The organism is Natrinema saccharevitans (assembly GCF_001953745.1).
GTDB lineage: Archaea > Halobacteriota > Halobacteria > Halobacteriales > Natrialbaceae > Natrinema > Natrinema saccharevitans.
The window spans coordinates 2,833,506-2,887,199 of sequence record NZ_LWLN01000001.1 but is presented as its reverse complement, the minus strand read 5'-3'; the positions used below and the strand labels follow the sequence as shown (position 1 = coordinate 2,887,199).

The window sequence follows — 53,694 nt, the reverse complement described above, 5'->3', positions numbered from 1 at the left end:
CTCGAGGCCGGCGACTCGGGATTGCGCTCGATGGCGTCGGTTCAGGGCGCGCTGGTGATGTACCCGATCCACGCCTACGGGAGCGAGGAGCAGAAAGAGGAGTGGCTGCCGGAGATGGGGCGGGGCGAAGCGATCGGTTGCTTCGGCCTGACCGAACCCGAACACGGCTCGAACCCGTCGGCGATGGAGACCCGCGCCGAGCGCGACGGTGACGGCTACGTCTTGAACGGCTCCAAGACCTGGATCACGAACTCGCCGATCGCCGACGTGGCCGTCGTCTGGGCGCGCGACAAGTCGGCGGCGGACGACCCCGTTCGCGGGTTCCTCGTCGAGACCGACCGCGACGGCGTCACGACCAACAAGATCGACGACAAGCTCTCGCTGCGGGCCTCGATCACGGGCGAGATCGGCCTGAACGACGTCCACGTCCCCGAGGAGAACGTCCTCCCGGGCGTCGAGGGCATGAAGGGGCCGCTGTCCTGTCTCACGCAGGCCCGCTACGGCATCGCCTGGGGTGCCGTCGGGGCCGCCCGCGACTGCTTCGAGGAGGCCCGCCAGTACGCGAAAGACCGCGACCAGTTCGGCGGCCCGATCGGTCGGTTCCAGCTCCAGCAGCGCAAGCTCGCGGAGATGGGTACCCAGATCACGCTGGCGCAACTGCTCGCCCACCGGCTCGCCGAACTCAAAGAGCGCGGCGAGATGCGGCCACAGCACGTCTCGATGTCGAAGCGAAACAACGTCCGCATGGCGCGCAATCAGGCCCGTATCGCCCGCGAGATGCTCGGCGGCAACGGCATCACCACCGACTACTCGCCGATGCGGCACATGTCCAACCTCGAGACGGTCTACACCTACGAGGGAACCCACGACATCCACACGCTCGTCCTCGGCGAGGAGTTCACCGGTATCTCCGCCTACCAGTAACGCCGCGTCGACGACTCTCGTTCTCTTCTGCTCCTTTTGCGCACCGTCCTATAGTAGCTCTTGAAACGATTTACACACCGATCACAACGCTGTCCTGCGATCGGGTGTGCATTGACTCTCAAGAGCTACTATAGCCACCGGTTTCGCTCCGGCTGGGATTCCCTCGACCGAACCGCATCGACTCCGGAAACGAGTGTCCCGCTTGCCAGCATCTCCGTCCCAGTATCCGAAATATTAATTGTGTCTTCCGAACAGTATCGCACATGGGCACGGATCGAGACGGGGACGACGGGGCCGGCGTTTCCACGACGCGGAAGACGTTCCGACTCCTCGAGACACTCAAAGACGAGGAAGGCGTTACTATCGCCGACCTCACCGAGCGGACGACCCTTCCGAAAAGCACCGTCTACCGCCATCTCCAGACGCTGACGGAGTTGGGGTACGTGATCGAACGCGATGGTCGCTACTACGTCGGGTTCCGGTTCGTCGAGCTCGGCGAACAGGCCCGATCCCGGAAGGCGGGATACACGGCCGCGAAGCGAGCGGTATTCGAACTCGGCAAAGAGACCGACGAACGCGCGGTATTCATCGTCGAAGAGGACGACGACGCCGTCTACGTCCACCGTTACGGCAGCCTCTCGAACTCGATGATCGGCCAGCGCCGCCCGTTGCACTCGATGGCTTCCGGGAAAGTGATTCTCGCGGAGTGGGACGACGACGCCGTCGCGAACTACGCCGAGCGGACCGGCCTCGAGGCACACACGTCGAACACGATTACCGATCTCGGCGCGCTCTTCGACGAACTCGAGCGGGTTCGGGACCGTGGCTACGCGGTGAACGAACAGGAACACATGGAGGGGCTACGCGGAATCGCCGTTCCCGTCTATACCCCCCACGACGAGTTCCTCGGCTCCCTGGCCGTCTTCGGGCCGACCAGCCGGTTCACCGACACCTACGTTCATGACGATCTGGCTGCCCGCCTCCGGGACAAGGCCGGCGAAATCAAAGTCACGCTCGCGTACGGCTGATGGTGCCGTTTCGTCATCAGCCCGCCGTCCGACCTCTGTTTCACTGGCCGGAACACGGCCGATCGTTCCGCCTCGAGTGGCCGGAAGATCCGTCCTTTCTCCCGGTCTCTAGTCTATTCGTTCTACTATACGGGATTCGACTTTCGAAAAGTGCCGACAGCCGCCGTCAGCACCGAACCGGCTTTTCCCCGCCTCGCGGGATGGCACACGCGATGACCGAGACGACGGCCCCAGACCGCACCCGAAGGTGGTGTGGCTCATCCGAATGGACGGGCTCGAGGTGATCGGCGACGTCCCCGAGGCCGGAACGTACGATTGTGTCGACGCATAGCGTATTCGTCACCGTTTGCTATCGAACGTGAGTAAACGGTGATACGAATGCCGTACTGGTAGATCGGCGTGCGTGAGATACGTCCGAGTACTCCTCGCCGTTCAACGGACTGGGCCAGTTGCCGACAGTCCACTCGAGGCCGACGACGGCGACCAGAGCCGAGTTCGCCGTCCACGCGTAGGTGCGGACGAGCGAGTGACCATCGAAAACGGCCGCTCGATCACTCGAACTATACAGTCATATATCTGTAATCGATTGTGTAACGGTCGAGCGACTGCCCGGACCGGCGACACTGACCCCGGTCCGCCAGCGGCGACACTGCAGGATGGGAGGATGCGTTTCCCGAGTCCGACCGTGACTCGTCCGGTTTGCTGTCCCGGTGCAACCGCAGCGCGGTCGCGGTCCCACCGGTACTGACTTACATAAACCGTATCTCGGGGCCCGAAGCGGAGCAACGACGGTTCGTCCCGGCCCGTACCGATCACGGTATCAACGGCGTGAGCAGCGGTTCGCGGGAGACCAACAGGACGACGTTGTTGCTCGCGAAGAGAGCATAGCAGCCGACGACGGCCACGACAAAGACGACGTCGAACGGCCTCGAGAGGACGTAGCCGATCACGAGTACGGCGGCGGCGTAGATGACGGCGGCGAGGACGACGCCGGCGAGCCCGAAGAGATCGTGGAGGAAGACCGTTACTGGGTTGAGTTCGTAGGCGTACGGAACGGTGAAAAAGATCACCGTCGCGACGAGGTCGACGAACCAGACGGCGAAGAAGGCGGCGCGCAGGCTGGTGGTGCCAGGCCGATCCAATCCGATCCCGGACGCGTCCGCTGTGTCCACCATCGTGTTCGGATCGAGGGGCCGCCGAGTATTACGCCTTGGACTTGCGGATTCCGGGCCTGTGGCTCGTTGGCACCGTTCAGACGTCCGGACTGTATTCGGAACGGACCGCCCTGACGTTCGGTGCCCGGCTACAACTCCTCCGAGAGGCAGTCGAACCTGTCGTCGTGACAGTCGGTCGGTTTCGACGGCAGGGAGCGGTAAGCGAGTAACTCGTCGTCGACGACGGCGGTCAGGAAGATGTCGTCGGTGGTCATCTCCTCGAACTCCTCGGCCGGCAACACGAGCTGGTCGACGACCGCCTCGCCGTCCTCGAGCAGGAGGACAACGTGGTCACCGTCGACGATTCGATCCACGACGCCGACGTACAGATCGTTACCGTCGATTCCATCGTCGGTCGACGACGTGGCGACCGGCGGCCGTCCGCGCGCCGGCGTCGCATCGGTATCGGGGCGAGCGCCGTCGGCCGCACCGGCAGTCGTCACTGCGGCGACCGCCCCCGTTCCGAGGGCACCGAGCGTTCGAAGAACCGTTCGTCGCGGTCGTCGGGTCTGATCCGACATACCCCGCTTGGCCGCGGGATATCGTATAAACCCTCGGCTGGGTCCATCGGCCCGCCCGTTCGACGGGAGGACCGCCATCCGCGAGTACCGAATCGGCGAATCGTGGCGGATCCGAAACCGGCTGTCGGACGGGAGCTACCGATCGTTTCTCCAGCACCGAGCGATACCCGCGTGCGTTCGCCGTACCGCATCGTGTCGGTCCCGGACCGGTGCAGGGACTGATGGCATCTACCGACTCGGTTCCGACGATTCATCGACCGCCCCGAACATACTAGAAATTCGACTATATCTGAATCTAATCAGGATTCGTGTACTACCGCCCTCCTGCGTTCTATTCATCGCCAAGAACGTCGATTATTGGTCTAAAATAGCCTTATATCGTGTCTACTATAGTCGCTATCGTTCACTGATGATATCCAATCTACTTTGAGAACAGTTTCCTCTTTTCGGTGGATCCCGCGCGTTTGGGCCATAATAGACACGGATCCATCTCTATGTATGAGGTGTAGGGACTACTACACTTTATCTAATCTATATTTTCGTATTTGTATATGAATCTGGTATTTCTACCCTCCCTCATCTGCTTTGGACTGAGTATCAGCTCCGTCTCGGGATCGGCCGGTTGCCGAAACGGGCCGATGTGCCGACGCGCTCTCGAGAACGCGGCCGACCGTGCGGCGGGTATCGAGGACCGACCGTGGATCGTCGCGTTCGCGTAAGGTGTGCTGACTCTTTGAACAGCCACTGCTGTCGATCGGCTCCAGCTGAACCGCCCGCTGGCTCACGGCCCGTCGCCTCGAGATGCGGACTGTGGCAGTCGATCCGTGTGGCTCGCGACCGCCGGCCAGAACCACGTGACGCCGGTCGCCGCGTGCGGTCGTCACCGGTGGAAACGACTGCGAATTCGCGACCGGCGGCGTATCGACTGCTGTCCAGTAGTGTTAGTCCGTGGGGAGAAGGCGACGAGTCGACTTCCGGAGCCGTGGCTCGCGAGGGTACTCGCCGCAAAAGTATGGGCCAACTCGGAAATAATTCAGACGAATTACAGATCCGCTCAGTGACTGAACGCTTCTGTCAACCGGTCGTAGTCGGGTGGTTTCCTTCAGGTTGGGATTCCGAGGAAAACCATATCTAGTCATGGAAAATGACAATCTCGAACCGATCGATCCGCGCACCGCGCAGAAACTCTACCTCGACCACAAGGAGACGCAGTCGATGGAGTGGACCGTCCGCGGCCACCGCTATCGAACGAACCACTTCGTCCGCTGGTGCGACGAGAACAGCATCGACAATATGAACGACCTCACGGGACGGCACGTGCACGAGTACCGCCTCTGGCGGAAGGAGGACGGTGACCTCAACACCGTGTCGCTTCAGACGCAGATGTGTGCGATCCGCGTGTTCCTCCGCTGGTGAGGGTCGATCGAGGCGGTCGATCCGGACCTCCACACCAAAGTCATGGTCCCGCAGGTGCCGCCAGAGGAGCAACAGCGCGACGAACTACTCGAAGCCGACAATGCGCAGGAAATCCTCGCGTACCTCGCGGAGTTTCACTACGCGTCGACCAAACACGTCCTGCTCGCGCTGCTATGGGGGACCGGGATGCGGATGGGCGCTGCCAGGTCTATTGATCTGAAAGACGTCGATCTGGAGGACCGATTCTTGGGCCTGAGACACCGACCCGAGACCGGGACGCCGTTAAAGAACGGCGTCGGTGGCGAACGACTCGTGGCGATTTCACCCGATCTCGCGTACCTCGTAGAGGACTTCATCGAGAACACGCGTCCCGAACAGACCGATGATGTCGGCCGCGAACCGCTGTTGACGAGCCGCGAGGGTCGTCTCGCTTCGAGTACCGTTCGACGGTACATCTACGACGTTACCGCACCTTGTTTTCGAAACCTGGAGTGTCCGGATTGCGAGCGCGGAACGACAGCGAAGTGTCCCGAGTCGGTGACGCCTCACGCGGTTCGTCGAGGGAGCATCACCCACTTTCTGACGAAAGACGTTCCGACCGAAGTGGTTGGCGACCGGATGGACGTTAGTCGGAAAATTCTGGACAAGCACTACGACCGACGATCTGAGGAGGTGAAGTTGGAGCAGCGACGCTCGTACCTCGATAACATCTGATCGAGTTACCCCTCTCCGATTTATTAGCCGGATCGCTTCTCAAGTTACCGCTGCACCTGCGTTAATTCGTTTTTAGTCGTCTTCCGCATCAGCGTACTCGCAGAGTCCGTTCACCGGACACCCCTCGCAGCCTGGGTTCGACGCCGTACAGACGCTCGCGCCGAAGTCGATGAGCGCGTGGACGAAATCTCCGCACCTACCCGGCGGTGCTAAGCGCTCCGCGAGTTCCCAGTTTTCCCTCGCATCGGGTTTGTCTTCCGTCTCAAGGCCGAACACGCGAGCGAGTATTCTCGCAACGTTCGTGTCTACGGCTGCAATATCACCGTCGTAGGCGTGAGCAAGTACCGACGCCGCCGTGTACTCGCCGACCCCGTGTAGGTCGAGAAGTTCGTCCAACGCGTCTGGCACTTCACCGTCGTGCTGTCGGATAATCTGCTCGGATGCTCTCTCAATGTACGCCGTCCGCTTGTGCAAGCCGAGTGGTTCGAGATCTTCACCGATCTCGTCGGATTCCGCATCGACAAGCGACGCCGGCGTTGGGTACTTTTCCACGAACTCTTCGTAGACGCCGAGAACTTGTTCCACGGACGTCTGCTGGAGCATGTACTCGGCGATGAGGATCTCGAACGGCGTGGTGCTCGGATCGCGCCAGGGGAGATCGTGACGTCCATTGGCAGCGTACCACTCCAGTAGGATATCGACGAATTCGTCGCCGTCATCATCGCACATACGGGTCCTTGGTCCCCCCCATCGCACTTAGGAAGTCAGCCGTCTCTGGAAAACGGTGTGGCTCAACCGCAATCTCATCTAAGATAGCCCCCTGGTCATCGTCAGCAGCCGGTGAGCGTCAGTACCGAAGCTCTCGAAATTCACCACGCAAGCGGAGCGAGAAAACGATACTGGAACAGCAGCGAGGGTATTTAGAGAGGTGATCGTCTCGTGGAGTAGTTAATTCGACGACACTTGCAGCTATGATTTCAGCGCTGTTACGACTTCGTCGACGGTGAACAACCGCAGATTATCTCGTTCCGTCGCGGCGTCCTCTACGGCCCGCGTAAAGCCACTTCGAGAGAACAACGCGTACTCGTGCTTCCGCTCTCCGCCTCCGGATGGCGTCCATCGAAGTTCATCCACGTGAGTTTGAAGCTTCGAGAACGCGTCGTAGTCTAACGGTGACCGCTGGAATTTGCACTCTCCGGCGATCAGCGCGTCCTCGTTCGTCAGACCCACGACGTCAACCTCGTGCTCCTGATACCACCATTGACCGACGTCCGTGATCGTATACTCGGGATACAGCGTTCGAAGAGCGGAACCACAGAGATCCTCGAACGAGTCGCTTACGAAGTCCGCGAGCTCCGGCTCGATGAGCGTCTCGTACGCTTCGTCTCCAAAATCCTCGTATCTGTCTCCGCTCCCGTAGACGAAGTGGAACCAGAACCGGAAGAACTGGTCACGGATGCGGTAGCGACTTCGCTTGGTCCGCTCCTTTTGTTCGGTAACCGGAACGTGTTGATCGACCAGTCGCAACCGAGAGAGCCGATTCACGTATTTCGATAGTTGATTGTAATCGATACCCGTCGCTCCGGCGATCTCGTTTCGACTCGTGCTTCCGCCTGCAATCGCTTCCAGAATCGAAAAGTACCGCGTCGGTTCCGTGAGTTCCATTCGGAGAACGTAGTCTGGTTCGTCGTGCAGCGTTCCGTGGCGTGAGAGGATCGTTCGCTGGATATTCTCGCCGAGATCGCCCTCTGGATCCACCTCTTCGAGATAGTACGGAACGCCACCGAAGACTCCCCACGTCAATGTCTGCTCGTCAGCCGTGTAGCTCTGCGGAAAGAATTCCATCGCCGCATCGAACGGGAGCTGCCTGATATCCAGTTTCAACGACGAGCGGCCGTACAGGGGGCTGTTTCCCAACAGCGCGGCTTCTTCCATCATACTGATCGACGAGCCGACGAGGAGGAACGTGGCACTGGAGTCGTCGAGTTCGTGATCGAACATCGCCTGCAGAACGGAGGGGAGGCTTTCGTCCTGTTCGACCAAATACGGAAACTCGTCGAGGACGACGATCGCATCCTGATCTGCGAGATACCCGAGGATAGACTCCCACTCTTCGCGGATCCGCGTGATTCCTGGGTACGCGTCCGAAGCGACCTCGACGAACTGCTGGAGCTGTAGTGCGCTCGTTTTTTGCTTCGCTTGATAGAGAACCGCGTCGTCGTATCCTTTGAGGGACTGCTTGACGAGTTCGGTTTTTCCGAGTCGTCGTCGTCCGAAAATCACCGCCAATTCCGCCTTATCTGAATCGTAGAGGTTGTAAAGGCGCGAAAGTTCCTCCGTTCGGTTCACGAACCCGGGCATAGTCTCCGATACGGCAGTGCCAAATATAATACTTCCCATAACCATACTTCAGAGTATCGTACTTTGAGGTACGCTATTTGACAATCGGTACGAAAGACGGGAACATACAACCCGATCATCGGTTCCGATGAGTCACTTGGCGTTGAAACGACTCAATAGGTCCACTGGCACTGTATAGTTCTGAACCTTCTCAATCGGCGTCTTTCCATCGAGAGCTTGATGCGGTCTCTGATGATTGTAGTAATGCATGAACTGTTCAAGACACTCGCGGACGCTCGACCGACTGCCCACCCACGAGTTATGGAAGCGGTCGATACGCATTTTGAGGGTGTGAAACCACTTTTCGATGAGGTTTCGGTCGGTATAGTTGACCTGACCGCTCAATCCTAATCGAGCAAGGGCAGTCCGATAGCTGAATTGATCCACGAGAAACTCAGCATCCGAGAGATCGTGTTTCTCGGTGAGTCGATGGAGAAACGCAGCCGCCGGATCGGTGCCATGCCGCCCAAATAACGCAACATCGAGAATCAACTTTGTCTCGGTGTCTATTGCAGCGTATAACCAAGACCACTCGCCGTTAATCTTGACAGCGGTTTCGTCAACGGCGACCCGCTTCGGCTGCGCCTCAGGCGGGTCGCGTCCGCTGTCAGCTAGCCGATGAACCCAGTTCCAAACCGCCCCGTGAGAGCGTTGAACGCCTAATTCAGCGAGAATCGTTGTTGTCTCTCGAAGCGAACAACCGGTCTGATGGAGGCGGACGGCGAACGCCCTGACGGGCGTCGCCGTCCGCTCGTTCTCCCAAGATTCTTCTAAATCCGTCTCATAACTCTCGCTGAGCAGGTCTGCGAGCATCAACCAACTCAACAGTACGACCTGCTCACTTCTCAAACTGGCTCAACTAGACAGTGCCGGCTAATCGGAATCCCAAGACGGAGGCGACCCGCGTTCAGAAGTGATTCAACTAAGCGGCGAAATCGAGGGGGCACCCGTTTCCTCGAACGCCGTGAACGGAACTGTTGGGCGCTAAACCTGGCGTTATCGGGTGTCTAAGAAGCGTTCAGAAGCTGAGTGGGCCAACTCGGATTTGAACCGAGAGCCTCCACCTTATCAGAGTGGCGCTCAACCTAATTGAGCTATTGGCCCGCGCCCGTCCTTCGCACTCGATAGTTGCTCGGTGGTACGTTTAAGCGTTTCTTTCTCCGCGACCCGTGCGAACCGCTACCGAGCGAGGGGGTCGTCGTCCCGGTCGTCGTCGCCGTCGTCCGATCGCTCGTCCTCGAAGTCGATCGTGTAGGCGTCTTCGTCGTCGACGCTGTAGGCGTCCTCACCGAGGTCGTAGGTCCCGCCGTCGTTCGAGTCGGCGGTGTCTCGAGTCGGGTCCTCGTCGGGGAAGCCGAACGTCCAGACCCCGCCGCTGGCGAACCCGCCGGTCTTCTTGTCCGCGTAGGGGACGACCACGTAGCGTTTGAGCGCCATTCTGATCGGGACCCGGGTCAGCGGGACGGCCAGCAGGAACCCGAGCAGGTCGGTCACCAGTCCGGGGGTCAGCAGAAAGGCTCCGGCGGCGATCAGCAGGCCCCCGTCGAGCAGTTCGTTGGTCGGGGGCTGTCCCTGGGCCATCGACCGTTGCATCTTCCGGATCGTCCGCCGGCCTTCGGCGCGGACGAGGAGCATCCCGACGAGGCCGGTCAGGACGACGAGCAGTATCATCCCGACCCAACTGAGCGCGTCGAACTGGGTGACGATCACCGCGAGCAACACGGCGTCGAGAAACGGGATGAGCAACAGCGCGAAGATCCACCGGAGCATACCGCGATCTAGCCGCCGACGAGTGAAAATCTTTTACTCTCGGTTCGGGAACCGAATCGCGGCCGCCGTCGAGCCGACTGGGAGACGCGAACGAAGGGCTTACGCCCGCGACTCCCGTCGCTCCGGTATGGACGATACGACCCGCGTCGAGTGGCGCGAGTGGGGACAGGCGGCCTTCGACGAGGCCGCCGAGGCCGACCGCCCCGTCTTGCTCTCGCTGACCGCGACGTGGTGTGACCACTGCCACGAGATGGACGAGGAAACCTACGCCGAGCCCCGGATCGCGGCCAACCTCAACGACAGTTTCGTCCCCGTCCGGGTCGACGTCGATCGGTACCCGCGGGTCCGCGACCGGTACAACATGGGCGGCTTTCCCTCGACGGTCTTTCTCGCCCCGAACGGCGAGGTCCTGACCGGCGCGGGCTATCTCGGCCCCGACGGGATGCGTCAGGTCTTGGACAGCGTTCGGACCATGTGGGAGACGAAAGGAAGCGGTGCCGCCCGCGTTCCCCGACCGCTTCGGGAGGACAACCCGCCGGCCGGCGAGCTAACCGCCGAGATCGAACAGGGGATGCTCGGCCACCTCACCGACACCTACGACGAGACCGCCGGCGGCTGGGGCCAGAGCCCGAAGTTCCCCCTGCCCGACGCCCTCGAGTTCGCGCTCAAACGCGACCGCGAGATGGCTCTGCGGTCCTACGACGCGGTCAGCGCGAACCTGTTAGACGAGTACGACGGCGGCTTCTACCGGTTCGCGACCGACCGGGACTGGTCGGGGCTCCAGCGCGAGAAGCTGCTCGACTCCAACGGCGCGTTGGTCCGGGCCTTCGCCAACGCCTACCTGCTGACCGGGAGAGACGAGTACCGCGAGCCCGCCGCCGACACCATCGATTACCTGACGACGACGCTGTGGAACGACGCGGTCGACGCCTTCGCCAACAGCCAGTCCCCGGGCGACGCCGACGCCCACAGCCTCGACGCGACCGATCGCGCGGCCGCCGACGAACCGCCGGTCGATCCGGGGGTCTTCGCCGGGCCGAACGCGCTGGCCATCGACGGCCTGCTGACCTACTACGCCTACACCGACGACGAGCGGGCCCGCCGGTACGCCGAGCGCGCCCTCGAGACCCTCCGGACGGACCTGCTCGCTGACGGCGTCGTCGCACACGCACGCGAAGACACGATCGACCGTGACGAGGGCAGCGAGGCGCTCCCCCTGCTCACCAATCAGGCCCGCGCGTTAGCGGCCCTGACGACGGTCGCCAGTACCCTCGAGACGGACGCGCTGGCGGACGCGACGGCGATCGCCGACGCGACGATCGAGCGGCTCCACGACGGGGACTCGTTCCTCGACGGCCCCGCGGACGGGGTCGGACTCTGCGATCGCCCGCTGCGGCCTCTGGACGCCAACGTCGCCTTTGCGGACGCGCTGATCGATCTGGCGGCGCTGTCCGGCGAGGACCGCTACCGCGAGTACGCCCGAGAAACGCTCGAGGCCTTTGCGGGGGCCAGCGACCGCTTCGGCGTCCAGATCGCCGGGTACGCGACGGCGGCCTCCCGACTGCTCGAGGGCCCGCTGGTGATCCGGGTCGGTGCCGACGCAGGCTCCGACCTCCATCGGGCGGCCCTGCGGATGGCCGACCACGAGAAGGTGGTCGTCCCCGACGCCGACCGCGAGTCGGGGACGGCGCGGGCCGACCTGGGCGAGGCCGTGTCAGCTACTGCCGAAACTCCCGCCGAGTTGAGCGACGCGGTCCAGCGGCTTCTCGACTGACGCTCGGCCCCCTCGCGGCCGACGCCGTCGAAACGCCAAACTACCACAGTGTTTATATTTCTTCAGCGGGTTGCTCTCGGACATGGCCAGTCTCAGGGACCTCGGGCTCTCCGAGTACGAAGCTCGAGCCTACCGATCGCTGCTCAACACCGGCCCCACAACGGCCAAAGAGTTGTCCCGGGCGAGCGACGTCCCGATGGGGCGGATCTACGACGTGTTGAACAGTATCGAACAGTACAACCTCGTCCGCAGCCAGACCGCCAGCCGGCCGAAGAAGTACGTCGCCGTCGAGCCCTCGACGGCGCTGGATCGTCTCCTCGAGGACAAGAAACGCGAACTCGAGGAAAAGGCCGACCAGTACGAATCGATCGTCGACGATCTGGCGGACGAACTCGACGCGGCCGAACCCGTCGAGGAGCAGTTCTGGACCGCCGCGGTCGGCCCCGAGGAGACGAAGGACCTGCTCTTAGAGCGGTTGGCGGCCGCCGACCGTGACATCGTGATGGTCTCGTCTCACCCGTCGCCCCAGTGGGACATGCAGGCCGCCAGCGAGGAGATCAACGCCCAGCTCGAGGACGCCCTCGATCGCGGGGTGTCGATCGACCTGCTGATGACTCGGGAGATGGTCGGTTCGATGTCGGAGGAGGTGGGGCGGCGCTACCGGGAGACCTTGCAGCAACGCGAGGACTTCGACGTTCGCACAAACAACGACATCACGGGCTCGTTCAACATCATCGACGGCGTCGAGGTCTGCATTCAGGTGCCCAACCCGCTGTCCTCGGGCGAGGCCTTCGCCATGATCGATCTGAAGGACCCGGAGTTCGCCGCGAACGTCCACGAGGAGTTCGTCCCGCGGTGGGAGGAGGCCGAGCCGCTCGAGTTCTAACTCTCGATCTCGTCGCGCAGCGTCCCCAGCTTGACGACCCGCTCGGCGTGGGCGTTGTGCTGGTGGATCGACTCGTCGTTGGACTGGCTCATCGTGATCACCGCGTCGTCGGGCAGGTGGTCGAACTCGTCGACGACGCCCTCCGCCAGCGCGCGCACGCAGTCCTCGACGAACTTCGCGTCGGCGTGGGCCGCGTAGGTCATGTGGTCCTCGTCGGGCCGTTTCGCGAGGTTGTAGATCCGCGCGCTCATCGAGTCACGAGCGATGTCGATGATGTCGTTCAGATCGACCTCGGGATCGCCGCCCGCTTCGACGGTCAGCGTCGCGTGCCCTCGCTGGGAGTGGCCCGGCTGTGGCACCTCCTCTAAGAACTCCGTGATCGTCCCCTCCTCGACGCCCAAATCCTCGAGGGTCTCTTTCGCGCGGGCGGCGGACATCCCCTGCGAGCAGGGGCAGACGGTCATCCCGGTGACCGTCGCGCCGATCTCCTCGCGGGTCCCCTCGCCGGTCGCCGTCGCCGAGGCGACGATGTCGACCGTGTGCTGAGTCTCGCGGTCGCTCGCGGGGGTCTGCTCCCGGCGCATGAACTCCGCTTCCATCGAGACCTCCGCCTTCGAGGTGTAGTCGTGTTTCTCGAGCAACCGTTCGGCGGCCTCGCCACAGACCTCCTCGACGCCGTAGGCCTCCTCGCGAGTCGCGTCCTCCAAGATCTCGTCGATGACCTCCATGTTGCGGCTCATGTCGGCCCCCTTACGCCAGCCGGGGAGATCTACGAAGACCTCGAACTCGGCCGTGAGGACGATCGGTCGCTTCCCCTCGCGGGCGATCTTGACGAGCTTGTCGACGCCCGTGACGCCGACCTGACTCAGGCCGACGGTGACGTCCGGTGACGTGGCTTGCACGTCCGGTAACTGATGACTCATTGGCCGCATTCAGGGCAGCGTTCGATTCAACCTTTCGGAACCGGGGATCGCTTGCGTCCCGACGCTAACAGCGGCTCGAGCCGTCGTTTCTTTAAGTGGTTCTGGTCACAAGGTAGAGCTATGACGGGAGGTCGTCGTTCTCCGGGTTTTTGATTCGATAGTCACGACGCCGGCCGCGGTAATCACGACCCGTCCGACCGACCTGGGAAACGCTCTGTCACTTCCCACGGGATCGAGAGGACGACGAGAAAGACTATCGTCGCACCGAGGCCGGTGAGGAAGTCGTCCGTGACGCGTTGCGCGAGAAAGACGGCCAACGCGGAGACGGCGATCCTTGTCACCCGGTTCAGGTCCCACTCGAACAGTACGGCCCGGAGCGCAGACATCGTTTCAATAGCTACTATAGCACGGTCGGTTTTATAACTCTCCCAGACTGGCCGATGCCCTCCCGCCGGAACGAGGGGCCGGTCTCCGCAGTCTCTCCTCAAAGCCGTCGTTCGTTTAAGCGTCTCTGGTCACAAGGTAGAGCTATGACGGGAAGACGGCAGCCGTTCTCCGCGAGTTCCGTTCGGCAGTCGCGACGCCCTCCGGACGATCGCGATGCTCGGGTTTCGATCTTTACGTGTTTCTGGTCACAAGGTGAAGCTACGAAGGGCATTCGTCACCCGGTCTTCTTCGGCGTCGTTCTCGACGGCGTCGAGCGACAACTATAGTAGCCGCTGAAAGTCATTGCACACCTGATCGCACGATGGCGCTGCGATCAGTGTGTGAATCGTTTCAGCGGCTACTATCTGACCAGCGTCTCGGCAGCCATCCGTGCGACCGTCGACGACCACTTGACGGCGATCGAGCGCGACCGTGACGTCTGGGTCGCGCTGGCGGTCGCCCACGGCAGCCACGCGTGGGGTGCGGCCGGTCCCGACAGCGACTACGACGTCAGGTTCGTCTACGTACCGACGGACCTGCGTCGGTACGCCCACCTCGAGGGACCGCCGGAGACGATCGTCGAGACGGACGGCGAGTTCGAGTATCAGGGCTGGGACGTGCGGACGTTCGCGCGGCTGTTGGCCGACTCCAACGACGGGGCGATCGATCTGCTCCGGAGTCCGATCCGCTATCGAACCGCGTTCGACCCCACGGATCTCGGAGCGTACGTCGAACGGGCCTACAACCCGATGGATCTCTATCACACGTGGCGGGGTATCGCGACGAACAACTACCGGAAGTATCTCTCACACCACCTGGTCCGGAGCGACGACGAACTCTTCCCGATTCTGGAGGTGTGCGACGACGAGTACGTCGTCGAGACCGACGACGGGACGACGACGGTCGCGGCCGACGACGACCGTTTTCGAGAAACCCGGACGAGGCCTACGGTGAAGCGCAACCTCGTGATCGCCCGGGCGGCGATGGCCGCGCGGTACCTGAAAGCAACCGGGGACCGCGGCGACCACGACCTGCCCGCGCTCGAGTTCGAGTCGTTCCTCACCGAGCAAGCGCCCGCCGTCTTCAACGCCGATCGGATCGAACGGGCTCGAGACCTCCTCGAGCGAAAGCGGACCGGCGAGGGCGACGAGCGGATCGGCGACGCCATCGGTCGGGCGTTTGCCCACCCGCCGCGGGAGATCGATCCGGACGTTCACGCGCGGGCCGGTCCCGACCCCGACCGCCTCGACGGGTTCGTCGACGAGTTGATCGCGGCGGTCCGGTAGCTCGCACCTGCGTCGTTCTTTAGCTGCCTCTGGTCACAAGGTGAAGATACGACGGGAGAACGAATCCTTCTCGAGTGGGTTTCACCGAGCAGCGACGCGTCCGAACTCACCTCCGCGGACCGACACTGCCGGTCGGCGACGGCCCCGGGCCGCGTCGCACCTTCGAGGTGAGGATCGACCGTGATCGCTACTGACCGACCCGAACGGCTCGTTCTTTACGTGTCTCTGGTTACGAGGTGAAGCTACGAAGGGCTTTTCGCGGATCGACGGGACACTCGAGCGACGGCGTTGCTCATCGAAACGGCAGTGAACGCGTTCGTTCGACCCTCCCGCCCGTTCACCTGTTGACGGACACCTGTTAGCGGACCTGTCAGTCCGTTCAGCCGATCGATTCCACGGAGCGAGCCTTTTTCACGCTCCCTCTCCGAGCGACAGACGATGCAAGACGACGGTGCCGACTCCGGTCCAGCGTCCGAGCGAGCCCCGGTCGAGACGGACGACGAGCGCCGCCTCGAGACCCGACCCGGCTCCGGCTCGCTCTCGCGGGCGGACGTCCAGCGCGACTCGACGGTCCGCCAGTGGGGCGTCGTCACGCCGAGCGCGACGGTCATCGGGCGGGCGGAGTCGCCCGACGCCGACCTCTCCGAGAGCGTGCGTCGTCTCCACGACGAACAGCACGCGGCCACGCCGGGCTACAGCGAGCGCGCCCACCACCTCGATCGACTGCGGACCACGCAGGCGCTGTGTAACGCCCTCGAGGTGACGCCGTGGCAGCGCGATCTGGCGCTGGGCGTCATGGACGAGATCGACCTCACCGAGTTCGGCAGCCAGCGCGCCATCGAGAAGGTCGCGCTGGTGGTGATCCGCCACGTCGTCGACGCTGACCGGAAGCAGTACTTCGGGCTCGACGACATCGACGCCCAGGCGCTGTCGGCCGACCGCATGGAAGAACTGTTCGCCCAGTACCGGGCCCACGACATCACCGACGAGGAACCGTTCGAGCGGCTCGCGTCGGCGTACGGGCTCGATACGACGAGCCTGAACCGGCTTCGTCGCGTCCTCAAGGAACAACTCGAGGACGAGCTGCCGGCCTACGGCCGTAACCCCTACCGCGACCCGAACCTGCCGAACGCGACCGGGACCGGCGACGCGCCGGCGTCCGAATCGGAGTCGTAGGCGGCGTTCGGTGGGCTCCGTTCGCACTGTCTCTCCGGCCGCGGCTCGAGCCGCGGCCGCCGCTGCCGGGGACCGGCGACTTTTCCCTCGCAGAACCCTACCAAAGCTATGACCGACGCTGACTCCGGACCGACCCCCGAGACGACCGACCGAATCGAAATCTACGCCGACTACGTCTGCCCGTTCTGTTATCTGGGGACCCGCTCGCTCGCACAGTACCGTGAGGATCGCGACGAGCCCCTGACCGTCGACTGGCACCCCTTCGATCTGCGAAGCGGGAAGCGAAACCCCGACGGCTCGATCGATCACGACGTCGACGACGGCAAGGGCGACGAGTACTACGAGCAGGCCAGACAGAACGTCCGCCGACTGCAGGAGGAGTACGGCGTCGAGATGGCCCAGGAGATCGCGACCGACGTCGACTCTTTCGACGCGCAGGTCGCCTCGTGGTACGTCAAGGGGGAGTACCCCGATCGGTGGGCGGCCTTCGACGAAGCCATCTACGCGGCGCTGTGGCAGGACGGTCGCGACATCGGCGACGTCGACGTGCTGGCCGATCTCGCGGCCGACTGCGAGCTACCGGTCGACGAGGTTCGGGACGCGGTCGACGACGACGGCATCCGGGCGGAACTCGAGGACCTGTTCGCACAGGCCCAGCAGACGGGCGTCACCGGCGTCCCGACGTTCGTCTCGGACGGCCGCGTCGCCCGCGGCTCGGTCCCGCCGGAACACCTCGAGCGACTCGTCGAGGGCCAGTAGTCACTCGAGTTTGTCGAGGCCGTCGAAGAAGTTCGCCCGCGGGCCGACGAGCGTGACCGGGTCGGCCGCCGGCGTAACCGAGACCGTCGCGGGCGGCTCGAGGCGCCGTCTGTTGCGGCCGTCGCTGATCGCGTAGGCGGTGTCGGCACCGGTGACCGTGAGGCTGATTTCGGTGTCCGGTTCGACGACCAGCGGCGGCATCGACTCGGCCGCGGCCATCTGCGTGACGATGACGGCGTCCGTCGCGGGGTGGACCAGCGGCCCGCCCTCGCTCAGGTTGTAGGCGGTCGATCCCGTCGGGGTCGCGACGAGGACGCCGTCGGCGTGGCTCTCCGCGTACGACTGGCCGTCGACCCGAACCTCGATCGTCGCACCGCCGCCGTGGCCGCGTCGCCGTCCGTGGACGACGATCTCGTTGAGCGCGGGCGCGAGCGTCCAGTCCTCGTCGACGCCGGTCGCCCGGAGCCGCGCCAGTTCCCGGCCCTCGACCCGGCCCGTGCGCGCGATGTCCGCGACGATGTCGGTGACGACGTCGACGGCGTTTTCGGGTGCGACGGCGTTGAGAAAGCCGACCTCACCGAGGTTGACGCCCATGATCGGCGTGGGGCCGACCTCGCGGGCCACGAACAGCAGGGTCCCGTCGCCGCCGATGCTCACGACGAGGTCGCGATCGCCCATCGAGCCGACCGGCACGGCCGTCGCCGCGATCGCCTCGCCCGTGGCTTCGTCGACGACTGCGCTCGCGCCGGCCCCCTCGAGGGCGTCGACGAGGGCGGCGGCGAGGTCCTGTGCACGCTCGTTGTCGCGCTGGGCGACGATTCCGACGGCGACGTCCATCGGCGGCGGCTACCCGCCGCTACGCCAAAAACCCACGCTTGTCCGGCCAGCGGCAACAAGGTTAATCCGGATGGAACGACTCCGATCAGGTGAACCGCTGCGACGACCCCCGTCGCAGTGTCCAGTATGGCGTCGGCTTCCCCGTCCCCCACCGTCGATCGCCGTCGACACCAGCGACCGCTTTTTCCTCCGTCCGAACTCGGCGGGTGGTTCCCGTGAGCGACGACGCGGACGATGCGGACGACGACTGGTTCGATCGCGCACTCGACGACGAGGCCGACGCCGAGGACGATCCGTCCGAGGCGATCGACGAACCGGACTCGAGCGGCGATGGCCCGACCCCGACGGCCGCGGACGACGTCACCGACGGTGAACGCGACGACTCCCTCTTCGAGGAAGACTTCGGCTCGGCCCTGCACGATACCGACGCCCCGGCGATCGACGCCGACGTCGGCCCCGGGACCGACGGCCCCGAGGGGTTCGACGACCTCGATTTCGTCCTCGGAGGCGACGAACCCGACTTCGACGAGGCGGTCGACTCGGACCTCCCGCGACTCGAGCTCGGCATCGAGGGCCTCGACCGGATGATTCAGGGCGGCATCCCGAAGCGTTCGCTGATCGTCGCGATGGGCAGCGCCGGCACCGGCAAGACCACCTTCGGCCTACAGTTTCTCACTCACGGCCTCGAGCAAGGCGAACGCGCCGTCTTCATCACGCTCGAAGAGAGCCGCGATCACGTGATCACCAGCGCGACCGAGAAGGGCTACGGCTTCGACGAGTACGTCGCCGACGGCCAGCTGGCCGTCGTCGACGTCGATCCCATCGAGATGGCCAACAGCCTCGCCTCGATCCGCAACGAACTCCCCGCACTCGTCGAGGAGTTCGGCGCCTCGCGGCTCGTGTTGGACTCGGTCTCCCTGCTCGAGATGATGTACGAGGACCGCGCGAAACGACGCAACGAGATCTACGACTTCGCCCGGAGCCTGAAGGAGGCGGGCGTCACCGCCCTGCTGACCAGCGAGGCTTCCCCGGAGACGGCCTACTCCTCGCGGTACGGAATCGTCGAGTATCTCACGGACGCCGTCTTCGTCCTGCAGTACGTCCGTCCCGACGACTTCCGGGAGACGCGGCTGGCGGTCGAGATTCAGAAGATCCGCGACGCGAACCACTCCCGGGAGAAAAAGCCCTACGAGATCACCGGCGAGGGGATCTCGGTCTACCAGCAGGCGAACCTGTTCTAGTGACAGATCGCGCACCAGTGTCTACAATCTGAACGTTACAGACGGTTCTGGTCCGGTAAAAGCCACTTATCGACGTGTTCAAGGCCCATACTTTTGCGGGCGGGAACCGGACACTCCCGTATGGCGCAACGGACGACAGCCGACGAAACACTGCCACGGGAGGAATTCGCCGCCTACCTTCGGGAACTCGCCACGGAACTCGAGGACGAGAGCGAGACGGTCTCGATACGGGTCGGCAACAAGAACGTATCGCTGAATCCGCCGCGTAACATCGATGTCTCGGTCGAGACGGTCGAGCGGTCCTCGATGCTCCGGGGCGATCGCGAGACGGTCGAGATCGAACTGAGCTGGAAACCCTAACATGGCCGCCGCAGACTCGATCCTGATCTTCGTCCTGAGCCTGCTGATCGGGACCATCGGCATCCTCGCCGGCGCGCGGCTGGTGCTTGACAGGGACGCGAGCTTCGTGAACGCGGCGATCACCGCCCTCATCGGGGCGGCCGCCTGGGGGATCACGAGTTTCTTCGTCGGCTGGATCCCCATCCTCGGCGTGTTGCTGATGTTGGTCATCTGGGTCGGCGTCATCAACTGGCGCTACCCCGGCGGCTGGGGATCGGCGGCCGCGATCGGGTTCGTCGCCTGGATCGTTGCCGTCGGCATCCTCTACGCGCTGGCCGCCGTCGGTTTCGTCACCCCCGACGCGCTCGGCATCCCCGGCGTCTAGACGGCCGCCCGGATCGCGCCGGAGTTCCCGCCGTCGAAGACGGAGGGAAACCCCTTTTTCCGTCCGGACGAGTGGTCCACCTAGACAGCAATGTACGAGACGATCCTGCTTCCGACGGACGGCAGCGACCACGCGGCGACCGTCGCCGATCACGCCATCGACGTCGCGGCCACCCGTGACGCGACCCTCCACGTCCTCTCGGTCGTCGACGACCGCGCCTTTCTCGTCCTCGACGAGGACCGCGTCGAGCAGGTCCGCGACGATCTCGAGGCGACCGCCCGCGAAGCCGTCGACGAGGCGGCGACCCGTGCCGCCGACCGCGGCGTCGAGACGACGACGGCCGTCGACACCGGAAACCCGGCCGAGTGTATCGTCGACTACGCCGCGAGCGAGCCCGTCGACCTGATCGTCATGGGGACCAGCGGCGACGAGTACGAACGGAACGTCGTCGGCAGCGTTTCACAGCGAGTCGTCCGCGAGGCCCCGGTTCCGGTCACGACCGTCGGTCCCGACGTTTAAACGGTCGGCACGGTTACACACGGTTTGATATATACCCCGTCGCTAGTCTCCGGGAGATGCGTCGCTCGCTCGTCATCGGTGCGGTACTGATCGTCCTCGCGTTCGTGTTCGTCGGCGGTCCCTCGATGTTGCTGTCGCTGTCGGCCGACCAGACCGCGGGCGACGGGGCCACAGAGCGTGACTCGAAGCCGACGCCGGAGTTGGTCACGCCCGAGGACTCCGAGAGCAGCTTCTGGGAGTATCTCAGCCCGAGCAAGGGGTTCCAAAAGCGGAGTCCGATCAACGTGGTCGTTCGCGGCGATACCGAAGACGTCGAGCGGGTCCTGACGGAGGCCGACGGCGGCGATTGGTCCGAGATGAACGAGTCGGAAGAGGAGGCCCTCCCCGACACGTACGCGATCACCGCCGGCAACGAATCCGACAACGAGACGGGGGCGATCGAGGGCCCGGGAGCGAACGACACCGAGCACGCGACCGGCAACGTCACCGGGAACGCGACTGCCAACGACACCGAGAACGCGACCGCCAACGAGTCGGCCGGGCGCTCGGGCGTCCTCCCGACCCTCAACTGGGGCCAGGCCGACGGCGGCACCCGCTACGCCTACGTCGACCCCGGCGAGAACGAGAGCGGCTACTGGACGACCGAAACGCGCCAGCTCGAGGACGGCACCTACTACGGCCAGCGCTATCACATCCGGCTCTACGAGAGCCCCAACGAGGACGACGACTGGGTCATCATGCAGACCCACTCCGAACACTTCGACTGGTTCACGCTCAGACACCGCGTCCACGGCTCGCAGGACGCCCAGACGAAAATCGAGCAGGACTTCATGGAGCATCCGGGCGTCGACGTGCAAGACGACGTGCGACGACTCTATCTCGACAACAGCAACTCCTCGGACGCCGACGGCTGGGCGACGTTCGTCGAACTCGCCGGGCTGATCGTCGTCCCCACGCTGGTCGGCGTCGGGGCCGGCAGACGCCGCCTCGAGGCCGGCGGGAGCCCCGAGGGCTCGACGGACGAGCGGGTCGCGCGGCATACGCCCCACGCGATCGACGACCACCTGACCGACGTCGACAGACGGCGACTCGCCGCCGCCTACGACCGCCTCGAGGTCGGTCACGTCCTGTTGATCCTGGTCATCCTGGCGCTGTTCCTCGGCGTCCGGACGGGCGGGCTCGTCCTCGAGCGCCGAGCCGCGTCGCTGACGCCCCACCAGATCGCCGCGATCCTCTATCCGGTGATCGCGATCGGGATCCCGACCGCGACCTACCTGATCGCACGCGGGCTCACGCGGCGACTCGACGCCGCCGTCGTCGCCGCGGGCTCGCTCGCGGCCGCCGTCTGGATCGATTACGGCTGGCTCGGTATCACCGCCCTGCCCGTCGACGTCGTCCTCCAGCGGATGCTCGTCGTCGTCGCGCTCGGGCTGATCGCCGGCGGCGCGGCCAAACGCGCCGCGCGCAGTTCGAAGTTCAACGACATGCTGCTGGTCGGCTCGGCGATGTGGGTGCTGGTACTGGCCGGCACGCTGTTCGGCTACCTGTAGGGACGGCTCGGCCGATTTCCGATTCGACAGCCGCTCTCCAGCCCGCTCGAGCGAAATCGGGCCGTGGCGAGTGCTTAAGTTCTTCCGCCGTCGTTACCAACACGACATGGCAAGCCCCACCCGCCAGCGCGAACGCGATCCTGAAACAACGACAGCAAAAACGCAGGAATCGGAGCGCGAGCGGGTGTGTGACGAGTGCGACGGCGGGACGCTCGTCAAGAGCGAGGACCAGGGGGAACTCATCTGTGACCAGTGCGGACTGATCGTCGAGGGGAGCAACATCGACCACGGGCCCGAGTGGCGCGCGTTCAACCACTCCGAGCGCCAGAACAAGTCCCGAGTGGGCGCGCCGACGACCCAGACGATGCACGACAAGGGCCTGACGACCGCCATCGACTGGAAGAACCAGGACGCCTACGGCCGCTCGATCTCCTCGGACAAACGCAGTCAGATGCGCCGCCTGCGCAAGTGGCAGGAACGCATCCGGACCAAAGACGCCGGCGAACGGAACCTCCAGTTCGCCCTCTCCGAGACCGACCGGATGGCCTCCTCGCTCGCTATCCCCCGCTCGGTCCGGGAGGTCGCCTGCGTCATCTACCGGCGCGCGCTAGACGAGGACCTCATCCGCGGGCGCTCGATCGAGGGCGTCGCCACCAGCACCCTCTATGCCGCCTGCCGGATGGAGGGCATCCCCCGCTCGCTCGAGGAGGTCGCCGCCGTCTCCCGGGTCGAACGCAAGGAGATCGGCCGCACGTATCGGTACGTCGCCCAGGAACTCAACCTCGAGATGGAGCCGGTCAACCCCAAGAAGTACGTTCCTCGGTTCTGCTCGGAACTCGAGCTCTCCGAGGAGGTCCAGGTGAAGGCAAACGAGATCATCGACGTCACGACCGAGAAGGGGCTGCTCTCGGGCAAGTCCCCGACCGGCTACGCCGCGGCCGCGATCTACGCCGCCTCCCTGCTCTGTAACGAGAAGAAGACACAGCGCGAGGTCTCCGACGTCGCGCAGGTGACCGAGGTCACGATTCGGAACCGGTATCAGGAGCAGATCGAAGCGATGGGCATCCACGAGTAAGGCAGTCGCCCCTCCAGGCGGTGACCATCGATTCCTCGTTTTCGGGTGTCCTTGAACGATAACGTATTCGGCGTTCGACGGCGAACCCGGACCGTCGTTTTAGTCTTCCTCGAGAGTCACGTCGAAGTCTGCCAGACGGATATGGAGGGCAAGGTGTTGTCGCTTCGTCAATGCGATCACGTTGGCGGGCGTATTCAACCACGGAATCGGCTTCTTGTGGTGGATCTGTTTGCCCGCAACCGCCTCCGTTCCGAACTCAGCGACCGCGAGGAGGCGGTGAACCGGAACCTCGGATTGCTCTCCGTCGTACGTATGGACCCACCGCTCGTACCCGTTCGAGTCCCCATAGAGCGGAACGTGGTCGTACGAGGCTCTGACTTGGTCGTACGTCTCGATTCCCGCTTTCCGCTTCGCCTCGTTCCAACCGCCCGTGATCGTACAGATATGCGTCACGCACGGTGAAAGCCCAAGTTCCCGGTACTCCGCCTGTGTCGGTGATTTTTCCAACCTGCGTGCCGCCTCTCGGAGCGACGAGCGACAATCCTGCTCCGTGTAGTCCGATGCTATATAATACAGTCCCGAAATATTGCCAATAAAGTATGTTATGGGTGCGTGCAATTACGCAACGAACAGATAGTGCGTCGAGAGCAGAAGTGATCGACAGGATGCGCCGGCCGGGAATTGAACCCGGGCCGCGAGCTTGGGAAGCTCGAGTCCTACCACTGGACCACCGGCGCACTACGCTCACTTCGTTCGCTTGTGCGCCGAGGATCGCAAATCCGTTGGATTTGCTCACCACCGGCGCTCACTCACGTCGACACTCGAGCATACCCACCGATCACACTTCAACGTAGCGCTCTCGAGCGAGTTCGACGGCCGACTCACAAATCCGGCCTCGAGTTGCAGGATTTGCGGACGGTCCGTTCCCCTTACCGATCGGCCGTCGTAGCGAGGGACGCGGCGAGACGATGTGTCCGGGTTAGGGTAGTGGCCCTCCTTCAGCCCGTTTCGGCTGCGACGCGCAGTTCGATTCTCGCACCCGGATCTCGCACCCGGATCTCCCGCGTTCGATCGCTGTCGTCGTCACGTCGGCCGGTCAGTGACGACGGTGCCGCCCCATCGAAACCGAACGTCCGGTCACTTCTTTCCGGTTAGGCGAGCCTATTAGGTCACCGCAGTCGTACCCTCTCCTATGATCGACCTTCGATTTTCGGAGTCGGAACTCGAGCGGCGTCGCGAACACATCACGTCCTTCATCGAGGAGCGGGTCGCGGCCGCGGGGGCCGACGGTGCCGTGCTTGGCCTTTCGGGCGGAATCGACAGCACGCTGACGGCCTATCTCGCCGTCGAGGCGCTCGGCACCGAGAACCTCCACGGGCTCGTTCTCCCGGCGACGGTCAGCAGCGAGGAGCACATGAGCGACGCCGAGTGGGTCGCCCAGGAGCTGGGGATCGGCTACGACGTCCTCGAGGTCGAGCCGATCGTCGACGCCGTGCTGGCGGCCTATCCCGAAGCCGAGGGCGACCGCGAGGCGGTGGGCAACGCCCGCGCCCGCGTCCGGGCGGTTCTGAACTACCTCGTCGCCAACCACGAGGAACGTCTCGTACTCGGGACTGGAAACCGGAGCGAGGCCGCGGTGGGCTACTTCACCAAGTACGGCGACGGCGCGGTCGACTGTCACCCAATCGGGAACCTCTATAAGGGACAGGTCCGCCAGCTCGCTCGCCACGTCGGCGTCCCCGAGGAACTCGCCGCCAAGACCGCCACCGCGGAGCTGTGGGCCGACCAGACCGACGAGGACGAACTCGGGATCGGCTACGACACCCTCGATTCGATCCTCGCGACTCACATCGACGGCCCGCTGTCGGTCGCCGCGACCGCTCGGTTGCTCGCGATCGATGAGGACACGGTCGAACGGGTTCGCGGCATGTACGAGCGCAGTGCCCACAAACGCACCGTCCCGCCGGCTCCGGACCCGCTGGACTGACTACGACTCCCGGTCTCGCCACTCGTCCTCGAGTAGCCCGTACCAGTGGGTGTCCCGGTACTCCCCGTCGACGAACTCGAACTCCCGGCTAGTTCCTTCGCGAACGAACCCGACCGACTCGAGGAGCCGCTGAGAGGCCTCGTTGAACTCGAACACGCGGGCCTCGATCCGGTGGAGGCCCAGCTGGTCGAAGGCGTACGCGACCATCAGTTCGGTCGCCTCGGTGCCGTACCCCTGCCCGTGTTCGTCGGGGTCGATCCAGTAGCCGACCTCGCCGCGTCCGGCCTCCCAGTCGATCTCGCGGAGGCCGATCGTCCCGACCGGCGCGTCGTCGGCGGTGATCAGCAGGTGGACGCCGTCGTCACCACACACCACCTCGTCGAAGAACTCCTGTTCCTGTTTGCGGTTGATCGGACGAGAGCCGCCGATCGGTCGCCAGATCGCCGGATCGTTGATCGCATCGCGCAGGTAGTCGAGGTCGGCTTCCTCGATCGGTCGGAGATCGACCCTCTCGCCGGTGAGGAACGTCGAATCGGGCATGATCTCGGATCTCGTCACACGGAGAAAACTATTATGGTTCCCTCACATGTCTCGTCACTCGAGCAGCGCGTCGACGTCGTCGGCGTGGGCGGCCACGAGATCGGCGAAGGCCGCGGCCTCGCGTCGCTCCTGGGTCGCGCGTTCGCCGTCGTCCCGGAGCCGGCGTTTGAGAACCGCCAGCGCATCCGTCGCGTTGTCGGCGATCTCCGCGGCGACCGTGCGTGGGTCGTCCTCGATCCGCGATATCAGCCCCATTCGAAGGGCCTCCTCGGCGTCGACCGACCGTCCCGAGAGCGCGAACTCGAGGGCGTCGCCCTCGCCGAGGACGCGAGGCAGTCGGACGGTGCCGCCCCAGGCACCGAACAGGCCGAAGCTGACGCCGGGCTCGCCGTAGGTCGACGCGGGCGTTCCGACGCGGACGTCGCAGGCCAGCGCGAGCTCGAGCCCGCCGCCGCGCGCGGGGCCGTCGATCCCCGCCACGACGACCGCGGGCGAATCCTCGATCGTTCGGGCGACCCGCTGTCCCAGCCGCGCGAACTCGGCCGCGCGGTCCCGATCCCCCTCGAGGGCCGCGACTTCGTTGAGATCCGCGCCGGCCGAAAAGGCCGGTCCGCGCCCGCGCAGGTAGATCACGGGCTCGTCGGCGTCGGCGACCGCCGCTTCGAGGGCCTCGAGGCCGTCTTCGGTGAGGGCGTTGCGTGCCTCGGGGCGGTCGATCGTCACGGTCCGAATCCGTCCGTCAGCGTCGACGTCGATCATATCCGCAGTCGATCCGGCGTTTCCAAAGGTCTTTGCCTCCCCCGTCGTAACCCCCCGCTAATGGAGAATGCCGACAGCTGTCGGCGTGCCGCCGCCGAGGCCGTCGCGGACGTCGAACCACCACAGCTACACGAGTATCTCGAATCCGTTCTCGATCGGGCGTCGATGGTACCCGCGACGCTCACGCTCGAGAGCGCCGCTGCGATGGCCACCGATGGCCACGGCTTCGACGAACAGTACGATCACGGGGTGGCCGACGAGGCGACCGCCGATCGGGACCGTTCGTCCGGCAGTGACCACGACGTCGTCACCCACGCGGCCGGCGTCCAACTCATCTACGAGGGACTGCGACTGACGCGGGCGCTCGCCCACGACGAACCCTGGACGAAAAGTGACGCCGACGCGGGCGAGGCCGACCTCGCGATCCTGGCTGCCGACATCCTCGTCGCGCGAGGCTTTTACCTGCTGGCTCGCACCGAGGCCGCCGGCACGGCCGTCCGCACCGTCCAGTCGTTCGGCCGCGACCAGACCCGTCGGGCCGACCTCGCGGCGGGCGACGATCCCGATCCGACCGCCGCGATCGACGAGGGCGATCCCGCGGCGATCGACGCCAACCTCGAGCGCGACGTCCTCGAACTCGCGGTCCGGACCGGAGCCGTCGCCGTCGGCGAAACCCCCTCGCCGCGGCTGCTGGCCCTCGCCGAGAACCTCGCCGACGCCGCCGGCACCTCGTTTCCCGCCGTCGAGGACTGTCTCACCGATCTCGGGCCGTCGGTCTCCGACCGCTCGCTCGAGGACCACGCGACCGACCGGGCGACGTCGGCGACCGATCCCTGATCGCGCCTCGAGACTCCGAGACGGCACCGCGACACACCGGCGCACGGCTCCCGTGGATCGAAACGCATAAAGACATCTCCGATCAACGAAGAAGTACGCGCCTGGGTAGCTTAGCGGTAAAGCGCGTCCTTGGTAAGGACGAGAGCCCGGGTTCAAATCCCGGCCTAGGCTTTTCGTTTTCGTCGTCTCGAGTCACCTAGTACCAGCTGTCGGATCGACCGGTCTCGAGTCCTGTTCGGCACGGTCTCAGCCGGACGACGCCTCGAGCGACGGCGTCGACACCGGTTCAGAACTGCAGTCTCGCGGCCCTTTCGAGTACAGTTGCAGTCGCAGGCTAATCGCTATTGATCGTCCCGCCGGTGCGTTACGGTGGTGTGTCGAATGCCCGTTTGTACGTCTTCAGCGGCCGGTTTCGTACGATTTCGCACGTGCACACGGCGACGGCAACAGTGTCGACTGGTGTCCGCGCTGTCGGACGGGATAAAACGAACGCGATCGGACGCTGTCAGCGGTCGGTCAGCAGGCGTCGCAGGATGTCCCCGTAGGCGGGTCGGGTGATGAGGACCCCGATGAACACGCCGAGGATGGTGATGATGGCGAACCCGCGGAGGTCGCCGAGGCTGAGGACTGCGAGCGGCGAGAGGGCGACGACGGTTGTCGCGGCGGCGGCCCCGATGACCCAGAACGCCTTGCGGAACCGGGATTGGAAGACCCGTTCGGAGCTGACGTCGCCCTCGTCCATCACCTCGTCGGCGATGATCACGAGGTCGTCGACCCCGGTCCCCACGACGGCGATGAACCCGGCGACGTGGGAGAGATCAAGCGGCATGCGTATCACCGCCGCGAAGCCGAGCAGAATGACCACTTCGGCCATGGCCGTGACGATCATCGGCAGGGCGACGCGGGTGTCGGTGTATCGGGCGTAGACGACGCCGCTGACGGTGAGGACCGAGAGCAGCCCGATCAGCAGCGAGTACTGTTTGAACTGGTCGGCGTGGCCGGGCTCGATCGAGTAGATCTGTTCCTCACTGAAGTCAAGCGGCGCGCGCAGGCTCCCCGCCCGAAGGTTAACCGACAGCGACTGGGCCTGTTCCTGGCCCGGTGCGCCCATCTGGAACGTCGGGTCGTTCTCCCAGCTCCCGTCGTTCATCGGGTCGGCGAGATCGCCCATCGAGTGGGCGTCGACGACTTCGTCGTCCACGACGGTCAGCAGACAGTACTGCTGGCCCTCGTGATCGAAGTCGACGCTCTCACCGTCGCCGCTGAGGCTGCACTGCCCCCGTCCCTCGGTCGTGAATCCGAGATCGACCATCTGCTGTTGGAATCCCGGTGCGGCGTCTTCGCCGACCTGGACGGGAACGAAGTAGCCCGAGCCGCGCTGGTTCTGTTCCGGCGGATCGACCTCGACGATGTTTTCGCCCCGCAGGACCGTCTGGTTCGTCTGGGTCTCGTTCCCGTCCGGATAGTAGGCGACGACCTCGACCTGGCCGCGCTCCGAGAGGATGGTCCGGAGCTCGTCGGCGTCCATGTTGGGGACCTCGACGACGATGTAGTGTTGGCCGCCAACCGTCGTCGACTCGTAGGCCGTCCCGCCGGAGAGGCCCGCGGCGTTGATCTTCGTCTGGATCGTCCTGATCATCTCGTCGCGGGTGCCCTGGGTGACGCCGTCGCGGATGGCGTCTTCGGAGGCGTCGACGTCGGCCGCCTGCAACGCCGCGGCGAACTCCGATTCGCTGACGTTGTCGTTGAACACCTCGGCGGTGACGGTCCCGTCGTCCCGGACGTCGACGCTGACGTCCGCCTGATCGAGGTCGAGTTCGCTCTGGAGCGTCGACTCGACGCCGTCGATCCGCTCCTGATCGACCTGCCCGTCGTCGCTGACCGCGCCGGTGTCGATGTCCTCCGCGGTCATGCCCGCGACCGGGACCCGGATCCGGGTCCCGCCATCGAGTCCGAGCCCGAACTCGAGGTTCGTCGGCCCGCTGTCGACGCTGTCACTGGCGAGGCCGTCGTCGGCGACGATCCCGCCGGGGATAAAGAGCGCGACGACGGCGAACGCGAGAAACGCCACGAGCAGGAGGACGCGCCAGTTGCCCTTGATCGCGCCGATCGGACTCATGAGCGGACCCCCTCGAACTTGTACCAGCGAAGCAGGCTCAGGTTCAACATGTAGGTGTTCAGCAGGTCGGCGGCGAGGCCGACGAACAGGATGGTCCCGATCGACGCCAGCAGGCCGATACCGAAGATATACGCCGAGACGGCCATGACGAGCATCGCAACCATCGACGTGACCGTCATCGTGACGCCGGTCCGCATCGCGCGGTGGGTACTCTCGTAGAAGTCACCGCTCCGGCGCAGGACGTGGTTGTTCAACAGGATGTCGGAGTCGACGGAGTACCCGATGAGCATCAGGAGGCCGGCGACGGTGCCCAGCGAGAGCGGAATGCCGGCCAGCCGCATGAACGCGAGCGGGATCATCAGATCGGAAAACGCGGAGATGACGATCGCGATCGAGGGTACGAACGTTCGAAAGAGCAGGAACGCGATCGCGCTCATGCCGACGAACGCGATGACGAGTCCGAGCATGGCCGTCTGCTGACTACCCTGACCGAAGCTCGCCGATGTCGCCGACACCGACTGGACGACCTCGGCGCTCCCGTCTTGCTCGAGGTTTTCCTCGGCCTGATCGCTCAGGGCCTGCGAGTCGGTCGAGGAGAACTGGACGATGTACTGGTTCTCGCTTCCCGTTCCGGTCACGGACTCGGGCTGTTCGTCGAACGCCGCCCCGATGTCGCCTTCCGCCGTCGTCGTCTGGACGGTCAGCTCCGTCCCGCCGGCGAAGTCCATGCCCAGCGGCACCGGCGTTCCGTACGCGAGGAACGCGCCGCTTAACACGAGCAGTGCGACCGCGAGAACCGCCAGCGGAACCGCTGCGAGCTGGCGATTGCTGTACCGGGTGTAATCGATCTCCGGTACGTCGAAATACCCCATATACCGGTGTACTTACACCCCCCCGAAGTAAGCCTTCTCAATTCGACCCGGCGAGCCGCCGGTCGGACCGCGCGTCAGTCCGGCAGGTACCGAACGCTCAGCACGCCCTCGTCGGCCGCCGACCGGACCTCTACTCGGACCGCCTCGAGCCGGGCGGCACGGGCGATCGTCTCCTCGTCCGCGAGGACGTCGGCGGCGGCGGCCGCGACCTCGTCGCCGGGAACCCGGAAGACGTGGATCTCGCCGGTGCCGGCCCGCTCCTCCTGGACGAGGTCGCCGATCTCGGCGTCGGCCGCGAGCTCTTTCTCGTAGGTGGTCGGCTCGAGGTCGCTGTCGACCACCTCGATCGAGCGCCGGTCGTCGACCTCGATCACCTCCCAGGTGACTTCCATGGGCGGTTCGGGGGCGACGGTCGCCTCGAGGACGTCGTGGACCTCGAGGCCGGGGTTGGACGCGAGGGTGTGTACCTGTGCGGTCTGGACGTCGCGGACGACCGCCGAGTCGGGCTCGGCGTGGGTCACGACGAACGTGCCGGTTCGTTCGGTCATGGGCGCTCGTAGCCGGCGGATCGGTTTCGGAGTTTCGGCTTTCGATCACCCGTCGGCCCTCGGTTCGGTGGTCGATCCCGCTTCGACGATCGCTCGAGCGGTGTTCGGACCGGGACTCGAGCCATCGAACGGGTCGTCAGGGTAACCACCGGAACCGACGGCAGTCTTTTCAGCGCCTTCGTGTAAGTCGCTCTCATGGTCGATGCCGAACCGGCGGTCGTGCCGGCCGTCGAATCCACCGCCGACGCCATCGCCACGATGGAGATCCGGGGGGCGGCGACGATCGCCGACGCGGCCGCGGCGGCGCTGGCGACCCAGGCCGAGGAGAGTCGGGTCGAGACGCCGGCGGCGTTTCGCCGCGGGCTTCGGGCCGCCGCCCGAACCCTCTACGAAACCCGTCCGACCGCGGTCAGTCTGCCGAACGCGCTCCGATACGTGCTTCGGGGAGCCGACGGCGACACCGTCGGCGAGTTACGGGCGTCGACGATCGACCGCGCGGAGTCGTTCCGTCGCGACCTCGAACACGCCCGGGAGACCCTCGGCGGAATCGGTGCCAACCGGTTGCGGGACGGCGACGTCGTCCTGACTCACTGTCACTCGACGGACGCGCTGGCCTGTGTCGAGGCCGCCCTCGAGGACGGGACGGCCCTCGAGGCGATCGTCAAGGAGACCCGGCCCCGCAAGCAGGGTCACATCACGGCCGCGCAGTTGCGCGAGTGGGGGGTGCCGGTAACGCTGATCGTCGACGGGGCGGCCCGGCGGTACCTGGACGCGGCCGACCACGTGCTGGTCGGGGCCGACAGCATCGCGGCCGACGGGAGCGTGATCAACAAGATCGGAACTAGCGGACTGGCGGTGACCGCCCGAGAACGCGGCGTGCCGGTGATGGTCGCGGCGCAGACGATCAAACTGCACCCGGACACGCTGACGGGCCACACCGTCGCGATCGAGACCCGCGACGAGCGCGAGGTGCTGTCGGACGAGGAGCGCGCGTCGCTCCGCTCGAGCGACGCGCCGGACGGGTCGGCCGGCGAGCCGGGAAGCGAGGGCGGGCTGACCGTCGAAAACCCCGCGTTCGACGTGACGCCCCCGCGGTACGTCGACGCGATCGTCACCGAGCGCGGTCAGTTCCCGCCCGAGAGCATCGTGACGCTCATGCGAGAACTGTTCGGCGACACGACCGACGAGCCCTGGGCGGAGTGACCGACGGCCTCTCGATGGTCGGAACGTCGACACGGGCCCTCGAGACCTCGCCACCGTCCGGACGGTCGATACACCGGCTCTCTGGCGTCCAGTGGCCCGAACCGCGCTCCGGGACGACGGGATCGCGGCCGAAACCTTCAACACTGTGAATCGTCCGGGATCGGAAAGTGTTAGTCACTGGTGACAGCCATTGCCCCGTATGGTGTTACCCGAGGGGTTCGTCGTTCCGCCGTGGTACATGGTGGTGCCGGCCGTCGTGATTCTCGGGGGGGTGATCGCGCTGCTGTGGGCGATCGAACCGCCCGTAACCGACCGGACCGTGCTGGCCTTTGCCCCGTGGATGATGTTCGGCGCGACGTTACACGTCCTGTACAAGATGAGTGCGTTCCCGCCGACCATCGAACCCCTGTTTACCGCGCCGATGGTCTACGTCGTGACGGCGATCATCGCGGGGCTGGCCTGGATCGTCGGCGTCTTCCTCCACGTCGGCGGGCTCCAGCCGACCATCCCACGCTTCGTCGGCGTCGCCGGGACGGCATTCTTTACCGTCTTCACGATGTTCGCGCTCTTCCAGAGCATCCAGACGGGGACGTTCGAGCCGTTCTGGCCCGTCATCACCGTCGTCGTCGCCGGTATCGTGACTGCCCTCGCCTGGCTCGCCCTGAGCCTCTGGTTTACCGACGTCGCGGCGACCACGAGTACGACCGGCGCGCTCGTCGTCTTCGCGCACACGTTAGACGGCGTCACGACCGCCGTCGGCTACGACGTCCTCGGGGCCGGCGAGAACGTCCCGCTGTCGCTGTTGTTACTCGAGGCGGGGGAGGCGCTGCCGACCGCGGAGTACGTCGGTGCCGGCTGGCTGTTCGTGCTGGTCAAAGTCGCCCTCGCGCTGGTCATCGTCGGACTGTTCCGCGAGTACGTCGCGGACCGGCCACAGCAGGGCCGGACGGTCCTCGCTCTCGTCGCCGCGGTCGGGCTCGGTCCGGCCGTCCACAACGTCCTGTTGTTCACCGTGATGTGACCGCGGCCGGTTCCCCGCGTCGTTCGCGTCTACCTCAGTGTCTGCCACCGAAACCTAGGTTTTTGCCGGCCCGTCCCGTCCTCTTCCTATCGGCGAATGGATTCGATCACCGTACTCGCGGCCGGTCACGTCAACTGGGACGTGACCCTTCGCGTCGACAGACTGCCGGAGAGCGACGGCGAGGCGTCGATCCGCTCGCAACGCCAGTCGGGCGGCGGCAGCGCGGCCAACGTCGCCGCGGCGCTGGCCGGCCGCGGCGTCGAGGTCGGCCTGATCGGCAGCGTCGGCGACGACGACAACGGCCTGCTCGCCCGCCGCGAACTCGAGGCCGCCGGCGTCTCCCTCGAGGGCGTCCGCGTCGTCGAGGACGACGCGACGGCGGTAAAGTACCTGCTGGTCGACGACGAGGGCGAGGTCGCGGTTCTCGGTAACGACGGCGTCAACGAGGCCGTCCAACCGGCGGACCTCGAGCCGTCCCGGATCCGGCGGGTCGACCACGTCCATCTCACCGGACAGCGACCGGCGACGGCCGCCGCGATCGCAGGGATCGCCGACGAGGCCGGCGTCGGGATCAGCTTCGATCCCGGCCGGCGACTCGCCGACCGCGAGTACGGCGAGCCGCTCGCGCTCGCCGACGTCGTCTTCGTGACCGACCGGGAGGCCGCCGCCCTGTTCGACGGCGGCCCCGACGGGGCGACCGACGACCGGATCGTCGTCGTCACCTGCGGGGCCGACGGCGCGGAAGCGTACGCGCCGTCGGAAACCGTCGTTCACGCGGGGTTCGATATCGACCCCGTCGACACCGCCGGTGCGGGCGACGCCTTCGCCGCCGGCTTCCTCGCGAGCTGGCTCGCGGACCGCGACCTCGAGCGGGCGCTGACGACCGGCAACGCCTGCGGGGCCGTGATCGCGAGCCGCGAGGGTGCCCGGAGCGCGCCGACCGACGCGGAACTCGAGACGCTCCTCGAGCGCCGCCCTTGAAAAGGCGGGGCAACCGATCGCGATCCGGTACGTCGCCGCCGTGTGGTTCTCACCCGGTGTCGTCTGACGGTAGGTATATAGGCCGGGCCGTTGGCCACTCGACTGAACAGTCACGATCCCGTGACTGAGAGACATGACGGAAGGAAGGGTAACCGAGTCCAACGGATGCGGCCTCAGACGGCGCATCCAGTACGACCGAGACGCTGACGAACCGCCGAGTATCGCCGCTGCGACCGCCCTGGCCCGCTACCACGGTCACGAAGTCACGGCGGCCGGCACGCAGCTGTACGACTACGTCGACCCCGACGCGCTCGACGAACTGTTCGCCGACACCAATCGCGGCGACGCTCGAGCGACGGGGATCGTCGAGTTCGAGGCCGACGGCGCGACGGTCACGATTCGGCCCGACTGCGTCGAAGTGCGCCCGACGGACTGAGACGGGCTGCCGGTTGTAACCGACAGCCGTCCGGACGAGACGCCGTCGGGCCGGGAAGGGGTGGCGTCGAGGACTGCCGAGACGAATCGATCGCTTCTCGACCCTTCCTCGAACCTTTTTTCTCGCCGCCCGCGGAACGCGAGAGTATGGCGACGCAGCCACACTTGCTGGTCGACGACGGCGACCTGACGGATATCGCACTGCTCCCGGGCGACCCCGGCCGGGTCGATCGCATCGCCGACCACTGCGACGAGTCGGAGACGATCGCGCGCAATCGCGAGTACAAGGTCGTCAACGCCACCTACGAGGGGCGGGAGCTGACGATCTGTTCGACGGGGATCGGCTGTCCCTCCGCGGCGATCGCGATCGAAGAGATGGCCAACGTCGGCGTCGAGACGTTCCTCCGGGTCGGGACGACCGGCGCGCTCCAGTCTGGGATCGAGATCGGCGACATGATCGTCGCGACCGGCGCGGCGAAAAACGAGGGGACCTCGAAGCGCTACGAAGCTGTCGAGTACCCCGCGGTACCCGATTACGACGCGCTGTCGGCGCTGGTGGACTCGGCCGAAGCCAACAATGAGGACGTTCACGTCGGCCCGATCGCCTCCGACGACGCCTACTACGCCGAGACCGACGACGCCGTCGACGACTGGGAGGCCGCCGGCCTGCTGGCGGTCGAGATGGAGGCCGCCGCCGTCTTCTCGCTGGCCCGCCGCAAGGGGCTGGCCGCCGGCGCGATCTGTACCGTCGACGGGAACCTCGTCGAGGGCACCCAGAAGGGCACCGACACCGAGGACGACGAACTCCCGGACAAGGCCAAGAACAACGTCGGCCGCGCGATCGATATCGCGCTCGAGGCCGCGACCGAACTGTAGCGGCCGCACCGGCGCTACTCCTCGTCTGTCGAGCGACCGAATAGCCGTTCGCGAAGCGACCGCTCTGTCGGGCGTTCCGCCAGCAGCACGGAACACTCGAGATCGTCGACGACGTCGAAGACGAGCGAGCCGCGGACGAGCCGCGAGAGCAGGCCGCGCTCGGTCGCGCCGAGGATGACCAACGTCTCGTCGGCGGCCTCGCGGACGATCGCGCCCTCGACGTCGCCCGAGGTGTCGACGGTGAGAGCGGCGTCGCCGATGTCGTGGTCGGCGGCCCACTCGGTGAGGAACCGTTCCCCGGCCTCGCGCTCGCTCTCGTCGTCGACGACGTGGAGCAGGTCGATCGACGCCCCCGTCGCCGAGCGCAGCGTCCGCGCGACCTCCGCGCCGAGATCGGAGTCGGGCCCGCCGGCGGTCGGCAGGAGGATCCGACTGGGGTCGTACCCGCGGTCTTTCAGCACGAGAAAGTCACACGGGAGGTCGTGGGCGACTTCGTCGAACGGTCCTTCGGCGCGGCCCGCCGCCCACGGCGGGTCGCCGCCCCAGCCCATGACGACCTGATCGGCGTCGTGGGTTCGTGCGGCGTCGAAGATCTCCTCGAACGAGCGATGCGAGACGATCGTCGTCGTCTCGAGCGGCGCGTCGTAGTCCGCGGCGTGGTCGCGGGCCCGCTCGAGCAGTTTCGCGGACCCGGCGTCGATCCGCTCGCGTTGCTCTGCACCGCGGTCCAGCGGCGTCTGGTCGGGGACCTGGACGATGTGGACCGCGTGGACGACGCCGTCGCGTTCGGCCGCGAGCGTGCTGGCCAGTTCGATCAGGGACTGCTCCGTGCGGGGGTTGGCCAGCGGGACCAGCACGCGGTACTCGCTCGAGCCGTCGGGATCGGCCGTTGAACCGGTCATTCGGGCGTCTCTATGCTCGAGACGACAAAAAGAACGAGGGCGCTACTCGGCGGTCAAGCGTTCCGCCAGCGTCGTCGTCCGATCGGTCAGCGTTTCCGTCGTCGTCGAGGCCGCCTGCAGTCGGTCGTTGATAGTCGCGAACAGTCGATCGAACGCGAGGGTCCCGTCGTCGGCCTCCCAGTCGGCCGTCTCGCGGACCGCGAGCCCGCAGGTGGCACAGGTCGGCCCCGACTCGAGGGCGTCGAAACAGCCGTGACAGCGCTCGAGGCCGGTCGCGACCGTTTCGCTCAGCGCCACGACCTCGCGAAGCGCCGACTGGAGTTCGGTCGCGGTCTCGACGAACGCCTCGAGGGCGTCCCCGATCTCCGGCTCGTCGGCGTCGCCCTCGAACGCGGTCAGTCGATCGAGGCGGGCGTCGACGACGTCGATCGCGAGCAACACGTCGCGTCGGTGTCGTCGGTACCGTGCGATCGATTCCTCGAGGGCGGCGTCCTCGCCGTCGTCGTCGAGTGCGGACTCGAGGTCGCCGGGGAGCGAGGTCGCGACGGAGGCGAACGAGGCGACCGTCGAGATCGTCTCCCCCTGGATGCGGGTCGTCTCGCGGACGCGGTGAAACAGCTCCTCGGCGTCGATCGACGTCGCGGACGGCGACGCCGACAGCGTCTCGAAGCAGTCCGCACAGACGGTCACGAGCGCGCTCTCGTGGACCTCTCCCTCGAGGGGCACGTCGCCGACGGGGGTGGCTCGGAGCGCCTCGGCGTCGTCGGCGGTCCCGCAGTGTCGACAGGTCCGCGCGTCGCGATCGAAGACGGCCTCCCGATCGGCGTGCCAGTCGCGTGCAGTCACGAGCGAGCGAAGGGAGGGCGTCGACAAAAACGCACCGACAGGGAGTCCAAGTGAATCGGCCGCCATCGCGTGTGGGAAACACTAACCCGTCGCCTCCCGTACACGTCGGTATGGTCGATTCCGACGAGACCGACGACGGGTTCGCACTCGAGCGCGCACACGATCGGACGGCGCTGGCGGCGGTCTTCCGCGAGTTCGCGACCGCCTTCGAGTCCGGCCGCCCGGTCCGGTTGAACGGCGAGGAACGCAGCGTCGGGATCGCCGTTCCCGAGCGGGTCGTCGCGGCGTTCGAGGCCGAACTCGGGGCCGACGAACCTCCGGTCGGCGAACTCGAGATCGAACTCGAGTGGGACGATCCGGACGGCTCGAGCGTGCGAGTCACCGATCGCGTCGCCGACGCCACCGAGGGCGACGATCGGGCGGGGGAGACCGCGACCGACGTCGACCCCGCGGCGGCGGTGATGCCCCTCGAGGGGCTCGCCGGCGACGGCTCGACGGGGGACGGCGGGACGGCCGAGACGCCGGTGACGGCCGCGGGAGCCGACACGGACGATACCGACGAGACGGGCGAGACCGGCCGGACGAGCCGGTTCGAGGTCTACGAGGACAGGGGCGGCGAGTGGCGCTGGCGGCTCGTCCACTGGAACGGCAACATCGTCGCCGACAGCGGTGAGGGGTACGCCTCGCGGTCCAACGCCGAACGCGCGGCCAGAAGCGTGATGCGAATCGCGCCGAACGCGACGATAGAACGCCTCGAGTGAGCGGGCCGACCGCCGACCGGCTCGAGTCTCGGCCGAACGCGTCTACCGGGTGCCGGCCGGTTACCGCCGGACCTCGTCGGCCTCGAGATCGACGTCCAACTCGGCGGTGTGGTCGACCCGTTCGTATTCGAGCGAGGGACCAGCGTCGGCCGGGACCGCGTTGTACTCGCGGAGGAACGCCACGATGCCGCGGCGGCCGCCGAAGTCGCCGCGGTATCGCCGGAAGAGTCGGGGGACCGTCGCCGTCTCGGTTTCCCGGTCGTAGCTGACGTTTTCCTCCAAGAACCACTCGATGGCGATGTCGAGTTCCTCGTCGACGTCCTGGGGCGAGTAGACCGCGATCGGCGGACAGTGATCCGTCGCGTGACTGATCGCGAAGTGGATCCGGGGATCGCACTCCTCGAGGCGAAACTGCCGTTCGAACGAGGAGGGAAACGGGCGCGGGAGATAGCCCATTCCCCACGGCAGTTTCGAACTCCGGAGCAGCCCGTGTTCGATGTCGTTGAGACTCAGCCAGACGCCGCCGACCGGGACTCGATCGCGGGCGAAGAACTTCCACGCCTCGAGCAGCCCACCCTCCTGGAGATTCGGCTCCTCCGCTTCCAGCAGGAGCTGGGCGTAGGCGTTGTAACAGTTGAGCCAGAACGCGAGTTTCCCCTCGCGGCTGGACAGCGCCCGCTCCAGCCGTGACCGATCGATCGTCGCGAGGTGGTCTCGCAACGGCTCGACGTCGCCCTCGGTCTTGACCGTATACAGGAGATCGGCCGAGAGGGAAAGGGGATCGAGCTGGGTCGACATTCGGCTATAAATACACGTACCAGCCTCTTGAAGCCGTGTGACGCCTTGCTACGACAGTCCAGAGTGGCGATACGTTCATGCCGTGGTTTTATACCAACAAACGAAGAAATAATGGGCGTGAATATCAGCAAGGGATTTCTGCTCGTTCTCATCGGGCTCTTCGCCTATCTCTCCCTGTTGCTCGTGTTGCCGTTCTCCCAGTACGTCCTCGGAGCCATCCTCGTCGCGTACGTTCTGTACCCCCTCCAGCAACGCCTCGAGGAGCAGGTCGCGCCCCCGATCGCCGCGTTCGCGCTCGTTGGACTTGCGGTTGCCGGCTTCGTCGTTCCGCTTTTCGTCATCGTCGCCGCGATCGCCAGCGACGCCCGGCGGCTCCTCGAGCAGGCCAACGCCGACTCCATCCAGCTCGGCGAACTCGAGCGCGCCATCGAGGAACAGACCGGGCAGTCGGTCGATCTCCCGTCGGCACTGGCCGACGCGGCACAGAACGTCGGGACGATGGTCCTCGAGAGTTCGACCGAGTGGTTCAGTGCGATCACCCACACGCTGATCGGGCTCGGGCTCGCGATCTTCCTGCTGTACTACCTGCTCAAGGACGGCAGCGATCTGCTGGCGTGGATGCGGGAGCTGACGCCGCTACCCGACGACGTCCAGGACGACTTTTATCAGGCGCTCGACGAGGTCATGTGGGCCGTCCTCGCCGGCCACGTCATGATCGCGATCATTCAGGGGACCATCGCGGGGCTGGGGCTGTTGGCGACCGGCGTCCCGAACGCGGCGTTCTGGACGGCGATCATGATCATCCTGTCGCTGATCCCGTTGATCGGGTCGTTCATGGTCTGGGGGCCGGCCGTGGCCTATCTCTTCCTGATCGAGGAGCCGCTGCTTGCAGTCGCGCTGTTCGTCTACAGCACGATCGTCGTGGGCCTGTCCGACGACTACCTCCGGCCCATCCTCGTCGATCGGTACGCGGAACTCAACCCCGCCGTGATCATCCTCGGGGTCCTCGGCGGCGTCTACGCGTTCGGCGTCATGGGGCTGTTCTACGGGCCCGTCGTCCTCGGCGCGCTGATCGCAGTCCTCGACGTGATGAACGACCACTACGACCGCCTCGAGAACGAACCCGGGATGCAGTAAGGACTGGCCCGCGATCGACGGGCTACGGCTCGCCAGCGCCCGCGAGAAGATCGTCGACGAGCCGCGTGAACCGGTCGACGAGCCGATCGGGAACCGTCGGCGTCACCGCCGTCAGAAGTCGTCCCGTCGCCTCGGGATCGGCGAGGTGGAGGACGACGCGGTTCCGGTCGTCGTAGCGTTTCTCGACGATGTCGTGAGCGACCAGCCGATCGACGTGATACTCGAGGGTGCTGCGTGCGATCCCGAGGTCGTCGGCGATATCGGCCGGCGCGGCGGCGTCGTTCTCGATCAGGGCGACGACGATCTCGCGGGCGGTTTCCCGGCGAAACAGCGCCAGTGCGGCCCGCTCCCACTCGTCGTAGGTCGGCGGATAGTAGTGGGTCCGGCCGTAGAACTCTTCGCGGACGAGCCGCTCGTCCTCGAGCAGCCGGCGGACGTGATACTGTACCTGTCCCGGCGCGAACGCCGACTCCCGCACGAGTTCGTTGAAGTGAACGCCGGCGTTTTCGTGGACGTGTGCCCGAATTCGTTGTCGCGTGTCCGTCATACTGGTCCCCCGTCTCTGGCTCGACTAGCGCCGTAGGACATATAACGGGTCGATCGCGTTCCCAGCCGCCGAGAACCGCCGCCGACTCTCGGTTCGATCGACCCGACGGTCGTGGTACCACGACTCTCGGAAGGGTTATGTCCGCCTCGGATATACGTTTGTTCGTAATGGCGAAAGGCAACGTTGATTTCTTCAACGACACAGGCGGCTACGGTTTCATTTCGACTGAGGATGCGGACGATGACGTGTTCTTCCACATGGAAGACGTCGGCGGCCCGGACCTCGAGGAAGGCACCGAGATCGAGTTCGACATCGAACAGGCCCCCAAGGGTCCCCGCGCGACGAACGTCGTCCGCAACTAACCTCGCCGTCAGTGTCGGTTCGACGGCGCTGTACGACGATTCCGTTTCTCGAGACGCAACGTATCGAGCCGTGACACCCCCAGTTTGCTGGGTGAGCGCCGGTCCGACGGCGCGGAACCGACTCGCGTACGACACCGAAGCGAATAGGTAGCCGTCTCCCCGAGTATCGGTATCGATCGCATGGTGCCTGCAATGTCGGTCGCCGAGGGGTGGCTCGACCCACAGTTCGCGCCCGTCCTCATCGCGATCATCGTTCTGGCCACGATCGGGACCACCACGCTGTTCGTCGTCAGCGTCGTCGCCTACGCCCGGCGTCGGACGGTCCGGTACTGTCTCATCACGGTCGTACTGGGGGTGCTGGTCCTCCGGTCGGTGACCGGACTGGGGACCGTCTTCGGGCTCGTCCCGATGACGGTACATCACCTCGTCGAACACGGCTGTGACTTCCTGATCGCACTTTTCCTCCTCTATGCGGTCTATCGGAGCGGCACGGCCGGTGACAGCCGAGCCGCCGGGTTCGACGATTAGAAACCCGTCGGATCCGTACCGCGACCGCGTCAGTCGCTCCGTCTACGGCTCGATCGCGCGGCCGACCACGTCGACGCCGTTCTCGAGCGACTCGCGGCCGTTTGGCTCCATCGAGCGGCGGTCACCGCGGCCGATACCCGGGAGGACGCGTACCTGTCGGGGCGAGACCGTGTGAACCGGTCTCGAGGGCGTGCCGGCCGGGATCCGTCGGGCTTTTGCCCTCGCGCGCCCGATCGATTATCGAACGAATGGCCCGGTATCACATCGAGACCTACGGCTGCACGTCGAACCGCGGGGAGAGCCGCGAGATCGAGCGGCGGCTCCGCGACGCGGGCCATTACCGAGTCGACGGCGTCGAGGAAGCCGACGTCGCCATCCTCAACACCTGTACCGTCGTCGAGAAGACCGAGCGCAACATGCTCCGTCGGGCCGAGGAGTTGGCCGAGGAGACGGCCGATCTCTTCATCACGGGCTGTATGGCCCTGGCCCAGGGCGAGGAGTTCGCGCGGGCCGACGTCGACGGCCAGGTCCTCCACTGGGACGAGGTCCCCGAAGCGGTCACCAACGGCGAGTGTCCGACGACGACCCCCGACGCCGAGCCGATTCTCGACGGCGTCGTGGGTATCCTCCCGATCGCGCGGGGCTGTATGTCCGACTGCTCGTACTGTATCACCAAGCAGGCCACCGGCAAGATCGACTCGCCCCCGATAGAGGACAACGTCGAGAAGGCCCGCGCGCTGATCCACGCCGGCGCGAAGGAGATCCGGATCACCGGGCAGGACACCGGCGTCTACGGCTGGGACGAGGGCGAGCGCAAACTCCACCGCCTCCTCGAGGAAATCTGTGAGATCGAGGGTGACTTCCGCGTTCGGGTGGGGATGGCCAACCCGAAGGGCGTCCACGGCATCCGCGAGGAACTGGCCGACGTTTTCGCCGAAAACGACGAGCTCTACGATTTCCTGCACGCGCCCGTCCAGTCGGGCAGCGACGACGTTCTCGGGGACATGCGCCGCCAGCACCAGGTCGAGGAGTATCTCGAGGTCGTCGAGACGTTCGACGCCTCTCTGGACTACTGGACGCTGTCGACGGACTTCATCGTCGGCTTCCCGACGGAGACGGACCGCGACCACGCGCAGTCGATGGCCCTGCTTCGCGAGACCCGTCCCGAGAAGGTCAACGTCACGCGCTTCTCGAAGCGACCCGGCACCGACGCCGCCGAGATGAAGGGACTCGGGGGGACGATCAAGAAGGAACGCTCGAAGGAGATGAGCGAACTCAAACGCGAGATCGTCGGCGAGGCCTACGCCGACATGGTCGGCGAGGTCCGCGAGGACTGTCTCGTCGTCGAGGACGGAACGGCCGATTCGGTGAAGTGTCGCGACTCGGCTTACCGGCAGATAATCGTCCAAAACGCCGGGGACTACGGCCTAGATCCCGGCGACTTCGTCGACCTCGCGATCACGGCCCACGAGACGATGTACGCCTTCGGCGAGCCCGTGTAGCGAGTCGGTATCGGGCCCAACTTACGCAGACCGATCCTCAGTCGCCGGGAGCCGGCTGTAGGAGCAAAGTACTTCCGGGCCGTATCGACGGGTATGAACGAGTCAGCCGAGCGGCCGACCCGCTGTCCCCGGAAGGGACGGGACGGCGTGATGGGGTGTGACCCCCGACGGGTCATGGACCTGCGCAACGACGACGCTCGAGCGGCGTATCTGTACGCCGAGGAGCCGACGACGGTAAACGAGATCGCCGAGGCGCTGGATATCCCGCAGTCGACGGCCTATCGAAAGGTCGAGCGCCTGGAGGGGGTCGGAGACGGGACAGCAGCCGGTCTGACGGCCCTACAGCTCCGCGACGGCGGCCTCGATCTCTTCGCGGGGTAACGGCGAGATCCAGTCGTCCGCGACGAAAGCGTACCGGACTTCGCGATCCGCGTCGAGGACGAACGCCGACCGCCACGGCGTCGAGACGTTCGCCATGTGGTCGCGGTCGGCCAGCAACTCGAGCGACTCGCTCACGTCGCCGTTGACGTCCGCGAAGAATCGAAACGCCGGCTCGTCCAGCCAGCGGAGGAACTCGTTTTGCGCGTACGGACCGTCCCGACTGACGCCGAGGATGGCGACGTCCTCGAACTCGCCCCAGCCGGCGCGGACGAACTGTTTCCACCAGTTCTGTGCGATCGCGCTGAACGCGAAGCCGGTACAGACGACGACGCCCCCTCGAGCGTCGAGGCCCTCGGCAAGCGTCGTCGAGCGAAACGTCTCGCCATCACACAGCAGCGCCTCGAAATCGGCGACGGTGTCGCCCTCGGTCGGTGGCATACGCGAGGATGTTCGCGCGGGTACTAAAACCTCGGCGTAGCGGGCCTCTCGTGTCACCGAAAGAGGACCGTCGGGCGCTGGGCGACGGCCTCGAGCGAGTCGTCGGGGCCGATGCCCGGCAGTCGGACGATCGCGACGGAACCCTCGCCGTCGTCCGTCGACCGAATCTGAAAAGAGCCGCCGTAGCGGGTAACGATCCAGTTGACCAGCCACAGGCCGAGCCCGGAGCCGTGTTCCAGAGCCTCCTCCTGGCCGGTAGCGATGACGGCGGTCTCCATCTCGGCGATTCCGGGACCGTCGTCGTCGACGGTCAAGACGATCCGGTCGCCGTCATCGTCGACCGACAGCCCCACCCACGGCTCGGGCGCGGGGTTGTGTTTCAGCGCGTTCTCGACGAGTTCGGCCACCGCCCGCTCGAGTTCGGGGCCGGCACAGAACCGGCGGTCGGTGTCGACGGTCACGTCGATAGTCGCCGACAGAAATCGCTCGCGATAGGCGGCCGCAACGTCGGCGAGGAGTGGTTCGGGCGGGAGCCGTTGCGGGTCGCGCTCGCGCCGGGTGTATCGTTCCAGGTCGCGGGCCTGTTCGCTCAGTTCGATCAGTGCCGCGGCGGTGTCGGAGATCTGATCCCCCAGGGCCGCGGCGTCGTCGGTCTCGCCGTCGCCGATCCGGTCGCCCAATCCGAAGAGGACGTTCATGTCGTTGCGAAGGTTGTGCCGGAGTACCCGGTTGAGCAGTCGCACGAGCTGTTCGGTTCGTTTGCGTTCGGTGATGTCGGTCTGAAAGCCGACGTAGTGGGTCACGTCGCCGTCGTCGTTCTCGACCGGGCTGACCCGAACCTGGTTCCAGAACGGCGTTCCGTCGGCCCGGTAGTTGAGGATCTCGACCGACGCCGGTTCGGTTGTGTGGATACGCTCGCGGAGCGTGGCGACGGTCTCCGGATCCGTCGCCTCGCCCTGTAGGAAGCGACAGTTCCGCCCGAGCGCGTCGGCCGCATCGTATCCGGTCACCCGTTCGAACCCCTCGTTGACGTACACGAGCGGTTCGTCGGGTCGCCGAGCGTCCGCAATCGAGATCCCGATCCGCGCCTCGTCCATCGCGCGGGTTTTGATCCGCAGTTCCCGTTCGCGGTCTTTCCGAGCCGTCACGTCTCGGCCGACGCCTTGCACCCCGCAAACGTCGCCCTCGTCGACGATCGGCGTCCCGTTCACCTCGAGCACGACGAGGTCGCCGTCCGCGTCGACGAACTCGAGTTCGAGATTTTCGACCGGGTCGCCCTCGATTATCCGCGAATAGCCCGTTATCGCCGCTTCGGTCGAAGACTGTGCGACGAACTCGGTGATCGGTCGGCCGACAAGCGCTTCGGGCTCGTACCCCAGGACGCGCTCGACCGCCGACGAAACGTAGGTGAATTCCGCCTCGAGTCCCACGCGGAACAGAATGTCGAAGCTGGTCTCGGCGATCCCTTCGAACCGCTGTTTCTGCCGTTCGAGTCGCTCGTTTCGCTCCCGGAGTTCGCGCTCGTAGGCGCGTCGCTCGAGCGCCTGTCCGATCAGTTTCGTCAGTAGCTCGAGGGACGTTTCTTCGACCTCGGAAAACGGGGTGTCGCGTTCCGTCTCGGCGGCAAAACAGACCGTTCCGTACGGATCGCCGTCGACCACGACCTTGCTGCCGAGATACGTTCCCAGATCGAACGTCTCGAGCGCGGTCTCCGAAATGTCCGACGACGCCGAGGCCCGCTGGACGGCAAGCGGCGCGTCGGTCTCGACGGTCCGACGGCAGTACGCCTCCTCGAGCGGACAGAATTCGCCGGGCTGGATCAGTTCGTGCGAGCCGGTCGCCTGCACGATCGTCTGGGTTCCGTCCTCGACCCGAGTGAGAAATCCGATCGGGAGATCGAAATACTTCGTCCCGATTTCGAGGGCGCGGGCGACCCGCGCCTCGACGTCGCGGTCCGTATCGACGAAAACGTCGTACAGTGCTTCGCGATACGAGGTCGCCTTCATCGATACTGTCTTGCCACGACGAATCTTAGGTATTGTGCCAAACCATGGACCTCCGCGAGGTGGTGATGGTGGTGACGGCCGGCCGAACCTCGATTCCATCCGAACTGAACACGTTCCCCATTCGAGCGAGGCGTACTCTTTTGCCGGTCTATACCGTATCACGACGCATGCTTACGCTCTACCAACTCGAGGGCTGTCCGTACTGCGAACTCGTCGCCGACCGCCTCGACGAACTCGGCGTCGAGTACGACAGCGTCTGGGTCGAGGGGCTCCACTCGAAGCGCAACGAGGTCAAACGCGTCTCCGGCCAGCGACAGGTCCCGGTCATCGTCGACGAGGACCGCGGGGTCACGATGGCCGAGTCCGAGCGGATCGTCGACTTCGTTGACGCGACCTACGCCTGAGACTGACCGTTGTCAGTCGTTGCCGGTGCAACCGTACCGTCCTGCGGCCCCACCGGGAAATCGATACAACAGCGCGTATGAGCCGTCTCCGAGCGCGCTACTCCTCGTCGAGTCCGTGGGGATCCAGCCCCGGGTCCTCGACCGCGGGCGCGCCGATCGCGAGGACGGCCCCTTCCTCGTCGCCGACGTTGCGGTGGCCGTGGCCGACCTCCGGTTTGGCGACCCAGAACGTTCCGGGCCCTGCGTCGACGTACTCTTCCTCGCCCGAGCGACCGAGTTTGAGCGAGAACTCCCCCTCGAGGACGTAGTAGAGTTCCTCCTGTTCGGCGTGGGCGTGATACTGGATCTCCTCGCCGGGCTCGAAGTACCAGAGCTTTAGATTGACCGCGTCGGTGTCGAAGAACTCATCGAGCGCACGGATCCGCAGGTCCGGTGGAATCTCCTCGACCTCGGAGAGGTCGGTCATCGGGACGTCGTCGGTGTGGACAACTTCGTAGTCCATGCCACCGTATGGCACGACCGGGACCAAAAGCGTCCGGTCGTCCCGCACGGATTGCTGGCTCTCCGGGAGCGCCCGTCCGCGATCGCCTTCGAGCCGTCGTCGCTACTCGAAGACGATCGCGTCGTCCTCGCCGGCGACGGTCGCTCCCTCTTGTGCAGCGAAGACCTCGCGCACGCGGTCGTAGGTTTCCTCGAGCGCCTCGACGATCACCGAGGTGTCGCCGATGACCGGCATGAAGTTGGTGTCGCCCTGCCATCGCGGGACGACGTGGGTGTGGAGGTGGTCGTCGATGGAGCCGCCGGCCCCGTCACCGAGGTTCAAGCCGGCGTTGAACCCGTCCGGCTCGAGCGCTCCCTCGAGCGCGTCGAAGGTTCGCTGTTTCAAGCGGGCGTGATCGAGCAGTACCGTGTCTTCAAGGGCTGCATACTCGCCGCTGTGGACGTGAGGGATCACCATCGCGTGGCCCGGATTGTACGGATAGTTGTTCAGCATGACGAACGCGTGTTCGTTCCGCGCAACGATTAAATTCTCTCGATCTGAACGCTGTTCCGGCAGTTCACAGAAAACGCAGCCTTCGATATCGGCGTTTTTGTCCTCGCGTTCGATCCACTCGATCCGCCACGGTGCGAACACCTGCTCCATGTCGGATACCACTCGAGGCGCGCCTAAAGCGTTTCAGTCCCGCGTTTCGGGGCGACGTAGCGGACTATGTTGCCTCTTTCTGACCGTTGGACTGGTGGAAACTCCTTGTAACTCGATGAGAGTTGTCGATAAACGAAATAGGACCCTCTCGTCCAGTCTTTCAGCGAAGGGTAACGCCGTCTTGCGATTTTTACGACTCAGACCTCAAAATGAAGCGTGGGTTTAAGATGGGACTACTGCAAGTAATCAGGTAATGGCAACGACTGACGACTCCTTTAACGGGATGACCGAACACTGTGAGGAGTGCGGGTTGGAAACGCTTCACGAGGTATCGGTCCAGATCAGAACCGAGAGCATCAAACAGGAGAACGCACAGTTCTCCCGCGAACCGTACCGCGTGAGCGAGTGCCAGCGCTGTGGCAACCGCTCGAGTCAGCGGATGAACAACGCGTAGAACCCCGATCACGACAGCAAGCGCCCGGTCTCCCGTTTCTTTCCCTCCACGAATCGCCGTTTCGGCCCAGCCGACGCCAATTTCGGCTCGAGACCCACCGTGTTACTTGGTCGTCACTTCGCAGCCGTCCTCGGTGACGATGACCGTGTGTTCTTTCTGGCTGACGAGGTAGCCGTCGTCTTCCTTGAGGACCGGATAGCCGTGGACGATATCGTTGCGCTTGAGCCGTCGCAGCGCCATCTCCGGTCGGTCCGTCTCGAGCCACCGGGTCGCAAAGGGCAGCGTCCGGAACTCCTCGGTGATCTGTTCCAGGGCGTCGCGGGCCTGTCGGTTGCGGACGGTGCCCTCGCGCTCGAGCGAGAAGATCTCCTCGCTCGCGCCCTCCGAGACCTTGCCGCCGCCGTCGGTCGCGAACGGCTCGATCGCGACGACGTCGCCGACCTCCAGGGTCGTCCCCTGCGAGACGGCGCGGTTGGGGATGTTCGGACTGGTGTGTTGCTCCCAGTGGCCCAGCCCGTGTCCGGTGAGGTTGACGACCGGGTTGTAGCCGTAGCCGTCGATGACGTCCTCGATCTCGGCCCCGATCTCGCCGGTCCCGACGCCGGGTTCGACGATATCGAGCGCGGCCTCCAGGGCCTGTTCGGAGGCCTCGGCGAGTTCCGGATTGCCCGAGAGGTCGACGGTGACGGCGGTGTCGGCCAGCCAGCCGTCGACGTGGACGCCGATGTCTAAGTTGATCATCTCCTCGCCGAAGGTCGTCTCGTCGTCGATCGACGGCGTCGCGTGAGCCGCCTCCTCGTCGACGGAGATGTTGACGGGGAAGGCGGGCTCGCCGCCCAGTTCGCGGATGCGATCCTCGGCCCACGTCGCGACCTCGAGGTGGCTCGCGCCGACCTCGACGCGCTCGGCGGCCTCCGCGCGCACCTGCGCGAGGATCTCGCCAGCCTCGCGGTGTTTCTCGTACTTTTCGGACTCGAGGTCCACCTCGGATTCGGCCATGCACCGGGGTTGTACCGGTCGACAAAAAGAGGTTCCGTCTCTCCACCGACCGCGGTGTCGGCCGGACCCGGGGTCAGCGATCCGCTCGCTCGGCGACCCACTGGCAGTCGGGACAGGTCGCGAGGCCCTGAACGTTCGCCAGCGGCAACTCACACCGCGGACACTGCCGGCGCGCGTGCTGTGGTACTCGGAGCATGGTTCCCCAGAGGGATACGTCGATAATAAAACCACTTCACGACGATCGTCGAAATAGGACTAACCGAAGACGGTATCCGTTGCCGGGGCCGACCCCCTCGGATCGCGAGTCGATCCGGATCCGACCGACGTGAGGGACGCCACGGCCGCTCGAGTCGGGGCTCTCGGCCGCGGGCTCACGGCCGCGACGATCAGCGGCGGGCGGACCCCCGGGCTCGCGACGGCGGCCCCGCGACCGCGCGTTTCGGTACGGGGTGGAAACGACGGCCGTACCGCGTCCGAAACGACGATCGACGAGCCTCTCCGTATCGTTCGACGAAACGATAATAACGATCGAACGTGTGGATTTCGCGTCTGACGGATTCAGTCCCCTGTTTTCTGCAGAATCGGGGCCGTGACCGGGGCGATACGAAAAGACTGTCCGACGCGCCGGACGGAAATGGTAGACCTTTTAGCCCCGTCGAAGAACCGTCTAGACGAGATGAGCTACGACAAGATCGAAGTCCCCGAAGACGGGGAGCAGATCACGCTGAAAGAGGGTTCCGAGGACGAGATCGAGGTGCCCGACAACCCGATCATCCCGATCATCCACGGCGACGGTATCGGGAAGGACGTCGGTCCCGCCGCACAGAAGGTACTCGAGGCCGCCGCCGAAGCGACCGGTCGCGAGATTAGCTGGATGCGCGTCTACGCGGGTGAGTCCGCACGCGAAGAGTACGGCGAAGACGTCAACCTGCCCGACGAGACCGTCGACGCGATCCGGGAACACCGCGTCGCGATCAAGGGGCCGCTGACGACGCCCGTCGGCGCCGGCTTCCGCTCGCTGAACGTCGCGCTCCGACAGACGCTCGACCTCTACGCCAACGTCCGACCGACCTACTACCTCGACGGCGTCCCGTCGCCGATGAAAGCGCCCGAGGAGATGGACATGGTCACGTTCCGGGAGAACACCGAGGACGTTTACGCCGGCATCGAGTGGGAGGCCGGCACCGACGAGGTCGAGCAGGTTCGGGACTTCGTCGAGCAGGACATGGGCTTCGACTCGACGATCCACGAGGGCCCCGTCGGTATCGGCATCAAGCCGATCACCGAGAAGGGCTCGAAGCGACTGGTCCGCGAGGCTATCGACTACGCCATCGAGAACGACCGCGACAAGGTCACCCTCGTCCACAAGGGCAACATCATGAAGTTCACCGAAGGACAGTTCGGTGACTGGGGTATGGAGGTCGCCGACGAGGAGTACCCCGACGAGGAGGTCTTCGCGGCGCCCGACTCCCTGTGGGAGACCCAGGACGAGGTCGACATCCCCGAGGACGCCGTCATGGTCGAGGAACGCCTCGCCGACGCGATGCTGCAGTGGATGCAGCTTCGCACCGACGAGTTCGACGTCCTCGCGATGCCGAACCTCAACGGCGACTACCTCTCCGACGCCGCCGGCGCGCAGATCGGCGGCCTCGGCATCGCACCCGGCGGCAACTTCGGTAAGGGTCGCATGCTCGCGGAACCCGTCCACGGCTCCGCGCCCAAGCGCGCCGGCCAGGACATGGCCAACCCGACCGCGATGATCCTCTCCGGCCGTCTCATGTTCGACTACCTCGGCTGGGACGACGCCTCCGACCTGATCCGCGACGCCGTCGAGGAGACCATCTCCTCGGGCAAGGTCACCTACGACCTCGAGCGCCAGCTCGAGGACGCGGAGAAGCTCGCCACCAGCGAGTACACCGACGAGATCGTCGCGACGATCGAAGACCTGGCGTAGGCCCCTTCAACACTCGGTTCCCTCGATTTCTTTCTGCCGTCGATCCCGACCAGCGCCGGCCCTCGCGGCCGTCGATCCCGTCGGCGGGCCGCAACGCTCTCCCGGCCGGCTCGCCTACGGCCGGTGATGACCGATCGACCGCTCGAAGTCCGGATCGCCGACGCCGACCGAGAACGCGAGGACGCCTTCGCGGTCAGACGGGAGGTGTTCGTCGCGGAACAGGGCGTCGACGAGGAACTGGAGTACGACGACCACGACGAGACGGCGACCCACTTCGTCGCCTACGACCGCGCGGAGCCGATCGGCGCGGCTCGCCTTCGCGAGTACGAGGACGGCGTCGGCAAGGTCGAACGCGTCGCCGTCCTCGAGTCCCACCGCGATGAGGGCGTGGGTCGCGCGCTGATGGACGCCCTCGAGCGTCGGGCCGCCGACGAGGGGCTCACGACGCTGAAACTGCACTCCCAGACCCGCGCGGCCGACTTCTACCGCGAACTCGGCTACGAGCGCCGCGGGTCGGTGTTCGAGGAGGCGGGCATTCCTCACGTCGAGATGCGCAAGTCGCTGGCGTGACGCCGCGGGACCGCAGCCGTCCGTCCGCCGGGCTCGAGCGAGCGGGCTCGTTGCGTCCTCGTCGGCCGTCCGTCTGACTGAGTTTCAAGGGCACGGCCGTGGCCATCGGAGCTATGCAACGAGACAGCTACGTCCCTGCGACCGGCCCCGAGACGACGCTGGCGAGGCTGCGAACGACCGGCCGAATCGTCCTCCCGCTTGCGGCCGCAGCCGCCGTCACCTGGCTCGGAGTCGTCGTCTTCCTCGAGGTCGTGACGACGCTGCTGATGTAGCGGCGGACTGGCCGGGGACGCTCGAGGCGGTCCGTCGAACCGCTATCGAGTACGACGTGGGGTCACTGGAACGACCGACGGCGGTGGCCCGTCACTCCCCGCGCCAGTTCGGGTTCTCCCGCGGCGGACTGAAGATGTCGACGCCGCGGACCACCTCGTCGCCGCGGTTCTCCGCGGCGTGGGGCTGGCCGCCCGGAATCGCGTAGGAGTCGCCCGGACCGCAGACGATCTCCTTTCGCCCGGCGGGGCCCGCCGACTGGCGATCGCCCGACGCGTCGCGGTCGTCGCCGTCGACGAGGAAGGTCAGTTCCCCCGCGCAGATGTACCCGGTCTGTTCGTGGGGGTGGCTGTGTTCCTCGACGACCGCGCCGGGTTCGATCGCGAAGTGCTGGACGTTCATCGAGTCGGTGCCGGCAAGCAGCGCCAGATGGACGCCGTCGGCGGCCTCGGCCGGTTCGCGGTCGGTCAGAGAGACGCGTTCCATACGCCCGTCGAACGACGATCTCCTACATAATTTCACGGGTTCCGATCGCTTCGAGCGAGCGCCGCTCGAGGCGAGACGAGTGTGCCGACGACGGCTCGCAATCGGAACACATTTCAACCACATATGGTAAAAACATAAATTCGTACGTACTGTTCGCCGGGGCGATCCTGTCGGACCTCGTCGGCACGACGGCGCTGAAACTCTCCGAGGGGTTCTCGCGCCCGCTCCAGAGTCTCGTCGTCTTGCTCGGCTACGGCGTCGCCTTCTCTCTCCTCTCGTTGACCCTCGAGGAACTGCCGATCGGGCTCGTCTACGCGACGTGGGCAGCACTCGGGATCGTGGGCGTCGCGTCGATCGGCGCACCGTCTTCGGCGAGCGCCTCGATTGGGCGACCGTCGTCGGAATGGGACTCGTCCTCGCCGGCGTCTACTGTCTCAACGTCGTCTCGGACGTGGCCGCCCACCGAGGCCGCCGAGCGGGCCGACGGACCACTTTCGCCGCGCGTGGCGAAGCTTCAACTGTCCCGAGCGGCCACTGTGAGCCATGTACGCCGTCGTCGGCTGTAGCGAGTGTTCGAACCTCTGGATCATCGAGGGCCGCTCCGAGACGACACAGTGTCCCCGCTGTGGCACGCGCACGGCCTACGAGAAGCGCAAGAAGTTCGTCGAGACCGACGACGCGGCCCACGCCCGCGACGTGCGCGCGTCGATGCTGGCAAACCGGCAGGGCGAGGGCGAGGCCTTCGCCGAACTCGACTCCTTCGACGCCCTCGAGGACGCGGTCGCCGACGGCGTCGTCGACGACGAGGCGTACCTCGAGGAGTCCGGACTGGACGTCGACGCGGTCGACGCCGCCGGCGAGCGCGACCCGCGCGGACCGACCCGCAGCGGGAGCAAACGCGAGATCGTCGAACGGGCCCTCGAGGCGCTCGAGGAGCCGACCGAGGGCGAGATCGTCGATTACGCTGCTGAACGTGGTGTCGGGCCCGAGTACGTTCGGGACGCCCTCGAGAAGCTGACGCACCGGGGCGTCGTCAGCGAGAGCCGCGGCCGGTATCGGCTGCTGTGAGTCTCCCGTCGCGGTGCCGGCCTACCGACCGAGGTCCTCGTGGGCGCTGGCGAGGTGGTTCGACGCCAGCGCGCCAAGCAGGGAGAGTTCGCCGGCGAGCGCGCCGACGGCGATGATCTCCGCCAGCGCGTCGGCGTTCGAGCCGGGCGGATCGCCCCCGCCGCGAAGCCCGAGGATCTCCAGCGCTTCTGCCTGGGTCGGGAGTTTCGTGCCGCCGCCGACGGTTCCGACCTCGAGCGAGGCCAGCGAGACGCTGGCGTAGAGGTCGGTGGTGCCGTCCTCGCGCTCGCGGGCGTCCATGGTCGTGATCGTGTTGGCGGCCTCGACGACCTGTGCCTCGTCCTGGCCGGTCGCGAGGAAGGCCGCGCCGACGACGTTGGCGGCGTGGGCGTTGAAGCCCAGACTGCCGGCCTTGGCGCTGCCGACGAGGTTCTTGCGGGTGTTGGCCTCGGCGATGGCGTCGGCGGTCGTGTGGAGGCGCTCCTCGACCAGTTCGCCGGGGATCACGGCGTCGGCGGTGACCGAGCGGCCTCGTCCCTCGACGGCGTTGATCGCGGCGGGCTTCTTGTCCGAACAGAGGTTTCCGGAGAGTGCAACGAGGGAGGCAGGGGTTTCGGCTTCGACGAGTTCGCAGGCCTCGCCGGTGGCGATCGTGGCCATGTTCATCCCCATCGCGTCCTTGGTGTCGTAGGCGAAGCGCAGGTAGACGGAGTCGCCGACGACGTAGGGCTCGACGTCGAGCAGTTCGCCGTGGCTCGTGGTGGACTCGGCGGCCGCGGCCAGCGCCTCGAAATTC

General features: G+C 65.6%; 61 protein-coding genes, 3 tRNA genes and 1 pseudogene (2 of these 65 running past the window's edge). 36 read left to right on the top strand and 29 right to left on the bottom strand.

All coding sequences use genetic code 11. The features are described from left to right. On the top strand, positions 1–924 hold the 3' portion of the coding sequence (locus A6E15_RS14755) for an acyl-CoA dehydrogenase family protein (protein ID WP_076147290.1). 240 nt of this gene lie to the left of the window's left edge; 924 of the gene's 1,164 nt are visible here — the last part of the coding sequence; its start codon lies off the left edge, out of view; its stop codon occupies positions 922–924. Between the two features lie 263 nt (positions 925–1,187). Beyond that, positions 1,188–1,952: an IclR family transcriptional regulator gene (locus A6E15_RS14750; protein WP_076147288.1), complete on the top strand. Its 765-nt coding sequence runs from the start codon at positions 1,188–1,190 to the stop codon at positions 1,950–1,952. Between the two features lie 812 nt (positions 1,953–2,764). Here A6E15_RS14750 and A6E15_RS14745 read toward each other — a convergent pair. Together A6E15_RS14745 and A6E15_RS14740 are read right to left on the bottom strand one after the other, a co-directional pair. Then, the gene (locus A6E15_RS14745; protein ID WP_076147286.1) at positions 2,765–3,127 is read right to left on the bottom strand and encodes a hypothetical protein; all 363 of its coding nucleotides are present in this window, start codon (positions 3,125–3,127) and stop codon (positions 2,765–2,767) included. 128 nt (positions 3,128–3,255) lie between these two features. Next, the gene (locus tag A6E15_RS14740) at positions 3,256–3,687 is read right to left on the bottom strand and encodes a hypothetical protein (RefSeq protein WP_076147284.1); all 432 of its coding nucleotides are present in this window, start codon (positions 3,685–3,687) and stop codon (positions 3,256–3,258) included. 1,137 nt (positions 3,688–4,824) lie between these two features. Here A6E15_RS14740 and A6E15_RS21800 point away from each other — a divergent pair. Together A6E15_RS21800 and A6E15_RS14735 are read left to right on the top strand one after the other, a co-directional pair. Beyond that, the gene (locus tag A6E15_RS21800; RefSeq protein ID WP_338141484.1) at positions 4,825–5,103 is read left to right on the top strand and encodes a site-specific integrase; all 279 of its coding nucleotides are present in this window, start codon (positions 4,825–4,827) and stop codon (positions 5,101–5,103) included. A 42-nt stretch (positions 5,104–5,145) separates the two neighbouring features. Beyond that, entirely contained in the window at positions 5,146–5,817 is a 672-nt protein-coding gene (locus A6E15_RS14735; protein ID WP_338141483.1) for a tyrosine-type recombinase/integrase, read from the top strand. A 72-nt stretch (positions 5,818–5,889) separates the two neighbouring features. Here the strand turns inward: A6E15_RS14735 and A6E15_RS14730 are convergent, their stop codons facing one another. From A6E15_RS14730 to A6E15_RS14710, 5 genes are all read right to left on the bottom strand, one after another. Then, a complete protein-coding gene (locus A6E15_RS14730) occupies positions 5,890–6,546 on the bottom strand; it encodes an HhH-GPD family protein (RefSeq protein ID WP_076147282.1) in 657 nt (218 codons plus the stop codon). Positions 6,547–6,786: 240 nt separating this feature from the next. Next, positions 6,787–8,178 carry an ATP-binding protein gene (locus tag A6E15_RS14725; RefSeq protein WP_076147280.1) on the bottom strand — a complete coding sequence of 464 codons (1,392 nt, stop codon included), beginning with the start codon at positions 8,176–8,178 and terminating at the stop codon, positions 6,787–6,789. A 132-nt stretch (positions 8,179–8,310) separates the two neighbouring features. After that, positions 8,311–9,030 (bottom strand): IS6 family transposase, encoded by a 720-nt coding sequence (locus tag A6E15_RS14720; RefSeq protein ID WP_076147278.1) that lies wholly within the window; start codon positions 9,028–9,030, stop codon positions 8,311–8,313. Between the two features lie 217 nt (positions 9,031–9,247). Continuing rightward, positions 9,248–9,321: transfer RNA gene (locus A6E15_RS14715), tRNA-Ile, on the bottom strand. Between the two features lie 75 nt (positions 9,322–9,396). Next, positions 9,397–9,987: an FxsA family protein gene (locus A6E15_RS14710; protein WP_076147276.1), complete on the bottom strand. Its 591-nt coding sequence runs from the start codon at positions 9,985–9,987 to the stop codon at positions 9,397–9,399. Between the two features lie 127 nt (positions 9,988–10,114). On the opposite strand from A6E15_RS14710, the gene A6E15_RS14705 reads away from it, so the two are divergent. Beyond that, positions 10,115–11,761 carry a DUF255 domain-containing protein gene (locus A6E15_RS14705; protein WP_076147275.1) on the top strand — a complete coding sequence of 549 codons (1,647 nt, stop codon included), beginning with the start codon at positions 10,115–10,117 and terminating at the stop codon, positions 11,759–11,761. Between the two features lie 82 nt (positions 11,762–11,843). Further along, on the top strand, positions 11,844–12,647 hold the full coding sequence (locus A6E15_RS14700; RefSeq protein WP_076147273.1) for a TrmB family transcriptional regulator: 804 nt from the start codon (positions 11,844–11,846) through the stop codon (positions 12,645–12,647). Here A6E15_RS14700 and mptA read toward each other — a convergent pair. Both mptA and A6E15_RS14690 read right to left on the bottom strand, forming a co-directional pair. Beyond that, positions 12,644–13,570: a GTP cyclohydrolase MptA gene (gene mptA / locus A6E15_RS14695; protein ID WP_076147272.1), complete on the bottom strand. Its 927-nt coding sequence runs from the start codon at positions 13,568–13,570 to the stop codon at positions 12,644–12,646. The two genes, A6E15_RS14700 and mptA, sit on opposite strands and share 4 nt — an antisense overlap. 182 nt (positions 13,571–13,752) lie before the next feature. After that, positions 13,753–13,956 carry a hypothetical protein gene (locus tag A6E15_RS14690; protein ID WP_076147271.1) on the bottom strand — a complete coding sequence of 68 codons (204 nt, stop codon included), beginning with the start codon at positions 13,954–13,956 and terminating at the stop codon, positions 13,753–13,755. 405 nt (positions 13,957–14,361) lie between these two features. Between A6E15_RS14690 and A6E15_RS14685 the strand changes: the two genes are divergently transcribed. The 3 genes from A6E15_RS14685 (at position 14,362) to A6E15_RS14675 (ending at position 17,217) form a co-directional block, all read left to right on the top strand. After that, positions 14,362–15,282: a nucleotidyltransferase domain-containing protein gene (locus A6E15_RS14685; protein WP_076148380.1), complete on the top strand. Its 921-nt coding sequence runs from the start codon at positions 14,362–14,364 to the stop codon at positions 15,280–15,282. A 438-nt stretch (positions 15,283–15,720) separates the two neighbouring features. Then, entirely contained in the window at positions 15,721–16,458 is a 738-nt protein-coding gene (locus A6E15_RS14680) for a DNA-directed RNA polymerase subunit epsilon (RefSeq protein ID WP_076147269.1), read from the top strand. A 108-nt stretch (positions 16,459–16,566) separates the two neighbouring features. Beyond that, entirely contained in the window at positions 16,567–17,217 is a 651-nt protein-coding gene (locus tag A6E15_RS14675; protein WP_076147267.1) for a DsbA family oxidoreductase, read from the top strand. On the opposite strand, the gene A6E15_RS14670 is transcribed toward A6E15_RS14675, so the two are convergent. Next, entirely contained in the window at positions 17,218–18,054 is an 837-nt protein-coding gene (locus tag A6E15_RS14670) for an NAD(+)/NADH kinase (protein ID WP_076147265.1), read from the bottom strand. 206 nt (positions 18,055–18,260) lie between these two features. Between A6E15_RS14670 and A6E15_RS14665 the strand changes: the two genes are divergently transcribed. The 6 genes from A6E15_RS14665 to A6E15_RS14640 all read left to right on the top strand — a co-directional run bounded on the left by A6E15_RS14665 (position 18,261) and on the right by A6E15_RS14640 (position 23,163). Next, entirely contained in the window at positions 18,261–19,295 is a 1,035-nt protein-coding gene (locus A6E15_RS14665) for a KaiC domain-containing protein (RefSeq protein ID WP_076147264.1), read from the top strand. Between the two features lie 120 nt (positions 19,296–19,415). Beyond that, positions 19,416–19,655 (top strand): amphi-Trp domain-containing protein, encoded by a 240-nt coding sequence (locus A6E15_RS14660; protein WP_076147262.1) that lies wholly within the window; start codon positions 19,416–19,418, stop codon positions 19,653–19,655. Position 19,656: 1 nt separating this feature from the next. Then, positions 19,657–20,019 carry a hypothetical protein gene (locus A6E15_RS14655; protein WP_076147261.1) on the top strand — a complete coding sequence of 121 codons (363 nt, stop codon included), beginning with the start codon at positions 19,657–19,659 and terminating at the stop codon, positions 20,017–20,019. Positions 20,020–20,109: 90 nt separating this feature from the next. Further along, positions 20,110–20,538: a universal stress protein gene (locus tag A6E15_RS14650; RefSeq protein WP_076147259.1), complete on the top strand. Its 429-nt coding sequence runs from the start codon at positions 20,110–20,112 to the stop codon at positions 20,536–20,538. Positions 20,539–20,594: 56 nt separating this feature from the next. After that, complete coding sequence (locus A6E15_RS14645) at positions 20,595–22,088, top strand: hypothetical protein (protein ID WP_076147258.1); 1,494 nt, start codon at positions 20,595–20,597, stop codon at positions 22,086–22,088. 106 nt (positions 22,089–22,194) lie between these two features. Next, on the top strand, positions 22,195–23,163 hold the full coding sequence (locus A6E15_RS14640; protein ID WP_076147256.1) for a transcription initiation factor IIB: 969 nt from the start codon (positions 22,195–22,197) through the stop codon (positions 23,161–23,163). A 99-nt stretch (positions 23,164–23,262) separates the two neighbouring features. Here the strand turns inward: A6E15_RS14640 and A6E15_RS14635 are convergent, their stop codons facing one another. After that, a complete protein-coding gene (locus tag A6E15_RS14635) occupies positions 23,263–23,616 on the bottom strand; it encodes a hypothetical protein (protein WP_076147255.1) in 354 nt (117 codons plus the stop codon). Positions 23,617–23,829: 213 nt separating this feature from the next. Then, positions 23,830–23,900, bottom strand: a tRNA-Gly gene (locus tag A6E15_RS14630). Between the two features lie 455 nt (positions 23,901–24,355). Between A6E15_RS14630 and A6E15_RS14625 the strand changes: the two genes are divergently transcribed. After that, positions 24,356–25,150 (top strand): NAD+ synthase, encoded by a 795-nt coding sequence (locus A6E15_RS14625; protein WP_076147253.1) that lies wholly within the window; start codon positions 24,356–24,358, stop codon positions 25,148–25,150. Here A6E15_RS14625 and A6E15_RS14620 read toward each other — a convergent pair whose 3' ends face one another. Both A6E15_RS14620 and A6E15_RS14615 read right to left on the bottom strand, forming a co-directional pair. Then, positions 25,151–25,690 (bottom strand): GNAT family N-acetyltransferase, encoded by a 540-nt coding sequence (locus tag A6E15_RS14620; protein ID WP_076148378.1) that lies wholly within the window; start codon positions 25,688–25,690, stop codon positions 25,151–25,153. 54 nt (positions 25,691–25,744) lie between these two features. Beyond that, entirely contained in the window at positions 25,745–26,449 is a 705-nt protein-coding gene (locus A6E15_RS14615; protein ID WP_076147251.1) for an enoyl-CoA hydratase/isomerase family protein, read from the bottom strand. A 60-nt stretch (positions 26,450–26,509) separates the two neighbouring features. On the opposite strand from A6E15_RS14615, the gene A6E15_RS14610 reads away from it, so the two are divergent. Continuing rightward, on the top strand, positions 26,510–27,286 hold the full coding sequence (locus tag A6E15_RS14610; protein ID WP_076147250.1) for a DUF7114 family protein: 777 nt from the start codon (positions 26,510–26,512) through the stop codon (positions 27,284–27,286). Positions 27,287–27,385: 99 nt separating this feature from the next. Continuing rightward, a tRNA-Thr gene (locus tag A6E15_RS14605) sits at positions 27,386–27,457 on the top strand. A 334-nt stretch (positions 27,458–27,791) separates the two neighbouring features. Here the strand turns inward: A6E15_RS14605 and A6E15_RS14600 are convergent. From A6E15_RS14600 to A6E15_RS14590, 3 genes are all read right to left on the bottom strand, one after another. Next, entirely contained in the window at positions 27,792–29,405 is a 1,614-nt protein-coding gene (locus tag A6E15_RS14600) for a preprotein translocase subunit SecD (RefSeq protein WP_076147248.1), read from the bottom strand. After that, positions 29,402–30,277, bottom strand: coding sequence for a protein translocase subunit SecF (gene secF / locus A6E15_RS14595; protein WP_076147246.1), 876 nt, complete (start codon positions 30,275–30,277; stop codon positions 29,402–29,404). The genes A6E15_RS14600 and secF overlap by 4 nt, the downstream gene beginning before the upstream one ends. Before the next feature lie 74 nt (positions 30,278–30,351). Then, positions 30,352–30,825: a DUF5812 family protein gene (locus A6E15_RS14590; RefSeq protein WP_076147245.1), complete on the bottom strand. Its 474-nt coding sequence runs from the start codon at positions 30,823–30,825 to the stop codon at positions 30,352–30,354. A gap of 195 nt (positions 30,826–31,020) precedes the next feature. Here A6E15_RS14590 and A6E15_RS14585 point away from each other — a divergent pair, with 195 nt between their 5' ends. The 5 genes from A6E15_RS14585 to A6E15_RS14565 all read left to right on the top strand — a co-directional run bounded on the left by A6E15_RS14585 (position 31,021) and on the right by A6E15_RS14565 (position 35,341). Further along, on the top strand, positions 31,021–32,028 hold the full coding sequence (locus tag A6E15_RS14585) for a ribose 1,5-bisphosphate isomerase (RefSeq protein ID WP_076147243.1): 1,008 nt from the start codon (positions 31,021–31,023) through the stop codon (positions 32,026–32,028). A gap of 199 nt (positions 32,029–32,227) precedes the next feature. Next, a complete protein-coding gene (locus tag A6E15_RS14580; protein WP_076147241.1) occupies positions 32,228–33,049 on the top strand; it encodes a DUF63 family protein in 822 nt (273 codons plus the stop codon). Between the two features lie 96 nt (positions 33,050–33,145). Continuing rightward, positions 33,146–34,030, top strand: coding sequence for a carbohydrate kinase family protein (locus tag A6E15_RS14575; RefSeq protein ID WP_076147239.1), 885 nt, complete (start codon positions 33,146–33,148; stop codon positions 34,028–34,030). Positions 34,031–34,163: 133 nt separating this feature from the next. Continuing rightward, a complete protein-coding gene (locus tag A6E15_RS14570; RefSeq protein ID WP_076147238.1) occupies positions 34,164–34,466 on the top strand; it encodes a HalOD1 output domain-containing protein in 303 nt (100 codons plus the stop codon). 146 nt (positions 34,467–34,612) lie between these two features. After that, positions 34,613–35,341, top strand: a complete 729-nt coding sequence (locus tag A6E15_RS14565; protein ID WP_066299773.1) for a nucleoside phosphorylase — start codon at positions 34,613–34,615, stop codon at positions 35,339–35,341. Positions 35,342–35,355: 14 nt separating this feature from the next. Here the strand turns inward: A6E15_RS14565 and A6E15_RS14560 are convergent, their stop codons facing one another. Both A6E15_RS14560 and A6E15_RS14555 read right to left on the bottom strand, forming a co-directional pair. Next, positions 35,356–36,243, bottom strand: a complete 888-nt coding sequence (locus tag A6E15_RS14560; protein ID WP_076147236.1) for a universal stress protein — start codon at positions 36,241–36,243, stop codon at positions 35,356–35,358. Positions 36,244–36,285: 42 nt separating this feature from the next. Then, positions 36,286–37,089, bottom strand: a complete 804-nt coding sequence (locus A6E15_RS14555) for an HNH endonuclease (RefSeq protein WP_076147234.1) — start codon at positions 37,087–37,089, stop codon at positions 36,286–36,288. A 110-nt stretch (positions 37,090–37,199) separates the two neighbouring features. Here A6E15_RS14555 and A6E15_RS14550 point away from each other — a divergent pair, with 110 nt between their 5' ends. Further along, positions 37,200–37,850 carry an amphi-Trp domain-containing protein gene (locus A6E15_RS14550; protein ID WP_076147233.1) on the top strand — a complete coding sequence of 217 codons (651 nt, stop codon included), beginning with the start codon at positions 37,200–37,202 and terminating at the stop codon, positions 37,848–37,850. Between the two features lie 60 nt (positions 37,851–37,910). Here the strand turns inward: A6E15_RS14550 and A6E15_RS14545 are convergent, their stop codons facing one another. Then, positions 37,911–38,648, bottom strand: a complete 738-nt coding sequence (locus tag A6E15_RS14545; RefSeq protein WP_076147231.1) for a DUF547 domain-containing protein — start codon at positions 38,646–38,648, stop codon at positions 37,911–37,913. A 111-nt stretch (positions 38,649–38,759) separates the two neighbouring features. On the opposite strand from A6E15_RS14545, the gene A6E15_RS14540 reads away from it, so the two are divergent. Beyond that, positions 38,760–39,785 carry an AI-2E family transporter gene (locus A6E15_RS14540; protein WP_076147229.1) on the top strand — a complete coding sequence of 342 codons (1,026 nt, stop codon included), beginning with the start codon at positions 38,760–38,762 and terminating at the stop codon, positions 39,783–39,785. Between the two features lie 22 nt (positions 39,786–39,807). Here the strand turns inward: A6E15_RS14540 and A6E15_RS14535 are convergent, their stop codons facing one another. After that, entirely contained in the window at positions 39,808–40,332 is a 525-nt protein-coding gene (locus A6E15_RS14535; RefSeq protein WP_076147227.1) for a winged helix-turn-helix transcriptional regulator, read from the bottom strand. Between the two features lie 167 nt (positions 40,333–40,499). On the opposite strand from A6E15_RS14535, the gene A6E15_RS14530 reads away from it, so the two are divergent. The 4 genes from A6E15_RS14530 (at position 40,500) to A6E15_RS14515 (ending at position 43,105) form a co-directional block, all read left to right on the top strand. Then, positions 40,500–40,694: a cold-shock protein gene (locus tag A6E15_RS14530; RefSeq protein ID WP_006182717.1), complete on the top strand. Its 195-nt coding sequence runs from the start codon at positions 40,500–40,502 to the stop codon at positions 40,692–40,694. Between the two features lie 240 nt (positions 40,695–40,934). Continuing rightward, positions 40,935–41,222 carry a DUF7471 family protein gene (locus A6E15_RS14525; protein ID WP_394329276.1) on the top strand — a complete coding sequence of 96 codons (288 nt, stop codon included), beginning with the start codon at positions 40,935–40,937 and terminating at the stop codon, positions 41,220–41,222. Positions 41,223–41,470: 248 nt separating this feature from the next. Continuing rightward, entirely contained in the window at positions 41,471–42,724 is a 1,254-nt protein-coding gene (locus tag A6E15_RS14520) for a tRNA (N(6)-L-threonylcarbamoyladenosine(37)-C(2))-methylthiotransferase (RefSeq protein ID WP_076147225.1), read from the top strand. Positions 42,725–42,817: 93 nt separating this feature from the next. Next, positions 42,818–43,105 carry a TrmB family transcriptional regulator gene (locus tag A6E15_RS14515; RefSeq protein WP_139326607.1) on the top strand — a complete coding sequence of 96 codons (288 nt, stop codon included), beginning with the start codon at positions 42,818–42,820 and terminating at the stop codon, positions 43,103–43,105. Here A6E15_RS14515 and A6E15_RS14510 read toward each other — a convergent pair. Both A6E15_RS14510 and A6E15_RS14505 read right to left on the bottom strand, forming a co-directional pair. Then, positions 43,064–43,543: a redoxin domain-containing protein gene (locus tag A6E15_RS14510; protein WP_076147223.1), complete on the bottom strand. Its 480-nt coding sequence runs from the start codon at positions 43,541–43,543 to the stop codon at positions 43,064–43,066. The two genes, A6E15_RS14515 and A6E15_RS14510, sit on opposite strands and share 42 nt — an antisense overlap. Before the next feature lie 53 nt (positions 43,544–43,596). Beyond that, positions 43,597–45,549 (bottom strand): PAS domain S-box protein, encoded by a 1,953-nt coding sequence (locus tag A6E15_RS14505; RefSeq protein WP_076147221.1) that lies wholly within the window; start codon positions 45,547–45,549, stop codon positions 43,597–43,599. Positions 45,550–45,716: 167 nt separating this feature from the next. Here A6E15_RS14505 and A6E15_RS14500 point away from each other — a divergent pair, with 167 nt between their 5' ends. Continuing rightward, the gene (locus A6E15_RS14500; protein WP_076147219.1) at positions 45,717–45,953 is read left to right on the top strand and encodes a glutaredoxin family protein; all 237 of its coding nucleotides are present in this window, start codon (positions 45,717–45,719) and stop codon (positions 45,951–45,953) included. A gap of 97 nt (positions 45,954–46,050) precedes the next feature. On the opposite strand, the gene A6E15_RS14495 is transcribed toward A6E15_RS14500, so the two are convergent. After that, positions 46,051–46,455 carry a cupin domain-containing protein gene (locus A6E15_RS14495; RefSeq protein WP_076147217.1) on the bottom strand — a complete coding sequence of 135 codons (405 nt, stop codon included), beginning with the start codon at positions 46,453–46,455 and terminating at the stop codon, positions 46,051–46,053. 102 nt (positions 46,456–46,557) lie between these two features. Further along, positions 46,558–47,097 carry an HIT family protein gene (locus tag A6E15_RS14490; RefSeq protein ID WP_076147215.1) on the bottom strand — a complete coding sequence of 180 codons (540 nt, stop codon included), beginning with the start codon at positions 47,095–47,097 and terminating at the stop codon, positions 46,558–46,560. A gap of 253 nt (positions 47,098–47,350) precedes the next feature. On the opposite strand from A6E15_RS14490, the gene A6E15_RS14485 reads away from it, so the two are divergent. Next, on the top strand, positions 47,351–47,551 hold the full coding sequence (locus A6E15_RS14485) for a DUF7835 family putative zinc beta-ribbon protein (protein ID WP_076147213.1): 201 nt from the start codon (positions 47,351–47,353) through the stop codon (positions 47,549–47,551). 102 nt (positions 47,552–47,653) lie between these two features. On the opposite strand, the gene map is transcribed toward A6E15_RS14485, so the two are convergent. After that, on the bottom strand, positions 47,654–48,550 hold the full coding sequence (map, locus tag A6E15_RS14480) for a type II methionyl aminopeptidase (RefSeq protein ID WP_076147211.1): 897 nt from the start codon (positions 48,548–48,550) through the stop codon (positions 47,654–47,656). 73 nt (positions 48,551–48,623) lie between these two features. After that, on the bottom strand, positions 48,624–48,746 hold the full coding sequence (locus tag A6E15_RS21720; protein WP_277612935.1) for a hypothetical protein: 123 nt from the start codon (positions 48,744–48,746) through the stop codon (positions 48,624–48,626). 480 nt (positions 48,747–49,226) lie between these two features. On the opposite strand from A6E15_RS21720, the gene icd reads away from it, so the two are divergent. From icd to A6E15_RS21070, 3 genes are all read left to right on the top strand, one after another. After that, a complete protein-coding gene (icd, locus tag A6E15_RS14470) occupies positions 49,227–50,504 on the top strand; it encodes an isocitrate dehydrogenase (NADP(+)) (protein ID WP_076147207.1) in 1,278 nt (425 codons plus the stop codon). 126 nt (positions 50,505–50,630) lie between these two features. Continuing rightward, positions 50,631–51,074, top strand: coding sequence for a GNAT family N-acetyltransferase (locus A6E15_RS14465; protein ID WP_076147205.1), 444 nt, complete (start codon positions 50,631–50,633; stop codon positions 51,072–51,074). 113 nt (positions 51,075–51,187) lie between these two features. After that, positions 51,188–51,346 carry a hypothetical protein gene (locus A6E15_RS21070; RefSeq protein WP_175607272.1) on the top strand — a complete coding sequence of 53 codons (159 nt, stop codon included), beginning with the start codon at positions 51,188–51,190 and terminating at the stop codon, positions 51,344–51,346. A 91-nt stretch (positions 51,347–51,437) separates the two neighbouring features. Here the strand turns inward: A6E15_RS21070 and A6E15_RS14460 are convergent, their stop codons facing one another. Next, a complete protein-coding gene (locus tag A6E15_RS14460; RefSeq protein ID WP_076147203.1) occupies positions 51,438–51,830 on the bottom strand; it encodes a cupin domain-containing protein in 393 nt (130 codons plus the stop codon). A gap of 134 nt (positions 51,831–51,964) precedes the next feature. Here A6E15_RS14460 and A6E15_RS21795 point away from each other — a divergent pair. Beyond that, a pseudogene (locus A6E15_RS21795) lies at positions 51,965–52,293 on the top strand (DMT family transporter); the annotation flags it as partial. Between the two features lie 80 nt (positions 52,294–52,373). Continuing rightward, entirely contained in the window at positions 52,374–52,898 is a 525-nt protein-coding gene (locus A6E15_RS14450) for a DUF5817 domain-containing protein (protein ID WP_076147202.1), read from the top strand. Between the two features lie 21 nt (positions 52,899–52,919). On the opposite strand, the gene hmgA is transcribed toward A6E15_RS14450, so the two are convergent. Continuing rightward, positions 52,920–53,694: the 3' portion of a hydroxymethylglutaryl-CoA reductase (NADPH) gene (hmgA, locus tag A6E15_RS14445; protein ID WP_076147200.1), read on the bottom strand. It continues 452 nt past the right edge of the window; the window shows 775 of its 1,227 coding nt (coding positions 453–1,227); its start codon lies beyond the right edge, outside the window; its stop codon occupies positions 52,920–52,922.

Bases quoted from the DNA above. Each gene is read 5' to 3' on its own strand.
- A6E15_RS14750 (WP_076147288.1), top strand. From the start codon at position 1,188: ATGGGCACGGATCGAGACGGGGACGACGGGGCCGGCGTTTCCACGACG.
- A6E15_RS14745 (WP_076147286.1), bottom strand. From the start codon at position 3,127: ATGGTGGACACAGCGGACGCGTCCGGGATCGGATTGGATCGGCCTGGC.
- A6E15_RS14740 (WP_076147284.1), bottom strand. From the start codon at position 3,687: ATGTCGGATCAGACCCGACGACCGCGACGAACGGTTCTTCGAACGCTC.
- A6E15_RS21800 (WP_338141484.1), top strand. From the start codon at position 4,825: ATGGAAAATGACAATCTCGAACCGATCGATCCGCGCACCGCGCAGAAA.
- A6E15_RS14735 (WP_338141483.1), top strand. From the start codon at position 5,146: ATGGTCCCGCAGGTGCCGCCAGAGGAGCAACAGCGCGACGAACTACTC.
- A6E15_RS14730 (WP_076147282.1), bottom strand. From the start codon at position 6,546: ATGTGCGATGATGACGGCGACGAATTCGTCGATATCCTACTGGAGTGG.
- A6E15_RS14725 (WP_076147280.1), bottom strand. From the start codon at position 8,178: ATGCCCGGGTTCGTGAACCGAACGGAGGAACTTTCGCGCCTTTACAAC.
- A6E15_RS14720 (WP_076147278.1), bottom strand. From the start codon at position 9,030: ATGCTCGCAGACCTGCTCAGCGAGAGTTATGAGACGGATTTAGAAGAA.
- A6E15_RS14710 (WP_076147276.1), bottom strand. From the start codon at position 9,987: ATGCTCCGGTGGATCTTCGCGCTGTTGCTCATCCCGTTTCTCGACGCC.
- A6E15_RS14705 (WP_076147275.1), top strand. From the start codon at position 10,115: ATGGACGATACGACCCGCGTCGAGTGGCGCGAGTGGGGACAGGCGGCC.
- A6E15_RS14700 (WP_076147273.1), top strand. From the start codon at position 11,844: ATGGCCAGTCTCAGGGACCTCGGGCTCTCCGAGTACGAAGCTCGAGCC.
- mptA (WP_076147272.1), bottom strand. From the start codon at position 13,570: ATGAGTCATCAGTTACCGGACGTGCAAGCCACGTCACCGGACGTCACC.
- A6E15_RS14690 (WP_076147271.1), bottom strand. From the start codon at position 13,956: ATGTCTGCGCTCCGGGCCGTACTGTTCGAGTGGGACCTGAACCGGGTG.
- A6E15_RS14680 (WP_076147269.1), top strand. From the start codon at position 15,721: ATGCAAGACGACGGTGCCGACTCCGGTCCAGCGTCCGAGCGAGCCCCG.
- A6E15_RS14675 (WP_076147267.1), top strand. From the start codon at position 16,567: ATGACCGACGCTGACTCCGGACCGACCCCCGAGACGACCGACCGAATC.
- A6E15_RS14670 (WP_076147265.1), bottom strand. From the start codon at position 18,054: ATGGACGTCGCCGTCGGAATCGTCGCCCAGCGCGACAACGAGCGTGCA.
- A6E15_RS14660 (WP_076147262.1), top strand. From the start codon at position 19,416: ATGGCGCAACGGACGACAGCCGACGAAACACTGCCACGGGAGGAATTC.
- A6E15_RS14655 (WP_076147261.1), top strand. From the start codon at position 19,657: ATGGCCGCCGCAGACTCGATCCTGATCTTCGTCCTGAGCCTGCTGATC.
- A6E15_RS14650 (WP_076147259.1), top strand. From the start codon at position 20,110: ATGTACGAGACGATCCTGCTTCCGACGGACGGCAGCGACCACGCGGCG.
- A6E15_RS14645 (WP_076147258.1), top strand. From the start codon at position 20,595: ATGCGTCGCTCGCTCGTCATCGGTGCGGTACTGATCGTCCTCGCGTTC.
- A6E15_RS14640 (WP_076147256.1), top strand. From the start codon at position 22,195: ATGGCAAGCCCCACCCGCCAGCGCGAACGCGATCCTGAAACAACGACA.
- A6E15_RS14625 (WP_076147253.1), top strand. From the start codon at position 24,356: ATGATCGACCTTCGATTTTCGGAGTCGGAACTCGAGCGGCGTCGCGAA.
- A6E15_RS14620 (WP_076148378.1), bottom strand. From the start codon at position 25,690: ATGCCCGATTCGACGTTCCTCACCGGCGAGAGGGTCGATCTCCGACCG.
- A6E15_RS14615 (WP_076147251.1), bottom strand. From the start codon at position 26,449: ATGATCGACGTCGACGCTGACGGACGGATTCGGACCGTGACGATCGAC.
- A6E15_RS14610 (WP_076147250.1), top strand. From the start codon at position 26,510: ATGGAGAATGCCGACAGCTGTCGGCGTGCCGCCGCCGAGGCCGTCGCG.
- A6E15_RS14600 (WP_076147248.1), bottom strand. From the start codon at position 29,405: ATGAGTCCGATCGGCGCGATCAAGGGCAACTGGCGCGTCCTCCTGCTC.
- secF (WP_076147246.1), bottom strand. From the start codon at position 30,277: ATGGGGTATTTCGACGTACCGGAGATCGATTACACCCGGTACAGCAAT.
- A6E15_RS14590 (WP_076147245.1), bottom strand. From the start codon at position 30,825: ATGACCGAACGAACCGGCACGTTCGTCGTGACCCACGCCGAGCCCGAC.
- A6E15_RS14585 (WP_076147243.1), top strand. From the start codon at position 31,021: ATGGTCGATGCCGAACCGGCGGTCGTGCCGGCCGTCGAATCCACCGCC.
- A6E15_RS14580 (WP_076147241.1), top strand. From the start codon at position 32,228: ATGGTGTTACCCGAGGGGTTCGTCGTTCCGCCGTGGTACATGGTGGTG.
- A6E15_RS14575 (WP_076147239.1), top strand. From the start codon at position 33,146: ATGGATTCGATCACCGTACTCGCGGCCGGTCACGTCAACTGGGACGTG.
- A6E15_RS14570 (WP_076147238.1), top strand. From the start codon at position 34,164: ATGACGGAAGGAAGGGTAACCGAGTCCAACGGATGCGGCCTCAGACGG.
- A6E15_RS14565 (WP_066299773.1), top strand. From the start codon at position 34,613: ATGGCGACGCAGCCACACTTGCTGGTCGACGACGGCGACCTGACGGAT.
- A6E15_RS14560 (WP_076147236.1), bottom strand. From the start codon at position 36,243: ATGACCGGTTCAACGGCCGATCCCGACGGCTCGAGCGAGTACCGCGTG.
- A6E15_RS14550 (WP_076147233.1), top strand. From the start codon at position 37,200: ATGGTCGATTCCGACGAGACCGACGACGGGTTCGCACTCGAGCGCGCA.
- A6E15_RS14545 (WP_076147231.1), bottom strand. From the start codon at position 38,648: ATGTCGACCCAGCTCGATCCCCTTTCCCTCTCGGCCGATCTCCTGTAT.
- A6E15_RS14540 (WP_076147229.1), top strand. From the start codon at position 38,760: ATGGGCGTGAATATCAGCAAGGGATTTCTGCTCGTTCTCATCGGGCTC.
- A6E15_RS14535 (WP_076147227.1), bottom strand. From the start codon at position 40,332: ATGACGGACACGCGACAACGAATTCGGGCACACGTCCACGAAAACGCC.
- A6E15_RS14530 (WP_006182717.1), top strand. From the start codon at position 40,500: ATGGCGAAAGGCAACGTTGATTTCTTCAACGACACAGGCGGCTACGGT.
- A6E15_RS14520 (WP_076147225.1), top strand. From the start codon at position 41,471: ATGGCCCGGTATCACATCGAGACCTACGGCTGCACGTCGAACCGCGGG.
- A6E15_RS14515 (WP_139326607.1), top strand. From the start codon at position 42,818: ATGAACGAGTCAGCCGAGCGGCCGACCCGCTGTCCCCGGAAGGGACGG.
- A6E15_RS14510 (WP_076147223.1), bottom strand. From the start codon at position 43,543: ATGCCACCGACCGAGGGCGACACCGTCGCCGATTTCGAGGCGCTGCTG.
- A6E15_RS14505 (WP_076147221.1), bottom strand. From the start codon at position 45,549: ATGAAGGCGACCTCGTATCGCGAAGCACTGTACGACGTTTTCGTCGAT.
- A6E15_RS14500 (WP_076147219.1), top strand. From the start codon at position 45,717: ATGCTTACGCTCTACCAACTCGAGGGCTGTCCGTACTGCGAACTCGTC.
- A6E15_RS14495 (WP_076147217.1), bottom strand. From the start codon at position 46,455: ATGGACTACGAAGTTGTCCACACCGACGACGTCCCGATGACCGACCTC.
- A6E15_RS14490 (WP_076147215.1), bottom strand. From the start codon at position 47,097: ATGGAGCAGGTGTTCGCACCGTGGCGGATCGAGTGGATCGAACGCGAG.
- A6E15_RS14485 (WP_076147213.1), top strand. From the start codon at position 47,351: ATGGCAACGACTGACGACTCCTTTAACGGGATGACCGAACACTGTGAG.
- map (WP_076147211.1), bottom strand. From the start codon at position 48,550: ATGGCCGAATCCGAGGTGGACCTCGAGTCCGAAAAGTACGAGAAACAC.
- A6E15_RS21720 (WP_277612935.1), bottom strand. From the start codon at position 48,746: ATGCTCCGAGTACCACAGCACGCGCGCCGGCAGTGTCCGCGGTGTGAG.
- icd (WP_076147207.1), top strand. From the start codon at position 49,227: ATGAGCTACGACAAGATCGAAGTCCCCGAAGACGGGGAGCAGATCACG.
- A6E15_RS14465 (WP_076147205.1), top strand. From the start codon at position 50,631: ATGACCGATCGACCGCTCGAAGTCCGGATCGCCGACGCCGACCGAGAA.
- A6E15_RS21070 (WP_175607272.1), top strand. From the start codon at position 51,188: ATGCAACGAGACAGCTACGTCCCTGCGACCGGCCCCGAGACGACGCTG.
- A6E15_RS14460 (WP_076147203.1), bottom strand. From the start codon at position 51,830: ATGGAACGCGTCTCTCTGACCGACCGCGAACCGGCCGAGGCCGCCGAC.
- A6E15_RS14450 (WP_076147202.1), top strand. From the start codon at position 52,374: ATGTACGCCGTCGTCGGCTGTAGCGAGTGTTCGAACCTCTGGATCATC.